Source organism: Candidatus Deferrimicrobiaceae bacterium, from assembly GCA_036504035.1.
GTDB lineage: Bacteria > Desulfobacterota > Deferrimicrobia > Deferrimicrobiales > Deferrimicrobiaceae > JANXPS01.
In genome coordinates this window covers 230,516-288,186 of the sequence record DASXVV010000009.1, presented here as the reverse complement: position 1 = coordinate 288,186, position 57,671 = coordinate 230,516, and the positions used below count along the sequence as shown (strand labels likewise).

The 57,671-nt window shown below is 59.2% G+C and carries 49 protein-coding genes (1 of these 49 cut by a window edge); 33 read left to right on the top strand and 16 right to left on the bottom strand.

From position 1 onward, the window contains the following. The 5 genes in view from VGK27_07050 to VGK27_07030 are tightly spaced (at most 49 nt apart) and all read left to right on the top strand, a layout consistent with a single transcriptional unit that may run on beyond the window. Positions 1-61: the 3' portion of an N-acetyltransferase gene (locus VGK27_07050; protein ID HEY3489862.1), read on the top strand. 407 nt of this gene lie to the left of the window's left edge; the window shows 61 of its 468 coding nt (coding positions 408-468); its start codon lies off the left edge, out of view; its stop codon occupies positions 59-61. Next, the gene (locus VGK27_07045) at positions 61-1,395 is read left to right on the top strand and encodes a TldD/PmbA family protein (GenBank protein HEY3489861.1); all 1,335 of its coding nucleotides are present in this window, start codon (positions 61-63) and stop codon (positions 1,393-1,395) included. Before VGK27_07050 ends, VGK27_07045 begins: the two co-directional genes overlap by 1 nt. 7 nt (positions 1,396-1,402) lie before the next feature. Continuing rightward, positions 1,403-2,062, top strand: coding sequence for a pyrimidine 5'-nucleotidase (locus tag VGK27_07040; protein HEY3489860.1), 660 nt, complete (start codon positions 1,403-1,405; stop codon positions 2,060-2,062). A 49-nt stretch (positions 2,063-2,111) separates the two neighbouring features. Further along, on the top strand, positions 2,112-4,706 hold the full coding sequence (locus VGK27_07035) for an Rne/Rng family ribonuclease (protein ID HEY3489859.1): 2,595 nt from the start codon (positions 2,112-2,114) through the stop codon (positions 4,704-4,706). A gap of 14 nt (positions 4,707-4,720) precedes the next feature. Continuing rightward, on the top strand, positions 4,721-5,149 hold the full coding sequence (locus tag VGK27_07030; protein ID HEY3489858.1) for a hypothetical protein: 429 nt from the start codon (positions 4,721-4,723) through the stop codon (positions 5,147-5,149). A gap of 16 nt (positions 5,150-5,165) precedes the next feature. On the opposite strand, the gene VGK27_07025 is transcribed toward VGK27_07030, so the two are convergent. Beyond that, positions 5,166-6,053, bottom strand: a complete 888-nt coding sequence (locus VGK27_07025) for a hypothetical protein (protein ID HEY3489857.1) — start codon at positions 6,051-6,053, stop codon at positions 5,166-5,168. A gap of 303 nt (positions 6,054-6,356) precedes the next feature. Then, positions 6,357-7,106 (bottom strand): UDP-2,3-diacylglucosamine diphosphatase, encoded by a 750-nt coding sequence (locus VGK27_07020; GenBank protein HEY3489856.1) that lies wholly within the window; start codon positions 7,104-7,106, stop codon positions 6,357-6,359. Between the two features lie 72 nt (positions 7,107-7,178). Here VGK27_07020 and VGK27_07015 point away from each other — a divergent pair, with 72 nt between their 5' ends. From VGK27_07015 to VGK27_06950, 14 genes are all read left to right on the top strand, one after another. Beyond that, entirely contained in the window at positions 7,179-8,615 is a 1,437-nt protein-coding gene (locus VGK27_07015; GenBank protein ID HEY3489855.1) for an aldehyde dehydrogenase family protein, read from the top strand. A 13-nt stretch (positions 8,616-8,628) separates the two neighbouring features. Continuing rightward, on the top strand, positions 8,629-10,002 hold the full coding sequence (gene lpdA / locus VGK27_07010; protein ID HEY3489854.1) for a dihydrolipoyl dehydrogenase: 1,374 nt from the start codon (positions 8,629-8,631) through the stop codon (positions 10,000-10,002). A 22-nt stretch (positions 10,003-10,024) separates the two neighbouring features. Next, positions 10,025-11,005, top strand: a complete 981-nt coding sequence (locus VGK27_07005) for a thiamine pyrophosphate-dependent dehydrogenase E1 component subunit alpha (protein HEY3489853.1) — start codon at positions 10,025-10,027, stop codon at positions 11,003-11,005. Further along, positions 11,002-11,976, top strand: a complete 975-nt coding sequence (locus tag VGK27_07000; GenBank protein ID HEY3489852.1) for an alpha-ketoacid dehydrogenase subunit beta — start codon at positions 11,002-11,004, stop codon at positions 11,974-11,976. Before VGK27_07005 ends, VGK27_07000 begins: the two co-directional genes overlap by 4 nt. 8 nt (positions 11,977-11,984) lie before the next feature. Further along, a complete protein-coding gene (locus VGK27_06995; GenBank protein HEY3489851.1) occupies positions 11,985-13,331 on the top strand; it encodes a dihydrolipoamide acetyltransferase family protein in 1,347 nt (448 codons plus the stop codon). 17 nt (positions 13,332-13,348) lie between these two features. Then, positions 13,349-13,975 carry a lipoyl(octanoyl) transferase LipB gene (lipB, locus tag VGK27_06990; GenBank protein HEY3489850.1) on the top strand — a complete coding sequence of 209 codons (627 nt, stop codon included), beginning with the start codon at positions 13,349-13,351 and terminating at the stop codon, positions 13,973-13,975. Next, complete coding sequence (gene dinB, locus VGK27_06985) at positions 13,972-15,318, top strand: DNA polymerase IV (GenBank protein HEY3489849.1); 1,347 nt, start codon at positions 13,972-13,974, stop codon at positions 15,316-15,318. The genes lipB and dinB overlap by 4 nt, the downstream gene beginning before the upstream one ends. A 63-nt stretch (positions 15,319-15,381) precedes the next feature. Next, complete coding sequence (locus tag VGK27_06980) at positions 15,382-17,754, top strand: U32 family peptidase (protein ID HEY3489848.1); 2,373 nt, start codon at positions 15,382-15,384, stop codon at positions 17,752-17,754. Then, positions 17,751-18,260 carry a DnaJ domain-containing protein gene (locus VGK27_06975; protein HEY3489847.1) on the top strand — a complete coding sequence of 170 codons (510 nt, stop codon included), beginning with the start codon at positions 17,751-17,753 and terminating at the stop codon, positions 18,258-18,260. The genes VGK27_06980 and VGK27_06975 overlap by 4 nt, the downstream gene beginning before the upstream one ends. Then, positions 18,250-18,651, top strand: a complete 402-nt coding sequence (locus tag VGK27_06970; protein HEY3489846.1) for a hypothetical protein — start codon at positions 18,250-18,252, stop codon at positions 18,649-18,651. The genes VGK27_06975 and VGK27_06970 overlap by 11 nt, the downstream gene beginning before the upstream one ends. Further along, on the top strand, positions 18,651-19,514 hold the full coding sequence (locus tag VGK27_06965; protein ID HEY3489845.1) for a hypothetical protein: 864 nt from the start codon (positions 18,651-18,653) through the stop codon (positions 19,512-19,514). Before VGK27_06970 ends, VGK27_06965 begins: the two co-directional genes overlap by 1 nt. After that, a complete protein-coding gene (locus tag VGK27_06960; GenBank protein HEY3489844.1) occupies positions 19,511-20,908 on the top strand; it encodes a hypothetical protein in 1,398 nt (465 codons plus the stop codon). The genes VGK27_06965 and VGK27_06960 overlap by 4 nt, the downstream gene beginning before the upstream one ends. Next, positions 20,905-22,347, top strand: coding sequence for a hypothetical protein (locus VGK27_06955; GenBank protein ID HEY3489843.1), 1,443 nt, complete (start codon positions 20,905-20,907; stop codon positions 22,345-22,347). The genes VGK27_06960 and VGK27_06955 overlap by 4 nt, the downstream gene beginning before the upstream one ends. 18 nt (positions 22,348-22,365) lie before the next feature. Beyond that, positions 22,366-23,319 carry a TlpA disulfide reductase family protein gene (locus VGK27_06950; GenBank protein ID HEY3489842.1) on the top strand — a complete coding sequence of 318 codons (954 nt, stop codon included), beginning with the start codon at positions 22,366-22,368 and terminating at the stop codon, positions 23,317-23,319. Here VGK27_06950 and VGK27_06945 read toward each other — a convergent pair. From VGK27_06945 to VGK27_06915, 7 genes are all read right to left on the bottom strand, one after another. Beyond that, positions 23,316-23,780: a nitrous oxide reductase accessory protein NosL gene (locus tag VGK27_06945; protein HEY3489841.1), complete on the bottom strand. Its 465-nt coding sequence runs from the start codon at positions 23,778-23,780 to the stop codon at positions 23,316-23,318. The two genes, VGK27_06950 and VGK27_06945, sit on opposite strands and share 4 nt — an antisense overlap. Before the next feature lie 35 nt (positions 23,781-23,815). After that, a complete protein-coding gene (locus tag VGK27_06940) occupies positions 23,816-24,517 on the bottom strand; it encodes an ABC transporter ATP-binding protein (protein ID HEY3489840.1) in 702 nt (233 codons plus the stop codon). Positions 24,518-24,522: 5 nt separating this feature from the next. Beyond that, the gene (locus VGK27_06935) at positions 24,523-25,707 is read right to left on the bottom strand and encodes an ABC transporter permease (GenBank protein HEY3489839.1); all 1,185 of its coding nucleotides are present in this window, start codon (positions 25,705-25,707) and stop codon (positions 24,523-24,525) included. Next, entirely contained in the window at positions 25,704-26,375 is a 672-nt protein-coding gene (locus tag VGK27_06930; protein ID HEY3489838.1) for a hypothetical protein, read from the bottom strand. The genes VGK27_06935 and VGK27_06930 overlap by 4 nt, the downstream gene beginning before the upstream one ends. A gap of 23 nt (positions 26,376-26,398) precedes the next feature. Further along, on the bottom strand, positions 26,399-27,418 hold the full coding sequence (locus tag VGK27_06925) for a hypothetical protein (GenBank protein HEY3489837.1): 1,020 nt from the start codon (positions 27,416-27,418) through the stop codon (positions 26,399-26,401). Further along, the gene (locus tag VGK27_06920) at positions 27,393-27,887 is read right to left on the bottom strand and encodes a hypothetical protein (GenBank protein HEY3489836.1); all 495 of its coding nucleotides are present in this window, start codon (positions 27,885-27,887) and stop codon (positions 27,393-27,395) included. Before VGK27_06920 ends, VGK27_06925 begins: the two co-directional genes overlap by 26 nt. Positions 27,888-28,070: 183 nt before the next feature. Beyond that, the gene (locus tag VGK27_06915; GenBank protein HEY3489835.1) at positions 28,071-30,296 is read right to left on the bottom strand and encodes an NADP-dependent isocitrate dehydrogenase; all 2,226 of its coding nucleotides are present in this window, start codon (positions 30,294-30,296) and stop codon (positions 28,071-28,073) included. A 433-nt stretch (positions 30,297-30,729) separates the two neighbouring features. On the opposite strand from VGK27_06915, the gene VGK27_06910 reads away from it, so the two are divergent. Next, complete coding sequence (locus tag VGK27_06910) at positions 30,730-31,521, top strand: hypothetical protein (GenBank protein HEY3489834.1); 792 nt, start codon at positions 30,730-30,732, stop codon at positions 31,519-31,521. Between the two features lie 250 nt (positions 31,522-31,771). On the opposite strand, the gene VGK27_06905 is transcribed toward VGK27_06910, so the two are convergent. Then, entirely contained in the window at positions 31,772-33,166 is a 1,395-nt protein-coding gene (locus VGK27_06905) for an ATP-binding protein (protein ID HEY3489833.1), read from the bottom strand. Positions 33,167-33,703: 537 nt separating this feature from the next. Between VGK27_06905 and VGK27_06900 the strand changes: the two genes are divergently transcribed. The 5 genes from VGK27_06900 to VGK27_06880 all read left to right on the top strand — a co-directional run bounded on the left by VGK27_06900 (position 33,704) and on the right by VGK27_06880 (position 39,745). After that, the gene (locus VGK27_06900; GenBank protein ID HEY3489832.1) at positions 33,704-34,234 is read left to right on the top strand and encodes a hypothetical protein; all 531 of its coding nucleotides are present in this window, start codon (positions 33,704-33,706) and stop codon (positions 34,232-34,234) included. 176 nt (positions 34,235-34,410) lie between these two features. Further along, positions 34,411-35,508: a hypothetical protein gene (locus tag VGK27_06895; GenBank protein ID HEY3489831.1), complete on the top strand. Its 1,098-nt coding sequence runs from the start codon at positions 34,411-34,413 to the stop codon at positions 35,506-35,508. Beyond that, positions 35,505-36,446 carry a hypothetical protein gene (locus VGK27_06890; GenBank protein ID HEY3489830.1) on the top strand — a complete coding sequence of 314 codons (942 nt, stop codon included), beginning with the start codon at positions 35,505-35,507 and terminating at the stop codon, positions 36,444-36,446. The genes VGK27_06895 and VGK27_06890 overlap by 4 nt, the downstream gene beginning before the upstream one ends. Before the next feature lie 11 nt (positions 36,447-36,457). Further along, on the top strand, positions 36,458-37,198 hold the full coding sequence (locus VGK27_06885; protein HEY3489829.1) for a nuclease-related domain-containing protein: 741 nt from the start codon (positions 36,458-36,460) through the stop codon (positions 37,196-37,198). A 264-nt stretch (positions 37,199-37,462) separates the two neighbouring features. Then, positions 37,463-39,745 carry a restriction endonuclease gene (locus VGK27_06880; protein ID HEY3489828.1) on the top strand — a complete coding sequence of 761 codons (2,283 nt, stop codon included), beginning with the start codon at positions 37,463-37,465 and terminating at the stop codon, positions 39,743-39,745. Between the two features lie 178 nt (positions 39,746-39,923). Here VGK27_06880 and VGK27_06875 read toward each other — a convergent pair whose 3' ends face one another. Together VGK27_06875 and VGK27_06870 are read right to left on the bottom strand one after the other, a co-directional pair. Next, positions 39,924-40,517 carry a hypothetical protein gene (locus VGK27_06875; GenBank protein ID HEY3489827.1) on the bottom strand — a complete coding sequence of 198 codons (594 nt, stop codon included), beginning with the start codon at positions 40,515-40,517 and terminating at the stop codon, positions 39,924-39,926. A 34-nt stretch (positions 40,518-40,551) separates the two neighbouring features. After that, positions 40,552-41,145 carry a hypothetical protein gene (locus VGK27_06870; GenBank protein HEY3489826.1) on the bottom strand — a complete coding sequence of 198 codons (594 nt, stop codon included), beginning with the start codon at positions 41,143-41,145 and terminating at the stop codon, positions 40,552-40,554. A gap of 1,279 nt (positions 41,146-42,424) precedes the next feature. Between VGK27_06870 and VGK27_06865 the strand changes: the two genes are divergently transcribed. From VGK27_06865 to VGK27_06835, 7 genes are all read left to right on the top strand, one after another. Continuing rightward, complete coding sequence (locus VGK27_06865; GenBank protein HEY3489825.1) at positions 42,425-43,591, top strand: ATP-binding protein; 1,167 nt, start codon at positions 42,425-42,427, stop codon at positions 43,589-43,591. Beyond that, positions 43,592-45,811, top strand: a complete 2,220-nt coding sequence (locus VGK27_06860; protein HEY3489824.1) for a S8 family peptidase — start codon at positions 43,592-43,594, stop codon at positions 45,809-45,811. 588 nt (positions 45,812-46,399) lie between these two features. Then, positions 46,400-46,756 (top strand): helix-turn-helix transcriptional regulator, encoded by a 357-nt coding sequence (locus VGK27_06855; protein HEY3489823.1) that lies wholly within the window; start codon positions 46,400-46,402, stop codon positions 46,754-46,756. A gap of 2 nt (positions 46,757-46,758) precedes the next feature. Next, positions 46,759-47,316, top strand: a complete 558-nt coding sequence (locus tag VGK27_06850; protein ID HEY3489822.1) for an ImmA/IrrE family metallo-endopeptidase — start codon at positions 46,759-46,761, stop codon at positions 47,314-47,316. 851 nt (positions 47,317-48,167) lie between these two features. Beyond that, a complete protein-coding gene (locus VGK27_06845) occupies positions 48,168-48,536 on the top strand; it encodes a hypothetical protein (GenBank protein HEY3489821.1) in 369 nt (122 codons plus the stop codon). Positions 48,537-48,767: 231 nt separating this feature from the next. Further along, positions 48,768-49,439 carry a hypothetical protein gene (locus VGK27_06840; protein ID HEY3489820.1) on the top strand — a complete coding sequence of 224 codons (672 nt, stop codon included), beginning with the start codon at positions 48,768-48,770 and terminating at the stop codon, positions 49,437-49,439. After that, positions 49,436-49,732 (top strand): hypothetical protein, encoded by a 297-nt coding sequence (locus VGK27_06835; GenBank protein HEY3489819.1) that lies wholly within the window; start codon positions 49,436-49,438, stop codon positions 49,730-49,732. The genes VGK27_06840 and VGK27_06835 overlap by 4 nt, the downstream gene beginning before the upstream one ends. Before the next feature lie 180 nt (positions 49,733-49,912). Here VGK27_06835 and VGK27_06830 read toward each other — a convergent pair whose 3' ends face one another. The 4 genes from VGK27_06830 to VGK27_06815 all read right to left on the bottom strand — a co-directional run bounded on the left by VGK27_06830 (position 49,913) and on the right by VGK27_06815 (position 55,095). Next, the gene (locus VGK27_06830; GenBank protein HEY3489818.1) at positions 49,913-50,674 is read right to left on the bottom strand and encodes a hypothetical protein; all 762 of its coding nucleotides are present in this window, start codon (positions 50,672-50,674) and stop codon (positions 49,913-49,915) included. Between the two features lie 139 nt (positions 50,675-50,813). Next, positions 50,814-51,893 (bottom strand): hypothetical protein, encoded by a 1,080-nt coding sequence (locus tag VGK27_06825; protein HEY3489817.1) that lies wholly within the window; start codon positions 51,891-51,893, stop codon positions 50,814-50,816. A 108-nt stretch (positions 51,894-52,001) separates the two neighbouring features. Beyond that, a complete protein-coding gene (locus VGK27_06820; GenBank protein ID HEY3489816.1) occupies positions 52,002-53,774 on the bottom strand; it encodes a hypothetical protein in 1,773 nt (590 codons plus the stop codon). Between the two features lie 346 nt (positions 53,775-54,120). Continuing rightward, complete coding sequence (locus tag VGK27_06815) at positions 54,121-55,095, bottom strand: hypothetical protein (GenBank protein ID HEY3489815.1); 975 nt, start codon at positions 55,093-55,095, stop codon at positions 54,121-54,123. Positions 55,096-55,922: 827 nt separating this feature from the next. Between VGK27_06815 and VGK27_06810 the strand changes: the two genes are divergently transcribed. Continuing rightward, the gene (locus VGK27_06810; protein ID HEY3489814.1) at positions 55,923-57,110 is read left to right on the top strand and encodes an IS481 family transposase; all 1,188 of its coding nucleotides are present in this window, start codon (positions 55,923-55,925) and stop codon (positions 57,108-57,110) included. Positions 57,111-57,671 lie beyond the last annotated feature (561 nt).

The following is a 57,671-nucleotide window of genomic DNA, read 5'->3' as shown; positions in this document are numbered from 1 at the left end:
CTCCAAGTTCCCGGATTGCGACGAGATCGCCCTGGTCGCAGACTTCTCGGGAAGGAAATAGTGGCAGACCGGCTTTTCGAGCGCGTCCTGCGCGAGATCGGGTCCCGGGGGGGCGGCGCGTCCGAGCTCTTCGTCCGGCGGTCCCGCGTCCGGCGCTATGACGCCCGCAACGGCCGGCTCGACGGCATCTCCCTTTCCGACACGATGTCGCTCGGTCTGCGCGTCTTCCGGAACGGCCGGATGGGCTTTTCCTACGGCTTCCGCGAAGACGACGCCGAGCTGCAGCGGATGGTCGAGGCGGCGCTGTTCTGCGCCGATTCCGTGGCGCCCGACCCGGCACACGCGCTTCCCGACGACGGAACGCCGCCGCCCGCGCTCGCCCTGTACGACGCCCGGGTCGAATCGACCGACGACGCCGCGCGCGCCGCTTTCGCCGCAGGGCTCGAGCAGGCCACGCTGTCTGCCGATCCCCGGATCGCCCGGGTGCGCACGGCCACACTCTCCGAGACCGTCGCCCAAACGTCTTTCCGCAACTCGGCCGGGGCGCGGGGGGACCAGCGCCTCTCTTTCTGCTCGGCCCACGTCGAGGCGGTCGCCGAATCGGGAGGAGAGGGGCAGGCCGGCTACGGTTTCGGCTTCGCCCGGTCGCTCGACGGCCTGTCGCTCGAGGCCGTCGCCTCCGAGGGGGCGCACCGCGCGGTCCGGATGCTCGGCGCCGAAAAGGTTTCCTCGGGCCGGACCCCGGCCGTCCTCGAAAACGGCGCGGTTGCGGAATTGCTCGAGGTACTGGTCCCGTCGTTCCTTGCCTCGCAGGTGGCCAAGGGGAAGTCGATGCTTGCGGGCAAGGTCGGACGCCCGGTCGCCGGGAGCGTGATCGACATTACTGACGACCCGCTCGATCCGGACGGCGCCTCGGCATGCGCATTCGACGACGAGGGGGTCGCTTCGCGCCGGGTTCCCCTGGTCGAGAAAGGGATCCTGCGTGGATTCCTTTCCGACAGCTTCTGGGCCCGGAAGACGGGCGCGGCCTCGACGGCTTCCTGCCGCCGGCCGGGCGACAAGACGCCGCCCGGGGTCGGCATCTCGAACCTGAGCATCGGGCCGGGAAAGGCCGACCTTGCCGCCTTGTGCCGCGAGACGGGAAACGGCATCCTCCTCACCGAATTCATGGGCATCCACACTGCCGATCCGGTTTCCGGCGACTTCTCGATCGGCGCCTCGGGATTCCGGATCACGGGGGGCGCGGTGGGAGCGCCGCTCCACGGGTTCGCGGTCTCCGGAAACATCCTCTCGCTGTTGTCCGGCGTGACGGCCGCGGGCTCCGATTTCCGCTGGTTCGGCAACGTCGGGGCGCCTTCGCTCTCGATCGCCGCGATCGACGTGGGCGGGGAATGAAACCGGCATGAATCCCCTGTTCATCTTCGATCTCGACAACACGCTCTATCCGCCCGCGGTGCCGGTATGGCGCGCGGTCGACGACCGGATCGAGCTTTACGTCCGGCAGAAACTGGGGGTCGACGCGCCCGAGGCGCGTGCGATCCGCAAGGGATATCTCGGCGAATTCGGCACGACGCTTCGGGGGCTGATGCATCACCACAACGTCCCCCCCGGCGAATATCTCGAGTTCGTCCACGATGTTCCCATCCCCGAACTGGTCCCCCGCCGGGAAGACCTCGGGGAAATGCTGGCCGCCTTGCCGGGGCGGACAGCGGTTTTCACGAACGGTTCCGAGTCCTATGCCCGCAGGGTGTTGTCTGCGTTGGGAGTCGAGGATGCGTTCGACGCGATCTACGGCATCGAGTTCATGGAATACATCGCCAAGCCGTTTCCGTTCGCCTACGCCAAGCTGTTGCGGGAAGCCGGAGCCACCGGGGCCGAATCGCTCTTTTGCGAGGACCGTCCCGAGAACCTGCTCCCCGCGCTCGACCTGGGCATGTTCACCGTCTGGGTCGGGGGACGCGCAGGCGAATCGTCGGCGCACGCGGTGGTCGAGGATGTCTGCGACCTGCCGAGCGTGCTGCCCGCGTTTCTAGGCAACGGACGGTTCCGGCTAGCGCGATGAGGACGGCCCCGCCATCGAGCGGCGCGCCGAACCATCAGGAGAAGAAGATATGACCGAAAGCAATCCCAAGGGCACGACCCGCCGGGCCCCCCGGCGCAAGAAGGAAGACACCGCGTCGGCGCAGCCCGATGCCGCGACGGCCAACCCGCCGGTCGCCGAATCCGTCGGGTCCGATCCGTCCGCTGCGGCCGAGGCTCCCAAGAAAAGGGCTCGACGCACCGTCAAGAAGACTCCGGTCGAGACGGCCGAAGCGACCGTTTCGGCGACTTCCGTGCCGGCGACCGCCCCCGCCGCCGATAGCGAAGCGGCGACCGCCCCGAAGGCGCGCAAGCCGCGCCGCACGACCAGGAAGGTCGCACCCAAAGAGGGCGCGGCCGAAGCTCCCTTCGCATCGGCACAGTCCGCGGCGGTCGAGATCGTCGTAACGTCTTCGCCCGCGGCGAAGCCGACGCCCGTCATGACGCCGCCGCCCTCCGAGCCGGCCGCGCCTGAAGTCGCCGAAGGTGGCGTGCCGTCTCCCGAGGATGGCTCGGTCGGCGGACGCCCCCGGCGCCGCCGCTCCCGCCGTGGCGGGAAGGGCCGCGGGACCGGCCAGCCGGGCCAAGTGGACGCGGGGGAGGCGGTGACCGCCGCTGCCGCGGAGGCCGCGTCGTTCGCCGAGGCGCCCCAAAATGCCGGCGAGCTTTCGACGGTCGAGGCGCAGCCCGGTGCGCCGCTCTCCGAATTGCCGGGCGAACCCGGCGTGCCGGTCGAGGGCGCAATCAAGCGCCGCCGGCGTCGGCGCCGCCGTCGGAATCGCCGGGGCAAGGGGCCGGACGGAATGCCGCTCGCACCGAGCGCCGCTCCGCACGAGGAAGACGAGGAAGAGGAACTCCACGGGGAAGAGGGGGGCCATCCCGAGGTCGTCGCTGCCACCGAGGCACCCGTCGTCGCGAAGGAACCCACCGCGGAGGAATCGCCGAGGGAAGGCGCGGGGCGGAAGCGTCGCGGCTCTCGCCGCCGCCGGGGCCGGGGTGGGGAAGGCGCAGCCGGGCCTGAACCCGAGGCGGCCGAAGAAGGGCTTTCCACGGTCGAGGCCGCGGAAGCCGCGTCGGTCGAAGGCGCCGAGACCGAGGACGACGACCTCGACGGCGACATCGAATACACCGACACGTCGGCAAGCAGCGATTCGCGCCGGGTCATGATGATCGACGGCACGCACCCCGAGGAGATCCGGGTGGCGATCGTCAACGACAACATCCTCGACTACTTCGAGTTCGAGAACCAGCGCCGCAAGCAGTTCAAGGGGAACATCTACAAGGGGAAGGTCATCAATATCGCCCCGGCGATCGAGGCCGCGTTCGTCGAGTTCGGCGGGGGGCGGCACGGCTTCCTGCCGCTTAACGAGTATTGCGGCGGGGCGCTTACCGAGAACCTGGACAACTGGGACGAGGACGAAAAGCGGCCGCCGCTTCGCTCCGGGATGGAGATCCTCGTACAGGTCACCAAGGAGGAGTCCTCCGTCAAGGGGGCGGCGCTCACCTCCTACATCAGCATCGCGGGCCGATACCTCGTCATGATGCTCGGCATGAAGCGGTTCGGCATCTCGAAGAAGATCACGGGCGAGAAGGAGCGCGAGCGGCTGCGCAAGCAGATGGAAAAGCTCGAGTACCCCGATCACCTGGGCTTCATCGTCCGCACCGAGGGAGAGGGGCGCAACCTCAAGGACCTCAAGGCCGATCTCGAAAACCTCATCCGGTTGTGGCACCGGGTGCTCGACGGCGGGAAGAGTCTCAAGGCGCCGGCGCTGCTCTACGAAGAGCAGGACATCGTTATCCGCACCCTGCGCGACAACTATTCGTCCGACTTCGCCGAAGTGATCATGAATTCCGAGGATTCGCACCGCAAGGCGGTCGAGTTCTTCGACATCTACTACCCGAAGCAGAAGAACAAGTTGAAACTCTACCGCCAGAAGCGGCCGCTCTTCAGCAAGTTCAACCTCGACGAGCAGCTCGACAAGGCCACCTCGCGCCGTGTCGGACTTCCTTCCGGCGGCCATATCGTGATCGACAAGACCGAGGCGCTCTGGAGCATCGACGTCAACTCGGGCCGCTCCAGCAAGGACCGGGATATCGAAGACACCGCTTTCCGCACCAACAAGGAAGCGGCGGAAGAGGTCACGCGGCAGCTCCGCATCCGGGACATGGGCGGCCTCATCGTCGTCGACTTCATCGACATGGAGAACAAGAACCACATCAAGGAAGTCGAACGCACCATCAAGGATGGCCTCCGGAAGGACAAGGCCAAGAACGACGTCTCCGCGATGGGGAAGTTCGGCCTGGTCGCGATCAGCCGCCAGCGGATGGGCATCTCCTTCTTCGACGTGATGCTCAAGGATTGCGACCTGTGCGCAGGCACCGGGTTCGTCCTGACTCCCGATGCGATGGCGGTTCGACTTCTTCGCAAGCTGCACGACGAGATGTCGCGCGAGGGCGTCAAAGAGGTGCTGGCGCGTCTCAATCCGGCGCTTCTCGAGACGCTGCTCAACCAGAAGCGGGACGAGATTACCCGCCTCGAACGGCTGTGCAACACGCGCGTCTCGTTCCTGGCCGATCCTTCGCTGCCTGTGGGCGGCTTCCATATCGGACCGGCGCCGGTGGCGTGAGCGAAGGCGGGGAATTGCCGAAAGGCGGTTTGGGCGGGGGGGCGGCGAGCGACCCGGTTTTGCGGGTTGCCCGCCGCTACCTCCGCGTCTCGCTGTTCTACCTGTCGCTGGGGTCCCTGCTCGGGCTGGGAATGCTGGCGTGGGGAAACGACAACTTCCAGTTCGTCCACACCCACATGCTGCTTGTCGGGGGGGCTCTATTCGCCTTCTACGCGTTCGGCCTGATGCTGATTCCCGGGCGATTCGGTCGCCCGGGGGCTATCCATGCGGGCTGGGCGCAGGGGCAGTTCGTGCTGGCCAATGTCGGGCTGGCGGGGATGCTCGCGGGGGCGTTGATGCCTGTCGGGTATGGCCTCGACCGAATCGCCGTCCTGTTCGGCGCGATCGAGGCGGTGTCGGTGGTGCTTTACGCCTGGGTGATCGGGTCGGCGTTCAGGGACTGAGCCAAGGGGAAAGCCCTCAGTAGCCGATTCCGAACCGAAGGCCGACGGTCTCTTCCTTCGACTCGGGCCGGAGAATTCCGGTGCCGCTGGTGGCTTCCTTGAACGCCATCTTCTCGTGGAAGAGGAAGATCCGGTACTGGGCATAGCGGAACCCGACCGTCTCGCTGTCCGATAACCCCATGCCCGGTTTGCAGGTGATGGTCGGTGCCAGGTTCTCCTTGATGCGGGTGAGCAGCGGGAGGCGCAGGCCGATCTCTCCGAACAGCGACATCTCACGGCCGAGATCGATCTCGCCGCGAACGCCCGCTTTCCCGTGAAGGATCTGCTCGTAGGTCGTATGCCCGATCAGCCCTTGGTAGCTGTCCAGGTCGCGCATCTCGTAGATGTACCCAAGCCCCAGGAAGGGCTCGACGCTGGTCGTCGGGTTGAGCTTGGCCCGGTAGCCGACGTCCCCCTCCCCGTGTGCGATCCGGTATTGTGTCTTGCCGATGGCGGATGCGGTCGTATTGTCTCCCCGGAGCGTGGTCGGGACCAGCGCTGCGGGGCTGTCGGCCGACGTCGTAAGGTTGGCCTTGATGTAGTGGAGTTCGATCTTGAAATTGGCGATGAAGCGACGATCGTTCTCGGTGGCCTCCTCGACGTTGGGGCTTGCTTCCATCCGGGTCCCCAGCGGTGTGCGGAAGAAGACCCCGATGCCGTAGTCCTCGCCTTTTTCCTTCGAGGAGAATCCCGGTCCCGAATCGTTGCGGGTGAACTTGCCGATCGTGGGATAGAAGTAGGAATCCTCGTCTCCGGAGAGATCCGCATGTGCGGCGGCCGGGAGCAATAGGGCGAGGAGGAGCAGGGTTCCCGCCATTCCGGCGATCTTCCCGAAGCGTGAACGTCTGTTCGAAGCGATGCCCATGGATATATCCACCTTCCCGGATCCCAATTAACGATCGATCCCGTATCTTAACGGTCTTTCGCGGGCCGGGTCAACGCGCCGTTGCGCGCGGAAACCCTTCGAAGCGGATGCCCCGCGAATCCTCGCTTCGCGGGTGGGGGCCGTTCACTCCGTAGGCAGCCGCAACGTTTCTATCCATCGGCACTGCGTTCAGACCCCCAACCCCCTTCGCTTACGGAAGCGATGGGCATCCGCATGAAAGGGTGGGGGCCTTGGGCGCGAACCGGCGTCAACTCCGTTGACGGTCGCGGTCGCTGGCGTGTGTCAGGGGAGGGTGCGGAAGGCGGCTTCGCCGTTTTCGTCGAGGACCAGGGCGCAGTGGGCTTCCTTCCAGCAGGGGAGGACGGCGAGCGTCCGGGTTCGGCCGCCGGATACGGTGCGGCGGAGGAACTCGGTGTGGAAGTGGCCGAGCAGCACGAAGTCGGCGCCGGCCTTGAACGTCCGGTCGGCGAAGGCGAGAATTTCGGCTTCCGGGAAGCGTCCCTTGAACCGGGGATTGGTGGGCTTGAGACGCTTTTCGATCCGGTCGGCCAGCGGGAGGACGATCGACGGGGGGAGCATCGTGGCGATCCCGAACGCCAGCCGGTTCTTCGAGATCGCCTTCCAGAAGCGGTAGGCGCGGTCGGCCCGGTTGACCGTGTCGCCATGGTCCAGGTACACCGTTTTTCCCCCGAGCCTGACCTGCATCGAATCCTCGGACACCGATTCGAACAGATCGCCTTCGTAGGGCCGCTTGATGAAGAAATCGCGGTTCCCTTCCACGTAGTAGCTTTTCAGACCTTCGTCCCGCAGCGCGCGCAACCGTTCCACGACAGGGCGTTGGAAGCGAAACGTAAGCGCGGCCGCCCCGAACCAGAGGTCGAAGATGTCGCCGAGCAGGAAAAGGGGGCGGTTTTCGGCCAGGGCGAACTCCGCGAGTCGAAGGAAATCGCGGGTGTGCCCGTCGTCGGCGTTGAGATGTGCGTCCGCGACGATGATCGCGCTTCGGCACGGGATGGGCAGGTCGATCCTCATCGGTTCAACACCTTAGCACAAGCCAGGGCCGCGGTGTAGAATGGGCAAAACCACTTCTTTCCGGGGGTCGGCATGAGCGGTCGCGAAGCAGCCGGATACAAGCTTTATATCGGCGGAAAATGGGAGGACGGCGCCCAGTCGATGCCGGTCGTCGACAAATATACCGGCGAGGTCATCGCCTCGGTGCCGCTGGCCGACGCCGACGCCGTCGATCGGGCGATCGCCGCGGCGAAAGAGGCCTTTCCCGCGTATTCCCGGCTCCCGGCCCACCGTCGATACGAGATCCTCCACCAGGCGACGGCGCTGTTCGATGCACGCAAGGACGAGCTGGCGGCGCTCATCGCGCAGGAGGCGGGCAAGCCCTGGAAATATGCGCTCGCCGAATTGACGCGCTCGATCGAGACGTTCCGCTTCGCGGCCGAGGAGGCCAAGCGCATCCACGGCGAGACGGTTCCGCTCGACGCCAGCGTGGCCGGCGAGCACCGGATCGGATTCTGGATGCGCGTCCCGGTGGGGGTCATCGCCGCCATCACGCCGTTCAACTTCCCCCTCAACCTCGTGGCGCACAAGATCGGCCCGGCGCTGGCCGCCGGCTGCACGGTCGTGCTCAAGCCCGCGTCGACGACGCCGTTGATCGCGCTGCGCATGGCAGGCATCTTCGAGGAGGCCGGCCTTCCGCCGGGCGTGCTCAACGTCGTCGTCGGGCCCGGAGGCGTCGTGGGCGACCGGATGGTCGCCGACCCGCGCATCTCGAAGGTGTCCTTCACCGGAAGCCCGCCGGTGGGCGAGGCGATCATCCGCAAGGCGGGGCTCAAGAAGGTGACGATGGAGCTCGGCAACAACTCGGGCACGATCATCGAGCCCGACGCCGACATCGACGCCGCCGTGCCGCGTTGCGTCGTGAGCGCCTTCGCCAACTCGGGGCAGGTGTGCATCTCGCTCCAGCGGCTTTACGTCCACAAGGATATCGCGGTCGAGTTCACCCGGCGCTTCGTCGAGCAGACTCGGGCGCTCAAGGTCGGCAATCCGCTCGAAAAGGATACCGACGTCGGCCCGATGATCGAGGAGCGCGAGGCGGTGCGGGCCGAGGAATGGATCAATGAGGCCGTCGCCCAGGGCGCCACGCTGCTGTGCGGCGGGAAACGGTTGGGACGGGTGCTGCAACCCACGGTCCTGTCGACCGTGCATTCCCGGATGAAGGTGATGTGCCAGGAGGCGTTCGCGCCGTTGGTGTCGATCGTGACCTACGATTCGTTCGAGGAAGCGGTGAAGATGGTCGATGACTCGCCGTTCGGCCTGCAGGCCGGCATCTACACCAACGACATCCGGAAGGCGTTCCACGCGATCGAGCATCTCGACGTGGGCGGTGTCATGGTCAACGACAGTTCCATTTTCCGCGTCGACCACATGCCTTACGGCGGCAACAAGATGAGCGGGCTCGGGCGCGAAGGGGTCCGTTTCGCGGTCGAGGAGATGACGAACATCAAGATGGTGATGATCAAACCGTAGGGCGGAGGAAGCGATGCGCGAATTCGATCTGCTGGTCATCGGGTCGGGCCCCGGGGGATACGTCGCCGCGATCCGGGCGGCGCAGCTCGGGCTTAAGACGGCGATCACCGAGAAGGCGGCGCTCGGGGGCACCTGCGTCAACTGGGGGTGCATCCCGACGAAGGCGATCCTGTCCAGCGCCGAAGGATACGCGACGATGAAAAGCGCCGAGAGCCTGGGGCTCCGGTGCGATGGCGCCGTCGTCGACATGCCTGCGGTGATCAAGCGCAGCCGAGACGTGGCGGCCAAGATGGGGCGCGGCGTGGCCTACCTGCTCAAGAAAAACAAGGTCGAGTTCGTCGCGGGGCGGGCCGTCGTGGCCTCCCCGCGCACGGTCCGGGTCGGCGACGAGGAGATCTTTGCCCGCGCCATCCTGGTCGCGGTCGGCACCTCCGTCAAGGGGATCCCCGGGTTCGTCCCCGACGGGAAATCGATCCTGACCAGCGACGACGCGCTCATGCTGTCCGAATGCCCGAAGTCGGTCGCCGTCCTGGGCGGCGGGGCGGTGGGCGTCGAGTTCGGCTATGCGTGGAGCACATTCGGCGCGCAGGTGACGATCGTCGAGATGATGGACCAGCTGCTTCCGCGTGTCGACACCGAGGTGGCGCGCGCCCTCGAGAAGTCGCTCTCGAAGCAGGGCATTCGCGTGATGACGGGCGCGACGGCGAAGGCCTACGACGCCGGTTCGGGGACGCTGACGGTCGGGATCGGCGATCGGGAAGAGGCGGTTGCGGCCGAAAAGGTGCTCGTTGCGGTGGGACGAAAGCCGATGACCGAGGGGATCGGCCTCGAAAGCGTCGGCGTTCGGCTCGAACGGGGGATCGTCATGGTCGACGCCGAGTACCGGACGGACTGCCCCTCGATCTTCGCGATCGGCGACGTGATCGGCGGGATGATGCTCGCGCACGAGGCGATGGCCGAGGGCATTGCGGCGGCCGAGATCATCGCGGGGCAGAAGCCGGGCGCGCCGGTCGATCGCGACCGGATCCCGTCGTGCGTCTACTGCGAACCCGAGGTCGCGACGGTGGGGCTATCCGAGGAGGAGGCGAAGCGTCGCGGAATCGCGGTCAAGACCTCGAAGGTGGCGTTCCTGGCGAACGGGCGGGCGACCGCGGCCGGGCACACCGAGGGGTTCGTCAAACTGGTGGCCGACGAGCGGTACGGGCAGCTGCTCGGCTGTCACATCATCGGCCACGGCGCCTCCGAGTCGATCGCCGAAGCGGCGCTGGGCATATCGCTCGAGACGACCGTCCGGGAGCTGGGTCGCACCGTCCATGCCCATCCGACGCTTTCCGAGGGATTGCGAGAGGCAGCGCGCATCCTGGCCGGCGAAGCGATCGACAGCTGAACCCCACGGAGAATCGAAGGCGATGAACGAACAGACGGAGCGCGATCTTTATTATCGGATGGTGCTGGTCCGCGAATTCGAAGGACGGGTCTCCGCGCTCGACAAGCAGGGCAAGCTGGCGGGCGGCGTCTATTCCGGTCGCGGACAGGAGGCGGCTTCGATCGGCGTCTGCCACGGATTGCGGGTCGACGACTGGATCTTCCCGCTGCACCGCGATATGGGGGCGGTCCTGGCGAAGGGGGCCGACCCGAACCGGCTGATGGCGCAGATCTTCGGGCGGCGCGACGGCTTCTCCAAGGGGAAGGATTCCTACCTGCACGGGGGCGACCTGCCGCACGGCATCTTCGGCGCGACGTCGATGCTCGGCTCGACGCTGCCGGTCGCCACGGGCATGGCCTACAAGTTCCGGATGAAGAACGAGGACCGGGTCGCGGTGGCCTTTTTCGGCGAGGGGGCCAGCAGCCGCGGAGACGTCCACGAGGCGATGAATTTCGCGGGGGTGCACAAGCTGCCCGTGATCTACGTCTGCGAGAACAACTTCTACGCCTACTCGACGCCCAACGAGCTTCAGTTCGCGGTCGAAAACGTGGCCGATCGCGCGGCGGGCTACGGGTTCAAGGGCGAGGTGGCGTCCGGCAACGACCTTCACGCGGTGCTGCAGGCGATGCAGAAGGCCACAGACCGGGCACGGCGGGGCGAAGGCCCTACGTTCATCGAGCTGAAGACCTATCGTTATCACGGTCACTCCGAGCACGATCGCGCGGCGTACCGCACCGATGAAGAGCTGGTGACCTGGGAGAGCCGCGACCCGATCGAGCTGTGGGAGCACTACCTCGACAAACGGAAGTACGACCTGCAGGCGATCAAGGCCGAGACGCTGGCCCGCGCGCAACAGGTCGTCGCGGATGCGGTGGCGTTCGCCGAGGCGAGCCCGGAGCCGGAAGGCCCCGAAGCGATGGACGATCTCTACGCGACGCCGATTCCGGGAGGTTCGCCGGCATGATGGTCACTTATCTCCAAGCGATCAACCAGGCCATGGCCGAAGAGATGGCGCGCGACGAAAACGTGATGCTCATGGGTGAGGACGTCGGCGTCATGGGCGGAGCGTTCAAGGTGTCCGAGGGGCTCCAGGATCGGTTCGGGAAGCTCCGGGTGGTCGACATGCCGATCGCCGAGTCGCTGATCATCGGGGCGGGCGTCGGCCTCGCCGTCCAGGGGATGCGCCCCATCCTCGAGATGCAGTTCATCGATTTCATCTCCTGCGGGTTCGACCAGATCGTCAACCAGGCCGCGACGCTCCGGTACCGGCACGGCGGGCAGACGAGTTGCCCGATCGTCATCCGGGGGCCGTCGGGGGCGGGCGTCCACGGGGGGCTCTACCATTCGCAGAATCCCGAAAGCTGGTTCTTCAGCGTCCCGGGGCTGAAGATCGTCGCCCCGGCGACCGCCTACGACGCGAAGGGGCTCCTGAAGAGCGCGGTGCGCGACGACGACCCCGTGCTTTACTTCGAGCACAAGTTCCTTTACAGGCGCATCAAGGAAGATATCCCCGACGAAGAGTATCTCGTTCCCCTCGGGCAGGCGGCGCTCCGGGCCGAAGGAACCGACCTGACCGTCATCACTTACGGTGCGACGGTCCACCCTGCGGTGCAGGCGGCGCGCGACCTGGCCGGCGAAATCTCCGTCGAGGTGATCGACCTGCGGTCGCTCGCCCCCCTCGACTGGAACGCGATCAGCGCGTCGGTGCGCAAGACGGGGAAGGCGCTGATCGTCCACGAGGCCCGGCTGACTGGCGGCATCGGCGCCGAGATCGCGGCGCGCATCGGCCAGGAGCTTTTCGAGGATCTCGACGGGCCGGTGATGCGCCTGGCATCGGCCGACACCCACAACGCGTTCGCCGCGCCGCTGGAAGCGTGGATACTTCCGGATCTGCACAAGATCACCGAGGCGATCCGGAAGCTGGCGCGTTACTAGGAGGATCCATGATCGTCGACGTCGTGATGCCGCAGCTCGGGGAAAGCGTGGTCGAGGGAACCGTCGTCAAGTGGCTGGTCAAGCCGGGCGACCGGGTCGCAAAAGACCAGGCGCTGCTCGAGATCTCGACCGACAAGGTCGATGCCGAGATCCCGTCGCCCGAAGCGGGCGTCGTGGCGGAACTGCTCGCGAAAACGGGCGAGGTCGTCCCGATCAAGGCTGTGATCGCCCGGATCGAGACCGAAGCCGCGACCGGCGCCTGGGATGAGGAGAAGGAGGGGATGCCCTCGTGGATCGCGCGGAAGGGCGAGGCGATGCCGCCGATTCCCGCTGCCCCCGCGGTGCCGACCCCCGCCACTCCGCCGCTTTCCCGTCCGCCAGCGTCGGGCGCGTCTACGTTGCGCATCACGCCGGTCGTCGCTCGAATGGCGGCAGAGCACGGGCTCGATCTGTCGAAGATTGCGGGATCCGGGATCGACGGGCGGGTCACCAAGCGGGACGTCGAGGCGTTTCTCGCCGGCGGAGGTGTTTCATCCGTTTCACTATCCGCCGCTTCGGCTGTCCCTGGCGCGGCCGTCCCTGGCGCGGCCGCGATGCGCGACGCGCAAGCGCCGCCGGCGGCCGCCTCTCACGCCACCCCGCCCGCCTCGGGCGCGGAGGGGATCGCGGAAGGCGATCAGGTCATCCCCTTTTCGCCGATCCGCAAGATGATCGCCGAGCGGATGGTCCGCAGCAAGCAGACCTCACCGCACGTCCACGCGGTCGCCGAGGTCGACATGCACCGGATCATGGCGCTACGGGCCGGGTTCAAGCAGCAGGGGAGGAGCGTGACGGTGCTGCCGTTTCTCCTCATCGCCGCCGTGCGGGCGCTTGCCGAGTTCCCGACGCTCAACGCCATCGTGTCGGGTGAGAGCCTGATCATCCGGAAGGCGGTCCACCTCGGGGTGGCGGTCGAGACCGAACGAGGGTTGATGGTCCCCGTGGTTCGCGACGCCGAAAAGCTTTCGCTGGGCGCGTTATCCGATGCCGTCGACGACCTGGCCGCCCGGGCGCGCAACCACCGGATTTTGCCCGACGAGCTGAACGGCGGCACCTTCAGCGTCAGCAATCCGGGGCCCAAGGGCAACCTGTTCGGCACGCCGATCATCAACCAGCCGCAGGTCGGCATCCTTCGGATGGGGCAGGTCGTCAAGCGTCCGGTCGTGTCCGAGGTCGACGGCGCCGATTCAATCGTCATCCGGCCGATGATGTACCTCGTCCTGGGCTACGACCACCGGGTCGTCGACGGGGTCGCCGGCAACGGCTTCCTGTTCCGCGTGCGCGAGATTCTCGAGGCGGGGGAATTCTCCCTCTGACCGACGGCCGCCCCCGAATGGAAAGCGTCTGGCTGGGAGAAGTCGCGTATCGTCCCGCGCTCGAGATGCAGCTCGAGATCCTCGGGCGGCGCGCCGACGACGCCGTCGGCGACACCCTCCTTCTGCTTACCCACCCGCACGTCTACACGCTCGGCTCCACCGGCGATTCGTCCAACCTGCTTGTCCCCGAGGAAACGCTTTCCCGCGAGGGCATCGCTCTCGAACGGATCTCCCGAGGCGGGGACATCACCTACCACGGTCCGGGGCAGCTCGTCGGCTACCCGATCGTCCGCCTTCAAAAGCCGGAGCTTCACCGGTACGTCCGATCGCTCGAATCCGCGCTGATCGAGGCGCTGTCCGGCTTCGGCATCCCGGCGGAGCGCGTGGACGGACTGACCGGAGTCTGGGTCGGCCCGAAGAAGATCGCCTCCATCGGCGTCGGCGTCCGCCGGTGGGTGACCTATCACGGCTTCGCGCTCAATGTGACGACCGACCTGGCTTATTTCCGGAAGATCAACCTTTGCGGGCTGCGGGGGCGCGAGGCGACTTCCATGGCCGAACTGCTCGGGAAGGCGCCGCCGATGGCGGAGGTCCGGGCCGCGGTCGCGGACGCGTGCTGCCGCACCCTGGGCTGGGTCGAATGATGAACGAATCCCGGACGGCCCGTCCGCGCGCGATCCTCCATCTCGACATGGACGCCTTCTATGCCTCGGTCGAGGTCCGGGACGACCCGACGCTCGCGGGGAAGCCGGTGATCGTCGGGGGAAGCGAACGGCGCGGGGTCGTGTGCGCCGCGTCCTACGAGGCGCGAAAGTTCGGCGTCCGGTCGGCGCAGCCGATGTCGGCCGCGCATCGCCTTTGCCCGAAGGGGATCTTTCTCCCGGTCCGCATGGCGCGTTATCGGGAGGTCTCCCGGCAGGTCTTCGCCATCTTCCACCGGTATACCCCGCTGGTCGAGCCGCTATCGGTCGACGAGGCCTTCCTCGACGTCACCGGCTGCGAACGGCTGTTCGGCACCCCCATCGAGATCGCGCGGGCGATCAAGGACGCGGTGCGCACCGAAACCGGCCTGACCGTGTCCGCGGGGGTTGCTTCCTCGAAGCACGTCGCGAAAATCGCCTCCGATCTCGAAAAGCCCGACGGCCTCGTGGTCGTCCCGCCCGGGGCCGAGGTGGCGTTCCTCGCGCCGTTGCCGGTGGGCCGGCTGTGGGGGGTGGGGAAGGTCACGGAAAGCCTCCTGCAGCGGATGGGCATCCGCACGATCGGAGATCTCGCGGCGATTCCGGTAGACACGCTGGTCGGGAAACTTGGGAGCCATGGGGCGCAGCTGCGCGCGCTCGCGAACGGAATCGACGAGCGGGAGGTCGAGACCGGGAACGAGGTGAAATCGATCGGGCACGAGGACACCTATGAGCAGGATATCCGCGGCCGCAAGACCATGGAGCGGCAACTGCTCGACCTCTCACACCGGGTCGCGTCGCGGATGCGTCGCCACGGATTCCGGGGCAGGACGGTCACCCTCAAGGTGAAATATGCCGACTTCGAGCAGGTGACCCGCGCCGAATCGCTCCAGCAGCCGACCGACGACGGCGGAACGATCTACCGCATCGCCCGTCGCCTGCTCGACAAGACCGAAGCCGGGAGCCGCCCGGTGCGCCTGCTGGGGATATCCCTGTCGAACATGTCGGGGGAGGAGGCGCTCGCGATGCCCGAAACGCCGGACGACGTCGTCGTCGAGAAAGCGGGAGAGCCCGATCGTGGCACAGCTCTGTTCGCGGAAGGAAACCTCCGGGGAAGGGCAGTCCAACTCTCGTTGTTCGCTCCCCCGGGCGGGAAGGCAGCCGTAACAGGGGAGACGACCGGCCGGGGCACAATTCCATCCTCGCCCGAACGGCGGGACGCGCTCAACCGGACCGTCGACAAGATTCAGGAGAAGTTCGGCCGGACGGGCATCCTGCCCGCGGGCATCCTCGAAAAGGACGAATAATGGGCGGAATCGCTTAGGTCGGCGAAGAGGCGCAAAATCCGGTATCCTGAAAAGATGACTTCATTGGTCCACCGAATCGGAATAAAACCGGAACTTCTCGCGCCGGCAGGGTCGGTCGAGGCCTTCTTTGCCGCGATCGAGAACGGCGCCGACGCCGTCTACGCCGGCCTGCACGATTTCTCAGCGCGTTCCCGCGCCCGGAATTTCACACCCGACGATCTCTCGCGGATGGCTTCCCTGTGCCGCAGGGAGGGACGCCGGCTGTACGTCACGCTCAACACGCTGCTCAAGGAGCATGAGCTTCCCAAGATCGTGGAAATCCTCTCGATGCTGGCCGACGCGGGCGTCGATGCGGTGATCGTCCAGGACCAGGGGCTGGCGCGGATCGCACGCGCGCATTTTCCGTCGCTCGCGCTTCATGCATCGACGCAGATGACCGTCCACACCCTGTCCGGCGTCCGGCAACTGGCTACGCTCGGGTTCCGACGCGTAGTTCTGGCGCGCGAGCTCACGCTTCCCGAGATCCGCGCCATCGCTGCAGAATCGCCAATCGAGATCGAGACGTTTGTCCATGGCGCCCTGTGCTTCTGCATCTCGGGCCAGTGTCTCTTTTCGTCGTTCCTCGGCGGACGCAGCGGCAATCGGGGCGATTGCGCCCAGCCGTGCCGACGCTCCTACAGGTTCGACGGGGCGGGGGAATATCCCTTTTCGACGCGCGACCTCTGGGGGATCGAGGCGGTCCGGTCGCTGGCCGACGCCGGGGTCGCCTCCATCAAGATCGAGGGGCGGATGAAGCCGGCCGGTTACGTCGCGGCCTCCGTGTCCGCTTACCGGCGGCTGATCGATGCGCCGTTCGACCGATACGATGCGGCGGTGTCGGATGCAAGATCGCTCCTGACGGGTGCGCGGGGGCGGACCGGCACGTCCGGCTTTCTGGTCGAAGGGAAGCCGGACGACCTGACCGACCCTGTGCGCGAAGGCGCGGTCGGGGAGGAGATCGGCCGTGTCGAGGCCGTCGGGCGGGAAGGCATTCGCTTCGTGACCACCCAGCGGCTCCATGCCGGCGACCGTTTGCGCGTCCAGCCCGCCACCGGACGCGAGGGGCGAACCTTCACCGTGCGGAGAATCGAGACCAAGGGCGGCGGGGGGACCGTAGCGCAGCCGGGCACTCAGGTGGCCATCTCGGCCCCGTTCCGATTCGCCATAGGCGACACCGTGTACAAGGTCGCAGACGGTGCATCCGGGATGGCAAGCGAGGCCGCCTGCCTTCGCAGGCTTGCCGCGGTCCCGTCGGATCGTATCTCGTGCAACCTGGCGTTGTCGCTGCAAGGAGAGACCCTTTCCATTCTGGGGACCACCGACGATTTCTCCTTCGGAAAGGAATTCGCGGTCGGGACGCTGGCGGCGGCGAGGGACGGAAATGGCTCCGAGGCGTTGCGTGCGCGTTTTGCGGAGACTGGCGGAACGCCGTTCGCGCTTTCGGGCTTCGAGGCGTCACAGCTGGGCGACCGCTTCATTCCTCCCTCGCGGATCAAGGAAATCCGTCGGTCCTTCTACGCCGCATTCGGAAGCGAGGCGACAGATCGCCATGCCCGGAACCGGAAGGAGGTCGACGAAGCCGCCCGGAACGCTTTTCGGACCACCCCGCGTGCGGCCACGGGAGCGCCTTCCGAACTATGGGTGGGCGTCGGGGCCATCGAAGACATCGCGTCACTCGACCCTTCCGGAGTTGCCGGCTTCCTGGTCCCGATCGGGCGAGGCGTCCTTCGGGAAGATCTCGACTCCGCGTCCGATCGCATCGACCCCGACCGCAACCGGATCGTCTGGCGGCTTCCTTTCTGGCTCGCGGGCGAGGACACCGCGGCGGTCGCGGAAATGATCGATCGACTTATTGGCCGGGGATTCCGCCATTTCGAAGCGAACAACCCCGCCCATTTTCCGCTGTTGCAAGGGCGCGATGTCCGCATCCTCGCCGGCTGGCGGCTGGGCGCGATGAACAGCGCCGCATTGCGCGCCCTACACGACCAGGGGGCCTCGGCCGCAGTCCTGTCGCCCGAGGACGACGGAGAGAATCTGGCCCTCCTTCTGGGCGCGGATCTTCCGATCGTGCCCTGGGTGACGCTGGCCGGCAGGCCCGCGCTGATGGTGTCCCGAATTCCGGTTTCCCGCAGCGCGGGGGACGACGGGGTATCGATCGAGCCGGGAGGAGGCGGTCGGCTATCGACCGAGGACGGGCTGACGGTGCTTCGTCCCGGTGTGCCGTTCTCGGTGACGGGGTATCGCGATCGGCTCCGGGCCGCCGGTTGCCGGGGATTCGTCGCCGAGCTGGCGGGGGTTCCGACCGGGGAGCGCGAGCCCATGCTGCGGGCCGCGCGGGAAGGGGAGCCGGTTCCCGGCGCCTCGTCGTTCAATTTCGAGCGGAAGGCGGGCGGATGAACCTGTATGCCTTGCTCGGCGTCGCGGAGGATGCGAGCGAACCGGAAATCCGGGCAGCCTATCGCAAGATTGCGCTCATGTGCCACCCCGACCGTAGCCAGGGGAACCCGGAGAGCGAGGCGCTTTTCCATGCGGCGACCGAGGCTTACCGGATCCTGACGCATCCCGAGCGTCGCAAGCGGTTCGAGCTCGAATTTGGGCATGTCGATTCGGTCGCCGAGCTGTTCGAACGGAAGCGGGTCGGCAAGCGCCTGTTGCGGTCCGTGCTCCCGACCGCCCGGAACGCACCGCGGGCAGGGAAGACGTGGGTGCAGGCCGCGAGCGCGCGCAAGCCGGTTCCGACGGGGGTTGGAAGGGTTTCGCCGGTGCGGGTCGGCATTCAACCCGAAGGGCAAAAGGTCGCCTGGTACGAGCTCGAGGGGCTGGGCGAGCCGGGGAAGAACGGCGGAGAGCCGGGGACGTTGTGGTTGATGATCATCGAGGGGGGAACGACGCATGGAGCATGAGTACGATGAATTTCTGGAGGCGGTCCGCGCCTATGTCCGTGAAGACGGGGAGATCGGCATCACGGTCGACTCCAGGAACGACACGGCGGCGCAAATGCTGGCATTGACGGGCGAGCAGATCGTCGATCTGATGGAGCCGTACGATTTCGCGGCGATCATCTCCGGATGCACCCGGGTCGGAACGGCGGCGGGCGCCGATCTCGTGCAACTGGGGGGCAAGCAGGTGCTCGCATGCCGGCACGGGTCGGGTATGGCTGAACTTCTCGAAAGGATCGCCGTGGTCCCAAGGGGCGCCGATTATCTCAAGAAGATCCACGGGTACCTGTCGTGGGCGACCAGCTCGCCCGACATCAGCGGGTACATGTACGGGACACGGGTCCGGGGTCACTGATGGACCAGGATTCCTTCAACAAGCTGGCGACGCGGTTCGCCGCTTCCTACGGGCAGGGCGACGTCAAGACGATCTACGACGACATCATCAGCAAGAAAGCGCTGGCCCCGGTCCACGACGATCCCTCGACCGCCATCGCGCTGCTCCAGAACTATGACCTGATCGGTCTCGAAACCGGCCGGGCGGCACAGGCGCTCGATATCATCCTCGGCGAGATTGCCGACAAGGAAAATCCCGGCGACGTGCTGGCCGACAACCTGACGCAACACCGGATCAACGAGCTTCTCGGCCATCTCGACGGTGGCTTTTCGATGGGCGCGTACGTGGCGAACGTCGAAAACGTCCTGGGGGCGATCCGGGCTGCCCTGGCGATGGATGCGCGCAAGCCCGACGACGACCGTCGCCCTTTTCATCCAATCATCCTGTCGTGGGCTTACCGTCTCAAGGAGCGCCCGGATTATTCCGAGATCCTCCAGGGCGCCATCAACCGCTTCACGTTCAAGGAATGGCTCCTCATCGCCATCTGGGCAGCCGAGAACCATCCCTTGATCGACATCGATCCCGAGGATGCCACCGAGCCGATCCCGGTCGCCCGGTTCGCGTATTTCGGCATCGACGAATCCGCCTTCGGCCCCGACCGGTCTTTCCCGCTGGACATGTTCTTCGAGCTTCAGGACCTGATCGAGGCGTATCGACAAGGGGAATTCGCGCTGGAGACCGTCGAGGATGCGATCCTCTACGATGGGGAACCGCCGGCGACCGCAGCCGAGGCGTTGTCGGGTGAAGAAGAACTCGGGCTCGACCTCGACGGTGAAGGCGAGGAGGATTTCGACATCGACGACGAGTCGGGGGATCTTTATTGATCCGGCGCCCGGCGAAAACGGCAGGACACCTTCCGGCGAAACGGCCTGCGACGCTGGCGTCCCACTCCCAGTTCGGCCAGCTCCTGGAGCTGCTGTCGCTCCACCTGGACCGGCCGAACGTTTCGCAGGGCGGGAGTCCTGTCGGTTTCTGGCACGAGTTTCCGGTCGAGGAGGCGGTCGCCAACGGGTTGTTGATCGTGATCCTCGACTTCGCCAGGAAAGAAGGGCGGACCGTCGAGACGTCCGATGAAGTGGTCGCCATCGCGAAAAGGGTCGATACGTTGATCAACGCCGGGCTTTCGGTCGGGTACATCGACGCACGCGCGGCTGCCGCGGCCTTCGTCAGGACGGTGGTCACGGCGGTCGAACGCGCCGTCCAGCTCGGTTTCCGTCCGGACGATCCCCCCTCCGTTCCTGTCTGGAAGGAGATTATGGCCGGAAAGGCGGTCGCGCCTCCCCCTCGTCGGGCTGCCGCTTCCCGGGGGACGGTAGACCACGCCGCCGTCGGCGAGATCGGCCCATTCCTCGGTCGTCCCGCCGCCCTTTTCTTCGTCCGTCTCATCAACGGGGCGACACGGCATCGGGCGCGGCTCGAAGGGCGGCTGGCCGCGCTCGAGCGCTACAACCTGCTCAAGCGGCCGGTCACGTGGATTCCCGATTCCGATTTCGAATTCGCCCGGCGCGCCATCCGCGCGCTTTCGATCCGTTCCGGGGGGAGCGTTCAAGGACTTCCCCGGCGCTGGAGCAACTGGCTCGATCTCGGCCCGGAGCTCGAGGCGTGCCGGGATCGGATCGCGACGCTTCGCCGCTGGCCGGTCCGTCACGACGCATTTCCCTCGGGCCTGGATCGCACCTCCGTCCAGGAAGGCTGGATGGAGACCGTCGTGCTGATGGCGCTCGGTCGCGTCCGGAAAGAATCCGACTTCCTGACGCCGCAGGCGTTCTGGAAGGCCATCAGTCTTTACGGCGAGATCTGCCGGGGGGAAAAAGGAACCGGCCCGCTCCGGGATCGGCTCATCAGGTCCCTTCGCAGTCGGAAGGGCGGCGGGGGTTCCTCCCCGCCCGAGGGGCTTGTCGCGGCGGTCGACGACGTGATCAGGAAGCTGGAAGGCGCCTTCGACGACTACGAGCGGATGATGGGCGAGCTTGCGCCGATCGACCGGGAGATGGCCTCGCTGCTGTCCGGAGTCCGGAAGATCGACCTGAGGATTGCGAAGGCGAAGTCCGGGCGGGAGTCGCTCCGGGAGTCGCGGGAGGAGGCGCTCGATCGGCTCGCACAGTTGCAGGCGCGGCACGACCGGGCGAAGACGGAATTCAGGGCCAACCATTTCCCCGCGATCTTCATGATTGAAGCGCTGCCCGAGGGGATGCATGCGGGAGGCGAAGCCCGGTGAAGAAGAAAGCACCCTCCCCCGATCTCGAGGCGACGATCGAAGCCGTAGTCGCCGATCACGCCCCTGGAAAGGCGGTGGGGACGCTGGCGATCCCGACGCATCCCGGAAAGCCCGGGCTGCCGGGACGGGTCGAAGGCCGGGGCGATCTCTTGACCGCGCTGAAGCAGGTCGCGGGAACGAAATCCGAAATCCCGGAAGAACCGTCGGCCGCCGAGTCCGATTCGGCGGAAGCCGCCTCATCCGCTCCCCACCGGCCAGGCCGCCAGGACAAGCAGGCCGCACGACTTCGCGCCGACATGGCCGTCATCGAGGAGGCGCTCGATCGCGCGCGGAAGGATCGCAAGGCACTGAAGTCCGATCTGCAGAAGGCGGTCCGCGGGCAGGAGGCGGCCGAGCGGGAGCTTGCCGGGGAGCGGGCGCGCAGCGAAGAAGTTGCGCGGGAGCTGTTCGAGCGCTGGCGCCGGGAGATTGGTCTCGACTTCGAGAGCCCCGAGGGGCGGGATGCCGTCGATAGGGCGCGGATCGACAACGCCGATGCGATCGCGCTGGCCACTCGGGCGCTCGACCGTCAGGCGGCCGTCAACGCCCGTTACGGAACGGTCCGCGCCCTTCGCGAGGAACACGACCGGATCGGAAGATTGCTGGGCGAGCTGCGGTTCGCCGGGCGCGATTCCCTGAAGGCGGTCCCCGAGCTGGCCGCCGCCATCCGTGCGCTGGAGACGCGCCGGGCCAGGATGCTTTCCGACCCCGCGTGCGCTGCGCTCCTGGCTCCGCCGGATCCCGAGGCCGTCCCCTTGCTTCTTCGCCCGATCGGGGAGTTGCCCGACGGCAAGGCGGCCCTGCCGCTGCTCGAACGGTTTACCGCCGTCGCGGCGACGCTGGCCGAAGCAGGCCTCGTCGACGCCGCCGGCCACGAGCGGCTCCGTCGCGCGATCGAGGGAAAGGTGCGGCGAGTGATCCGGTCGGAGACGATCCGGTCGACCGGTCGCGTGGGGCTGCGTGAGGAGACGTTCGAATCGCTGCTCCGGGAGGGCGGCGCATCGCGCTACACGCTGCTGGTCGACGGGAACAACCTGCTGATCACGAACGAGCCGACGATCGGCGACGGCGGGGTGATTCCCGATTTCGCCGGGAAACGGGTCCAGCTGAACTTTGCGCTCGAACGGATGGCGTCGTCTTTCGCACGGGTCTTTGCCGTCTACGACGGAGTGGAGGATCGCGAAGAGCCGGCAGCCTTCGGCCTGACTGTGGTGTTCACCCACAAAGGAAACGAACTGGCCGACGACTGGATCGCCGACCGGGTCGCCCGCGAGCGGAAGGGGAGCTGCATCCTGGCGACGGACGATGCGGGCCTGATCGACCGTTGCCCGGCAGTACACGCCGTGATCGGCTCCCGGCACCTGTATCATCTCCTGATGATTCGTCGCCCGGACCGCTGACCCGTGAAGGGAGGCAGGATGCGCCAGGGAAAATGGATCTTTTGGGCCATACTCGCAGCCTTCCTGATCGTATCGTCAATATTCAATACGGCGTTTGCATTACGGGGGACGGAGAATGGGGCACGCCTGACCGATATCGAACTCTCGGGCGTAACGGGCGCCGGGGGAAAGCTTTCCTCCTTTTCCGGAGAGAAGGGGCTCGTCGTCGTCTATTGGGCGACCTGGAGTGAGCGGTCGGCCGAATTGCTGGGGTTCATTGAAAAATCACGGGCGCGGTACGAGAAGTCGGGGCTCCGTTTCCTTGCGATCGATGCCGATCATGCGGAGATGTCCGCCGACGCCGTCGCCCTGGTCAAGTCGACCGCCGGGGCGGCCGGAGTCGCCTTCCCCGTCGTCATCGACCCGGGGCTCAAGGGTTACAACGAGATCGGCATCATCAGCGTGCCGACGATCCTGGTGGTGGACAACTCGCTTCGGATAGCCGCGTCGTACCCGGGATTCCCTTCGGTGGCCCGCGACGAGATTCCCGCGCTTCTCGACGCCTTCCTCGGGATTCCCCCGCCGAAGCGGCCGGAGGCGACCGAGTATCTTCTGGCGCACACGCCGAAGAACCATGCGCTCCAGTATTTCAACCTGGGCAAGCGGCTGTTCCTGCTGGCCCGCACGTCCCGGGGACTTCTGCCCGTGGTTCCCGAGAACGCGGTCGAGAAGCTGGACGAGGCACTCCGCCGGGATTCGGACTACCTGGATCCGCTGTTGCTCAAGGCGATTGTCCTGAACGAGGCGAAGGCGTTCGGAAGGCGTGACGAAATGCTGCGCGAACTCGCGAAGCGGGGGCTTCGGGATGAGCACGAGCGGAAGCTGGCCGGCTTCGATCCGTCTGCGCTCGTCGATGCATCCGGCGCGGTGAAGCCGGAGGCGGAAGGGGCGCTCAAGGAGGCGCTGACGCGGTTCCTGCCGAAAGGCGATTAACGGCCCCACTCGGCCACTTCGGCCTTCGACGCCGCAAACACCTTCTTGAAGGGCGTCACCTTGCCGCCGAAGGCCTTGACGAAGGTCAGCGCCTCTTTCCGGTCGGCGAACGCCCACTTGGGGACGCCGGTCATGACGCCCTTCGCCTTTCCCCCGACGACCCACGTGGCGATATTCGCGTCCAGGATCTCACGGGTGTTGTAATCGGCGACCCGTAGCGTCTTGACCGCCTTGCCCGCCCCCTTTGCCATGTCCGCAGCGGCGCAGTGGATGCTGCAGACGCCGGCTTTGCTGCCGTCGGCATACTCGACGATCATCCGGCTGTAGGCGAACCGTTCTCGGTCCATCCCGCACTGTTCGCACTTTTGCGGCGGTTCCACCGGGGAGGACGCCATTGCGGTTGCTGCGAGGACAAGACTCAGGAACGGGAAAAGGAACAGGGTGCGGATCGGTTTCGTCAAAGTAGATTCCTCCTGGAGCGGCATCGTGTAATTATTTAAATCTCGTGGGCGTGACCGTCGCGCATCTCGATCCGCCTTTTGCCGAGCATTCCGAGCTCGGCATTGTGCGTAACCATGATGATCGTCAGCCCCGTCCGTCCGTTCAGTTCCTGGAGCACTTCGCCGATCTCGCCGGACCGCTGGCTGTCGAGGTTGCCGGTCGGCTCGTCGGCCAACAGGATCTCGGGCCGGTTGACGAGCGCGCGCGCGATGGCGACCCGCTGCATCTCGCCCCCGGAGATCTGCCCCGGGAGGTGATTCATCCGGTGGCTCATCCCGAGCATTTCGAGCAGCCGTTCCATTTCCCCCTCGACTCCGGGCCTTCGGTAGAAGGCGAGCGGCAGCGACACGTTTTCGCGCACCGTCAGGGTGGGAATCAGGTAGAAATTCTGAAAGATGTAGCCGAACAGCTCCCGTCGGACTTTCGTCAGCTCCCGTTCGCCGAGCGGCTTGCCCGTTCCGAAGATCGGGCGCCCGGCGAGGGACAGCTCTCCCGACGTGGGATTGTCGAGACAGCCGAGCAGGTTGACGAGGGTGGTTTTCCCCGAGCCGGAGGGGCCCATGAACGAGACGAAATCGCCTCGCTCGATCTTGAGCGAAACGCCGTCGAGCGCCCGGATCTCCTCGCTGCCGCGCCGGTAGACGCGAGTCAGCTCCCGCGCTTCGAGCGACGAGTGATTGCTGGTTCGCTGTTCCATGCCGGTCACCCCTCTCCCCGGATCGATTCGAGTGGGCGGACGCGCCCGGCTTGCCATGCCGGGTACAGGCCGCTCAAAAGCCCCACGAGCAGGATGATGCCGAACGACAGGCACGCCAGCGCAGGATCGATCGACACCAGCCCGCCGCTCGGGGCATAAGGGAGGATCCGCCGCACGAGGAGGTCCGTCACGTGCGCGAAGGCGAAGGCCATCCCGATGCCGGCCAGCCCGCCTCCCGCGCACAGGATCAGCGTCTCGGTCCAGACCAGCCGGAACACGTCGGAAGGCATCGCCCCCATCGTCTTGAGGATGCCGATCTCCTGCTTTCGCTCCAGCACGGACATGAGGACCGTGTTGGCCACGCCGACCATGGCGATGAGAATGGCGACGACCGCGATCGAAAGGACCATGACCCGGGCCGTGGAGATGAGTTTCATGATGGTCTGCTTGACCTGGCTGAAGCTGACCACCTGGACGTCGGGCAGCTGGTAGAGCCGGTTCTCGAGCGCGGCCATGTCGGCGTTCTTTTTGATCTTGATGCCGATCGTGGTGATCTTGTCGGTCCCGGCGATCCGCTGCAGCGTCTTCAGCGGGACGAAGGTCGTGCCGTCGTCCTGGCTTCCCGTCCGTTCGAGGATCCCGACGATCTTGAGCTTGACGTTCTTCTCGGGGACGAGCGTCATGTCGCCCACCTCGCGCTGCTCAAGTTCGGCCGCCTCGAACCCCATGACCGCCTCGTCGGAGTTTCCGTCCTTGAACCAGCCACCCTGACGAAATCGGAAGAACGGCTTCATCCCCGGATAGGTGGCGGGGTCAACGCCGAAGTAGCCGGCGATCCCCCCGCTCTCGCCCTTGTTCGGGTCGAAGAACGCCTGCATCAGGATGGGCGTGACGCTTTCGACCTCGGGTTCCCGCGTGATGTTGTCGACCATGGTCTGGGGCATGTAGCGAAGCCCCTTCCCGCCCTGCAGCATCATCGTGGCCGCCTCGTAAGGGCACCCCTTGGCCATGACCATGAGCTGGTAGCCCATGTTCTCGATGTCGCGGTTGAGGGCGATCTCGTAGCCCCGGTTGAAGCCGAGAAGACTGACGAGCACCCAGGCGGAGAGCATGATCCCGACCATGGTAAGCAGCGTCCGGGATTTTTTCCGGAGCAGGTTCTTCGAGGCGATTCCGAATCGGGTGATCATTTCCGGCTCCGTTCCGCAGCGAGGACGAATTCGTCCATGAGGATGAGATTCTTCTTGAGGGCGCGCAGCGCGGCGCGGTAATCGGCTTCGGCCTCGGGCGCCGGATTCCTGACCCCGGCGATCTTCCCGTTCCCGTGGCCGGTAACCGGGTCGTACGCATCGAGGTCGGCGAGCGACATGCCGGTAAACTGCTTGCCGAATTTCGGATCGCGCAGCTTCTTCGCCCATTCGCTGGTCATCTTCTGGATGTAGAACGACTTGATCTTCCCGTCGAGGTCGAGCGCGACGAACACCTGGATGCCGCCGAACTGCCCCTTCTGGTTGACGCCGTGGATGTAACCGACCTTCTTCTTCCCGCTGTAGATGTCGTAGATCGTGTAGGGGACGTCGATCGTCTCGTAGATGCCGTGGAACCGGTCGCCCAGACGTTTCTCGATCCGGCGGAGCATCGGTTCGCCGCCCCGCTTGTCGATGGAGACGTAGGAGGTCCGGTACCCGCTCGAATCGGGGAATAGGCGGGCGACGTCGCGGTCCGGGTCGTTCAGGTCGCAGCCGACGGCGCCGAAGGACGCCGTGGCCGCCAGTGCAGCGATCAGTGCGACCAGGGAGGCGAGGAAATGCCGGATTGCCTTTCGGCGGCGGATCATCGGTTCGCGGGCAGTCTTCATGGATGCTCCGGGGGCGTGATGGCCTACATCGGCTTGTAGAGATAGATTTGCGTGACGATACGATGATCGCCGCGATCGCGATCGTATTCGTACATCGTGCGGGACGCCAGGTCGGAGGTGACGAGGCCGGTGAAGCAGGCGGACAGCAAAAGGTTCTCGCCGCCCTCGCCGTCGACGCGCCACCAGGTGGGCTGCGCCTCGAGCTTCATCCTCCCCTCGGCGTCGAGCAGGATACCCAGCCGGTACATCGCGGCGACGGTGTCGGCCCCAAGCCATTTGCCCGCGAGCAGGTCGAAGCGGTGCTCGAACCGGTTGCGGAGCAGGGCGAGATCGGCGCCGGCCAGCCGCATCATGGCAGGGTCGGCGTTTCGCACCTTGTATCCCATCGTGTCGAGCGTGCGGCCGAGGGCCAGGGAAAGGCCCGCGGAGAAATTATCCTCGGCCAGCACCCCGTAGGAAATCCGCCCGGCGAGCATGTAGTTGCCCTTGGCCTCGAGCGGCATGCCCGTCCCGGTCGTGGCGCTGAGCTGAAGGTTGCCCCGGGAGAAGTCGCGGTATGTGCCGACGCCCCAATCGCGGTCGTAGCCGAACCCCTGGATGGGCAGCGTGCGCAGGAGGAGGGGGTGACTGTCGAAGTAGGAGCCGAGCCCGAATGCCGGCCGGTTGTGGCCGATCCAGGCGTCGGTCCAGGGCGTCTTAAGCTTGAACCAGGCGTTGTAGAGCTGGGGTTCGACGCGGGGATCGTTCTCTCCCTCTGCGTTACGGTTGTAGGCGAGCCGGCCCTGGATGCCGAGGGATCCGAAATCGCCGCCTTCGCCGGAGAAGCGGTGAAGGTAATCGAATCCGACGCTGGAACGCTGCATTTCCGCGTCCGGGTTCATCGAGTTGAAGACCGGTTTGTCCTCGAGCGTCGAGTAGCCCGCGACCCCTTGCGCTTCGAAGTAGAGAAGGTGGCTGTCGGCGCGCGCCGTTGCCGACAACCCCAGGAACAGGGCAACGATGCCGAGATAGGCCTTTCTAAAGGTCGAAGAGATAGGCGCCACGCAGGACCGTCTTCCCGTCCTTCACGAATGTGAGGCGGACTTCCCAGTCGCCCGGCATGACCAGCGGGATCGGCAAAAGGTAGTCGCCCTTTTTGGACAGGGCGAAATCCTTGTCGCCCATGGTGTGGGCGCCTCGCATCGAGGGCATGTCCGCGTCGCCCTTGACGCCGAACGAGGTGTCGTGCTTCCCGTCGCGCGTGAAGATCTCGACCCTCATGATCGCCACGCCGATCTTGGCGGGCTTGGTGAAACCGTAGGTGAAGTAATGCCCGGCGTCGAGCGTGACGCGCGCGCCGGGTTTCGGCAAGGCCCGGTAGTCGGCGGGAGCCGGTTTCCCGGCCACAGACTTCGCGCCTGGAACGGCGGCGGATTGCGGCGCGGCGTGGGTGGAAGGCGTCGCTCCCAACGCCACGGCCAAAAAGGCGAACCCGGCCGTCGCGGCGCATCGGGCTCGGTCAGTCAAATTCATCCGGTTTCTCCCACGCAAGATTATTTATCTACATGATACCGGAGGCGAGAGCGTATCCGGCTAAGCTTTCTTGATCCCCGAAGGAGATTCGCTCGAACGGTCTTGCGGTTCAATAAAAAAGGCGCCCGGCATTTCTGCCGGGCGCCTTTTGCTGGGCGGATGGTGAAGTTCGAGTTGAAAGCGTTAGGCGATGCCGTCGATGATCGCGTTGAGCGTCGGGCTGGGGCGCATCGCCTTCTCGACCTTGGCCGTGTCGGCGTGATAGTAGCCGCCCATGTCGACCGGCTTGCCCTGGGCCGCGATCAGCTCGGCGTCGATCTTGGCCACGTTGTCGCCGAGATCCTTGGCGATCTTGGCGAACTTGGCCTGCAGCACGGCATCCGAGGTCTGCGCGGCCAACGCCTTGGCCCAGTAGAGCGCGAGGTAGAAGTGGCTGCCGCGGTTGTCGATCTGGCCGACCTTGCGGGCGGGCGACTTGTTGTTGTCGAGAAATTCGGCGACCGCCTGGTCGAGCGTCTCGGCCAGCACCTTGGCCTTCGCGTTGCCGAAGTTGGCGGCGATGTGGTCGAGCGACGCCCCGAGGGCGGTGAACTCGCCGAGGGAGTCCCAGCGCAGGTAGCCTTCCTTGACGAACTGCTGGACGTGCTTGGGGGCCGAGCCGCCTGCGCCCGTCTCGAAGAGGCCGCCGCCCGCGAGCAGCGGGACGATCGACAGCATCTTGGCGCTGGTGCCGATCTCGAGGATCGGGAAGAGGTCGGTCAGGTAGTCGCGCAGGGCATTACCGGTGACCGAGATGGTGTCTTTCCCTTCGCGGCACCGGTCGCACGAGAGGCGCATGGCGGCGACGGGCTCCAGGATGCGGATGTCGAGGCCGGTCGTGTCGTGGTCCTTGAGGTAGGTCTTGACCTTGGCGATCACCTTGGAATCATGCGCGCGATTTTCGTCGAGCCAGAAAACGGCGGGCGCCCCGGTGGCCTTCGCGCGGGTGACGGCCAGCTTGACCCAGTCGCGGACCGGGATGTCCTTCGCCTGGCACATGCGGAAGATGTCGCCCTCCTCGACTTTCTGCTCGAGAAGCGTGGCGCCCGAGGCGTCGACGACGCGCATCGTGCCGGGAGCGGCCGCGATGAAGGTCTTGTCATGGGAGCCGTATTCCTCGGCCTGCTGCGCCATGAGGCCGACGTTGGGGACGCTGCCCATGGTGGCGGGGTCGAAAGCGCCGTGCTGCTTGCAGTTCTCGATGACTTCCTTGTAGATCGTGGAGTAGCAGCGGTCGGGGATCACGCACTTGGTGTCCTGGAGCTGACCGGCGGGGTTCCACATCTTGCCGGACTCGCGGACGACGACCGGCATGGAGGCGTCGATGATGATGTCGTTCGGCGCGTGGAGGTTGGTGATGCCCTTGTCGGAATCGACCATGGCGAGCGCGGGGCGGACCTTGTAGGTAGCCTGGATGTCGGCCTCGATCTCGGCGCGCTTGGCTTCGGGCAGATTCTGGATCTTCTTGTAGAGGTCGCCGAGGCCGAGGTTCGGGTTGACGCCCGCTTCCTTGAGCGCCGCCGCGTGCTTCGTGAAGACGTCCTCGAAGAAGACGGTCACGAAGTGGCCGAACATGACGGGGTCGGAAACCTTCATCATGGTGGCCTTGAGGTGGACCGAGAACAGGACGTCATTCTTCTTGGCGTCTTCGATCTGCTCCTTGATGAACGTACGAAGCGCCTTGACGCTCATGTGCGTGGAGTCGATGATCTCGCCTTCGAGCAGGGGGGCGTTCTTCTTGAGGACGACCGCCTTGCCGTCGGCGCCGACGAACTCGATCCGGTACTCGGTGGCCTTCGGAATGACGGTTGAATTCTCGAATCCGTAGAAATCGTCGGCGGTCATGTGGGCCACGTGCGACTTGGAATCCTTGCTCCACGCGCCCAGCTTGTGCGGGTGCTTCTTGGAGAACTGCTTGACCGCCAGGGGCGACCGGCGATCGGAGTTCCCTTCGCGAAGCACCGGGTTCACGGCGCTTCCGAGACACTTGGCGTACCGGGCATGGAGCGCCTTTTCGGCATCGGTCTTGGGATCTTCGGGGTAGTCGGGAACCTTGAAGCCCTGGGACTGGAGCTCCTTGATGGCATCCTTGAGCTGGGGGATCGAGGCGCTGACGTTCGGAAGCTTGATGATGTTGGCTTCGGGCGTCTTCGCGAGGGCGCCGAGCTTTGCAAGATTGTCTTCGATCTTCTGCGCTTCGGTCAGGTTCTCGGGGAAATTCGCGAGAATCCGGCCCGCGAGGGAGATGTCGCTGGTCACGACATCGACGCCCGTCCCCCTGGTAAAGGCCTGCACGATCGGGAGTAGGGAGTAGGTCGCAAGGGCGGGTGCTTCGTCGATCTCGGTCCAGATGATCTTTGACGTTGCCATGTTCTCTCCTTGGGTTTTTGGATTTCCGGTTCGGGAACCTTAGCGTATCCGACTGTCTTGCATTTCAGGGTGATGCGGTTTGATGATTTGGGTGGATGTTGCCGGAGGAAACTCCGCCCGGGTACTGTATGAAAAAGCCGGGGGGGTGTCAAGGGGAAAACCGTTGCACGGAGGGGCGGGATCCGCGGGGCCTGGATCAGAATAATTCAGGAATAACGCCAGGTTGCGATGGCACGTAAGCCCTGCGGGGGAGGAAGGCAAGGCCGGTGGGCGACCCCTGCAGGGCACCCGTTTCGCCGGTGGGGTAAACTGGGCCTGAACGGCGGCGACTTCCGATGTCCTGGGAATGGCTGCCTTATCCGACGACAAGGTATACTGCCGCAGCAACCGATGGCCGAAACGGCCGCCGGCGACGGACGATCGGGAGGTAAAAGTGAAAATCTCTTTCGACTTCGGCGTTCGTGCCATCATCACTTTGGCGATGGTATCGCTTCTCACCGGATGTTCCCGCACGACTTATAGGCCCGGCACGCAGGGGGCGCCTGCCCTGATGGTCTCCGAAGCCCGGAGGAGCCTTGCGGAAACGCTCCGCACGGCGAAGATCCACGGGGGAAGGCCATACAGGGAAACACGTGTCCTTGACGACGCCTTTTCCCTGACTTGGCTGGCGAACGGGGAGGCCCGTACACGACAGTATCGGTTTCGGGAACTTAACGATCTTTCAGTGAAGGAATCGGGCAAGGAGTCCTTCGTCGAACTGGGGCCCGAAACCGCAGAGCAGGCTGCCTGGGATTCGCCGGGGGAGGCCCGCCGGTTCGTGGACGCCGTCCACGCGCTCGGGTATCTAACGTCGGCCCAGCCGCTGGCCGGCGACAACGCGGCCTTTGCCGAGTTCAGCGAAAAAGCGGCCGCATGGCGGGAGATGCGGCCGAGACCCGAGCTCCCCGAGGGGGCCCGCCGGTACAAGACGCTGGCGGAGGAAGCGTCGGCGAACAAGGATTTCGAAGGCGCCGCCTCATTCTACGAACAGGGGCTTGCCATCCATCCATTCTGGGCCGAGGGGCAGTACAACGCAGCCCTCCTATACGCAGAGACGGGAATGTACGCAAAGGCGATCGGGCACATGAAACGCTACCTCGAACTGGTCCCGAACGCGCCCGAAGCCCGCGCGGCCCGCGACAAGATGCAGGCGTGGGAAACGAAGATCGCTCCGGCCGCCCGATAAATACCTTCGTGCGCGGGGTGGATCGGCGCTCGTGAACTGGCTGCCCTGGCCCGTGTTGAAGATTCCCGTTGCTCCGGGCCGGGTCGATCGCTTGCCGCCCGCCCGGCTCACGCTCGGGGCATCCGGTCCCTCGCTCCGCCGGCGCCAGTGCACCGGGTGTGACCCGGTGGGTGGGGCGTCATAATGAACGGGAACATGCGATTGTGTGGAGGAGGCGACGGCTCTTCGGCAGACCGTCCGATGGCGTAAATTACCCGTGAATTCGCTCCTCTCCTTCGACCAGGATCACGTTCTCTCTCTTTGCGACTTCATGCATCGCGGGGGTAAATCCGCTTCGGCTGAACAGGATGAACCTCTCGGAACGCTTGCCGATGTTCCATTCGACCAAGCCTGCCTTCCGGACCAGATTTTCGTAGATATCCGTGCCGACCTTTTTCCTGCTCCATTTGCATTCGCCGAACCAGATGGATCGCTCCTCTTCGTCCAGGGCGACGAAATCGATTTCTTCGTTGCGGGACCACCATCGTCCAATTGCCGTGATGGGCCATTTCTCCTGCTTGGCGACGTCAAGGAACAGTTCCCTCGCGATAAACTCGTATGCGATCGAAACGTGCATATCCAATGTCTGCTCGACCTCGCGAAGAACATGGTCCGGATTGCCGATCTCAATCTTTCCGCGGTTCGGAAGGACATACTTGAACCAGAAACCGAAGAAACGATCATGGAGGCGATAGAGACCGATGCGGCTCTTTTCCGGCGTTCTTTCGGTGGAAGGCATTTCCTTTTCCACGAGGCCGATGCTGCGCAGGACGTCAAGATATCGAGAGGCGTGGGACTTCTCGAATCCGGTGTCGTTGATGATCTCGGAGAGTTTTCTTTTCCCCTGCGCGATGGCCCGAAGGATGACGTAGTAGTCTCGCGGTTCCCGGAGTTCCTCCCTCAGAAGGAACTCCACCTCGTTGTAGAGGAAGGAATGGCGGTCCAGGATTTGCTCTCCGATGTTGCGGATGATGCTCTCGTTCGGGCGGATCTTTTCCAGATAGGCAGGAAGTGTACCGAACGTTGCGTAGATCGCTGCACGCTTCCGGAAATCCATCCCCGGAAAGAAATCCTTCAGCGCAAGGAAAGGAAGTTCTCGAACTTCGAGAGAGCCGGTTCGACGACCATAGAGGGGCGCCTTGGCGAAGAGGACTTCGCGTTCCATCATGCCGATGCTCGATCCCAGGAGGATGAGAAATAGGCCTGTTTTCTTCAGGTACGTGTCGATTCCGTTCTGGAAGATCGAGGAGATCGCCTTGTTCGCGCTGACAAGGTAAGGGAACTCGTCGATGGCGAGCACAAGGCGCCGCTTGGCGCATTTATCACTGAGGTATTTGAAAAACTGCTGCCAGTCCCGAAATCCGTTTTCGACGAGCAGGGTGTCTTCGAAGTGCTCACCGACCGCGCGGCCGAGATTTTTCAGCTGTTCGGATTCCGAAACGGTGTCGGCCAGAAAGTAGATGGCCGGCCTGTCCTTCACGAACTCCCGGACCAGGGTGGTTTTACCCACGCGCCGCCGCCCGTAGATCGGAATGAACCGGAATTCCGTTCCCTCATGGTGTTTCCCCAGGAACCGGAGTTCCTCGGTTCTCCCGACAAATGGCATTGCGGTGCCCTCCATGAGTAGAAACGTAAGTAGACTACTCGTGAATATACTATGCCCGGGATGATGTCGCCATGCCTGTCTGCACGGAATGCTATATTATTCGGGCCGTACCCATCATTCGGGAAATGACCTTGGGATCAACTATTGCCCCGCAAACCTCATAAAACCCAAAAAACCGGAAAGCACCAACCGGACGCTATTCCAGGCCCGGCCCGTAAATTCGCCGAATTTCTTGAACGGATCATCATGCGGGCAACGCGCTCACTTCCGCATGATTGGGAAGATACGGGCGTCCCGTGTCGTCGACGCCCAGGTCGGCGCCCATGCCCCGGAACCATCTTCGTTCGGATCGGTCCCAGCAGGTCACTCGATGGCCAGCCCAATATCGAATGGAAGTGCCCGCAATGCGACGATGGAGGGAATATCTGCAACTGGCAAGGCTGCTGGGAGGATATGTCCACGGTCGCCCCCAGGCAGTTGCATTAGAGGGCCAATGTCAATTCGCTTCCGGCCCATATTCCTCCTTCTTGGAGCGATATGATGTTTACCCTCCGCTGCACGGTGAAAGCCCTGAAACGGCTCGGCGTCGAGCCGACCGATCCGGTTCCTCCGTCGACAACGGCGCTTGGCGATTGGTATGTAAACCCACTTATCACTCGAAACCAGCGGCTATGGCTCTGCGTGAGCGCGAGGTCGTTTCTCGGATTGCTGATCCCGATGCGTGAGGTTCACGGCGACTTGGGTGGAAAACTTCCCGGTGCGCTTGCGATCCATCTCGTGAAACTTGGCATCCCCTTCGATCTCGTGGAAGAGGAAATCGGACGGATGACAGAGGTGGCATTCGGCAAGACGGCGAGCCGTCAGATTCTCGGCGTCATGAACGAATACGCCTTCATGGCGAAGATCCATTTTCAACGGCTTGGGCAGAGCCCCGGGCATGTCTCCCTGCTATTGGCCGATACCCCGGTAAGTCCGTTGAAGGAACACTTCCCTGTCGACGCAACTCGGAATCTGCTCTTCGACACCCGCCGTCGGGAGACGATCTCTGTTGTTATTCCGGACCCGTAGTAGGCAGGGGCCAATCGATAATCGGGAGAAATGGATTTTCCCCGGTTCTGTAGCCTAGATATGCTCGATAACCATTTGGATCGGACAGTTCACGAACTTCCTGTGGGCAGGCACCTCCGCGGTCCCATCTGCGCCTAAAATGGTCCCCACTATCGTTGCTCGAGGAGGGGACTGCCATGGCGTGGGTCACAACTACGTACCAGCGGGAAAAGCTCTTCGAAGAAGTTTGGGCTGAACCGATGAGGACGCTGGCGAAGCGATACGGAATTTCCGATGTCGCTCTCAAGAAGATTTGCAAGAAGCTCTCTGTGCCTCTCCCGCCGCAGGGGTATTGGGCAAGGCGTCCAGCCAGCCGCAAAGGGCCGAGAAAGCCGTTACCGGCCTTCTCGGATCATCCGACGATTTTATCCAAACGGTACATTGTCGATGCCCCTGTCCTCGACGAGGCAGGGCTGATTCTTGCAAACGAATTAAACGTTGCCATCCCCGAGGATATTCCCGTTCCGGAAACGCTTCACAGCCCTCATAGGTTCGTCGACCAAGCGCGAAAGGCCTTCAAGGGAATGAAGCCAGGCGAATATGGAGTCATGTCGTGCGGTCGTGGGAATCTCGACCTCCGCGTAAGCCCTGCGAACCTCGGACGGGCTCTGCGGATCTATAGCGTCTTGATTAAATCGATGGAAGCCTTGGGTTGGCAGGTAAAAATCGGCGGGCGAGAAGACAACGAGACGCTTGTCGTGATCCTCGGGGAAAATATTCGGATTGGAATGGAGGAACGCGTCAAACGGTCTGACCACGTTCCCACGCCAGCGGAGATTCGCAAGAAAGCGCGAGGGGAATATGTTTGGTCCAGCCGGTGGGACTATCATCCGAACGGAGAGCTAATCCTAAAGATCGACAGTTGGGGCGGGTACGGGCTTCGGAAAACTTGCACGGACACGAAAAATATTCGTTTGGAGGAACGGCTCGGGGAGTTTCTTGAGATCATCCGTAAATTCGCAGCAAACGAAATATTGGAACATCGTCGACGTGAAAGGGAGGAAAGGGAAAGGGCGGCAGAAAGGGCCCGGCAAGCTGAACTTCAGGCGAAGCGAGAAGCCGAAATGCGGCGGATTCAGGAGCTAGAGAAGGAAATAGATGCATGGGAAAAATCCAAGCGCATACTGGCATTCGTTGAAGTCGCTCGACAGTCTGGCCAACGTGACGAGGAATGGGGCAAATGGGCGATGGCGTATGCCGAAAGGATAAATCCCTTTCGGGACGATCAGCGGTGAAGCAGGTTGCCCCTATAGCAGCGAAAGCATCGCAACCGACGTGCATGTCCGCATCAACCTCCTTCTTCCTTCCTGGGATCAAGGACTGCGACTGCGGGTATTTGAACATCCAGCGGTCGGAATTTCTTCGGCCAGTAAAAATCAACATCGAACGCCTTTGGGAAATTTATCAGCCTTACGCCGATCGACACTTCCGAGAGGACGCGTGTAAGCACTTCCTTCAGCGCTACTGGGAAATGTACTTGGCTGTCGCCCTCATAGACTCGGGGTTCACGCTCTTCAAGCCATCTGATGAAGGGCCGGAGTTCTTCATCGAAATTGACGGCAGGCGGGTGTGGGTCGAGGCCATCGCACCTGAGGGCGGGGAAGGACCAGACAGAGTTTCTGAGTTCCCTCCGGGGGCCGCATTCAACGTTCCCACCGAGAAAATCCTTCTCCGATATACGCACGCACTCGCAGAAAAGCACGCGAAGTACCAGCGCGATCTCGAAAAGGGGATCATCGGGATAGATGACGGGTATATTTTGGCGATTAATTGCCGCATGATCCCACATGCCTCGTTTGGAGGGGTGATTCCATATCCGATTCAGGCATACCTGCCTTTCGGACATCCAGCCGTATCTTTCGATGTTCGAACTGGGAAGATTGTCGACAGGTATTTCGAAAAGCGAGAAGCGATCAGCAAATTGGCAGGGGCGCAAATACCGACGACAGCATTTCTCAACCCAGCATATGCGGGCATAAGCGCGATCATCCATTCAGCGGTTGATGCGGCGAATTCCCCGGTTATTCATGGGGAAGATTTCGTTGTCCTTCATAATCCCTTGGCTGCACAACCAATTCGCGAGGGAGCCTTTTCGCGTTGGCGTCAATACAAGTATGAGGATGGCCGGCTTACTCTGAGCGAGGCAGTTCTTCCCGGTAATCATTCGACCTAAGAGGAGATTCCATGGCTTCGCCCGTTCGCAAAAACGTTAGAGGTAAAGCCGGGGAGAGCACCCGAAAGATGCAGGCAAGCCGGATGGCGGCGGCCTTGGGAATTCTGCTGCTGGTATGGCTGGCGATCTTCGTTTACAGCCGGAATGTGAAAACGGTCATGTCGTTGGGATTGACTGGCTCGCTGGTCGTCGGGGGGCTCTTTCTGGTTGGCATCAAGGTGCTCGAGAAAAAAGGGAACGCAACGATCAAGCGCGCCAAGCAAGCCGAACGAGGGGCTATTGCCGAGGAGAAAACTGGCGCGGTCATCGAGGGGCTTCCGGATGGGAACTTCATCATCAATGACTTTGATACCGGTCGCGGAAACATCGACCACATCCTGGTTGGCCCCAAAGGGGTTTTTACGCTGGAAGTGAAAAGCCATCGGGGAACCGTGACGTTCGATAACGGAATCCTGCTGCGTGATGGAAAGGTGTTCGAGAAAGATTTTCTGAAGCAGGCGTGGGCGGAATGTTTCGCCGTACGGGAAATGCTGGCCAAGTGGGAGATCAAGGAGTCGACCGCGGAACCCGTGATCATTTTCAGCAACGCGTTCGTGAAGGTCAGCGGCAAGGCAAAAGGCGCCGTCGTCATCAACCTCAAGTTCCTGCCGACATTTTTGGAACGACTTCCGGATCGGCTGAACACGGGGGAAGCGGGACGAATTTTTAACCGGCTTCGCAATCCGCATTCGGCCAGTACTAGGGGACTATGACGATCACGGCTATACTTATCCTTACCATCGTCCAGCTAAGACTCGCAAGGACTATGGACATCGCCGGAATGCTAGCGGTGTCCGCGGGTTTCGGTGTTCCCAATTCCTTGGGGACAAATATAATGGCTTCGCGAGCCGGTGGTGGATTTCCTACTCACTCCGCATCAAAGAAAAACGTAAATTTATGAACAATGCGACGGCCGGAACGGATCTTGTCCTCCTGGCGCGAGGAGCGAAAAAATCCCTTCATTCGGTTTATAGCTGATGGCTGAGTACGACTTCCGATCGTTGTCGCCGCATGACTTCGAATTACTTTGCCGCGACCTTCTGCAAAAGCCGCTTGGGGTCCGGCTCGAGAGCTTCACGGCGGGTCGCGACTCCGGGATTGATTTTCGCCACTGCACAAATGCCGACACGCTCATCCTCCAGGTCAAGCACTACGCGGATTCAGGCTATGACGCGCTCGTGCGCGCTCTGAAACAAAAGGAGCGGCCTAAGCTTGAGGCGCTCAAGCCCACGCGATATATCCTCGCGACCTCCGTCGGCCTGACGCCACAGCGAAAAGACGAACTGCTCGCGCTGCTGTCGCCTTGGTGTGTTGCCTGGTCGGACATCCTGGGCAAGGATGACATCAACAATCTGCTCACTCAGTACGAGGACATCGAGCGTCAGCACTTTAAGCTATGGCTGACGAGCGCGGGCGTCCTCGAACGTGTGCTCCACGCCGGCATCTTTGGCGACTCCGAGGCGCATCTCGATCGCATACGGCTGCGTCTATCCCGTTACGTACCAAACCCAAGCTTCGAACGATCGCAAAGGATTCTGGAGAAGACACATTTCTGCATCGTGGCGGGCATTCCGGGAATTGGTAAGACGACGTTAGCGGAAGTGCTGCTCGCAGATCTCGTCGATCGCCAGGGATTCACTGCGTTTCGTATAGCACATGATCTCTCCGAGCTGCGTCCCGTGAAGAACCAGAAGTCCAAGCAGGTTTTCTACTTTGATGATTTTTTGGGAAAGACCTCTCTAGAGATGCTGCAGAAGAACGAAGACCAGCAGATCATCGAGCTCATGGAGGGGGTGTCAGAGAATCCGAACTGGCGCTTCATTCTCACCACCCGCGAATACATCCTCAACATCGCTCGGAACCGCTACGAAGCCTTTGCGCATCCGTCGATTGATCTACCGTTGTGCGTCGTCAACCTCAACGACTATACGCGCCCGGTGAGGGCCAAAATCCTTTACAACCACATTTATTTCTCAGAGGTGCCGAAGGAATACAAACTGGCTCTGCTTGAGGGGCGCGGGTACGAAAAGATTCTCGAGCACCACAATTACAACCCGCGCGTCATCGAGTATATGACGCAGCCGTGCCATGCGACGACAGTGGCGCCAACCCTATACCTGCGCGAGTTCGTCGAAAGCCTCGACAACCCGTCGCGGCTGTGGGACCACGCGTTCCGGCACCAGATTTCGGAGGCGGCTCGGCACCTTTTGATCGTGCTGACGTCCCTACCGGACGAAACAAAACTGGAAAACCTCGAAAGAGCCTTCTGGACTTTCTACGCATTCCGCCAGAAGCGCTTTGGCTTTGCGACGGTACCCGGCGACTGGCTCGACGCGTTGAAGGAGTTGGACGGTAATTTCATCAAGAGCGGGGAATTCGGGCGCGACATTGCCATCTCATTTCACAATCCGTCAGTCAAAGATTTCATGGAACAGTTTTTGGCGAGATCTGACGTGGACATCGCCGACCTCTTTCACAGCGCGTACTTCTATGAGCAGTACAACAGGCTATGGAATGGCCGGCGAGGGCGGCGCTATCCCGGCATCGATGCCGCGAGCCGCGACTACGTCAAGAGGCTGGCTGCTAACCTGTGGAGTGAAAGCGCCACGACGATCCGACAGGTGGACCGGTATGGTCAAACGATCGGGTTGGTGCCGTACCCGCCATCGTACGAAAGCCGGATGGTTTTCTTCATCAGCGTCCTCGATGGCCTGAAAAGTCCACACACAGAGGATCTAGTCGCGTCGGTCATCGGGTCACTGGCCGAACGGTGGAAATCAGGCAACGCCGACCGTGAGGACCTGGTCAGGCTACTCGAGATGTTGAGCAAGCGTGGTCTCAAGCAGGGGGATGCGCCGTTCGTCGCCGCGCGACAATGCTTGTTGACGAATCTCGATACGGATGAAGAGTTTCGCGCTGTCGCGAATTTCTGCGAAAAATTTCCAGATGCTGTATCGGAGGTGGAGCAGGAGACGCTACGGCGGCAGTTTGTGGAGTTCGCATCCGATCATCCACTCGGGTGGGACGATGATCCCGACACGCTGCGCTCGGTAGCATCGGACATCGAATATGTGGGCGAGCGATTGGGCGTTGCCACAGACGAATTCACTCAGCGCCTGTACGGACGTGCCGATGAAGTCGAAAGCGAGCGCACCGACCCCGAGTCGCTGGATGACGGTCCAAGGCGATCGACCGATTCATACGTCGACGACGTGCGTGGGATGTTCGACGGGTTGCTGAGCGACCTGCGGGAGAAGTAGCGCCGTCCGCTGCCCCACTCGATGGCGGTAAACCACTTCCGGGATTTTCGATGAAGGTGCTGAACTTGCGCTATACGAAAGGCTCCATCGACGATTTCTCGCTCGACATAGAGAAGGCTTCTTTAAGATATGCAGATTAATCACACGAGAGTTTTCTCTTAAATCCGTCTCTTTGCTATCAGAAAAATCCCCCTCGCGGGTGGTACATCGAGTCGATCTCGTCAGCCAGCTTTACTGCTTCCACGTGGGCATGTGTCAAATTTTCGATCAGGCCGATCTCGCATGCTGGGATGCCTCCCGCCTTCCCGATCAAGAAGGAGACTACAGCGAGACAATCCTTGAACATTTGCGGAAGTCCGCTTGGATTGAGTGACCATGATTGGGCTGAAAAATGCACGAAACGATTTCGGAGATTGTTGACCTTAGTCACGCCATCGTCTACGGCGCTGGCAGGAGCGTAACTGAACTCTTTCTTCATCCGATCATATAGCTCAGGGAACCAGTCGATCTTCATCTCCGCCGGAAAATTATCTGTTCCGCTCTCATAGGCCTCCATCCACTTCCTTGCGATATCGGGGCGGAGAGCGCCCAATCCATCGGTACCGCTGATGGTGGTTACGATAAGGGCTTGGATCGCATTCTGCATAGCCAAAATGGCCCATTTCCATCGATATGGATCAATCCTTGCGGCTCGAAGAGAGTCCACGACCATCTCTAGAGCTTTCAGGGCTTCGGTGCGCTCGTCTGTGCGAATCCAAATGGAGTCTGTCATTCGGGCATCCAGTTAACGAAATATGGACACGAACCTACTCCGAAACCTTTGCAGGCTTCATGTAGCATCCCAACAGCGCCGAAAGGATGGATAGCATGGCCACGGCGTCCGTGCGGTCCCATTCGATTCCGGCGGCGTTCTCATCAGCATGGTGAGCGGGATGCGTGTATACCTCCAGCGCTTTCCGGATTATTTCAAGTCGCTCGTCTTTGCTCTTTTCCCGCAGATTGGCGAACCATGGATCTGTTGTGGGGTCCTTATATTTTCTCTCTCCTAAGGCTACTCGCAGGGACTCGAGTACATTGCGGCATGTTCCGACGGCGTCGCGCCAGTATCCTTGCATCATGAATCGATGCGCCTTCTCAAGGTGTTTTACCGCCTTGGAAAATTCGGGGTGGATGTTTGAGTTGGGCACAGGCACTTCGAGCAACAACAGCTCGGCGTAGCCCAGCTCTTTCAGGATTTTGACCCATACCCCCTGATTGATGAAGTGAGTCAGGGTATCGGTGGAAATTTCCATGTCATTGCGATATTTCACGTGTGCCCAAAGGGTGGCCGAAAAAGTAAGGTCGCCGCCTTGGCGGATATCTTCCAACGCTTCAATTCGTCGGTGGTCCAATTCGACCATCAGGGTCCTGTAGTCCTTCCGTGAATTTTCGAATAAGGCTTCAGTGATTCCTGGGCGATCACATGGGTGGAGCGCCCCCAAGGGGACGCTGATTGCTCCTCGGTTGACTGAAAGGTCGCCTCCGATCTCCATGAGGAAGGCGGTAGTGTTTTCCGGAAGTCGCGGAAGGTCGAGCTCCAAGTAAATAAGGAGGCGAGCATGACCAAGTCCTTTCCGGCCTCCGATGCTCGTGATCTTTACGTCGGCAATGGTGCGCGAATGCCTCTGAACAACAAAGCTCAGGGGCGTCTCCTGTCCATTTATGCCTGAATATATCCGGTATTCTGGTCCTGAGATTGGTAGAAGTCAAAACAGGGACTCGGTTGGAATCGTCGGTTTTTCAGCCAGCGAAATCAGGCCTCCAGGCCACGCGAGCCAGTTTTGAGCCAGTCGGGCCGATTCCATGAAAAAAGGGAACCTGGCGTAAAGCTGACTTCCCTTTGCTTATTGCGATGGTGCCGAAGGCGGGATTTCCCTCCGCGCTCGAACGTCCTGTCCTCGCGCTCCGGGCCGGGTCGATCGCCTGCCGCCCGCATCCATGCGGGCTGATCCTCGCTATCCGCTCGGCGGCGCTCTCCCTTCAAATCCCGCCTTCGGCTCGAGTTGAAACTGAAAAAGGCCCCCGGATGAGGAACCCGGGGGCCTTTCTGATTTCAACATGGTGCCGAAGGCGGGATTTCCCTCCGCGCTCGGACGTCCTGTCCTCTCGCTCCGGGCCGGGTCGCATGGCTTCCGTGGCCATCCCTGGCCGCTCATCCTCCCTATCGGTCGGCGCCATGCTCCCTTCAAATCCCGCCTTCGGCTCGAGTTGAAACTGAAAAAGGCCCCCGGATGAGGAACCCGGGGGCCTTTCTGATTTCAACATGGTGCCGAAGGCGGGATTTGAACCCGCACGGGTTTCCCCACCACCCCCTCAAGTGTCCGGCAATTCTATGAATCCGCACAAGTAGCTGATTATAGACTTCTTTTTATGAAGGGGGTTTTGCTGTCGTTGCAGTTTTCACCCGGTTTTCCCCCACAAAAATAAATATCGGTCCCAAATTTGTCCCAATCCCGTGGCATGATTCACCATTGAATCGCTTGCGAAAGTGAGGAGATCGGAAAAAACCAGGGGAGAGGCGAAATGTGATAAATACCTTGGGTCAAATCCACCAGGTCAAATTAATATTGACTAAATAATATTAATCGTCATAAAATTAGCCATTAATAAAATTATAGAATATGCAGGTAAAATAAGGCAATGACCAATGGAAATGATGATTTAAGCGATATAGAGGCCGATATCGCCAATTTGGCGAGGCTTGCTGCCTCCCAGTCTTATGATGATGTTCGCCTATTCCTTGCACGACTGGTGCGCAAGTATCGCCAGCGCCATCCCGCTCTGGCTGATCGCCTCGATGAGAGCTTAAAGACCACACAGACACGTTCTGCCGGAAGCGCGGTACTTCGTCGAGGCGCATTAGCTGGCAATGTTGCGAGTGACGCCGCGCCTGTGGATGGCGACTCTCAGCTAGCGTTGATAAGGGTATTCGATGACAGAGAGGGATTGGCACCTCCCTTGTTGCCGGTTGGGCTGCTTCGCCAAATACAGGCGATTATAAATGAGCGCCTGGAGCGTGACCGTCTAGTTGCTCGGAGCATCAGCCCTACTCGTTCAGCGGTGCTGGTCGGGCCGCCTGGTGTGGGCAAGACCCTCTCAGCGCGCTGGATCGCGAGGTCCCTTGGGAAACCGCTTTGGGTTCTGGACTTGACAGCGGTCATGAGTAGTTTCTTGGGTAAGACCGGTAGCAACATACGCGCAGCGTTGGATCATGCGAAAGCGCACGCGGCAGTGCTATTGCTGGACGAAATCGATGCGATTGCTAAACGCCGCAGCGACGAATCGGACATCGGAGAACTCAAGCGTCTTGTCACCGTGATATTGCAGGAGGTGGACCAGTGGCCAGACACCGGCCTGTTGTTGGCCGCCACCAATCATCCGGAATTGGTTGATACAGCTTTATGGCGGCGATTCGATGCCGTGCTCCAATTCGACTCGCCTGATGATTCCGCAATCGATGCTGCAGTGCCACGATTTCTGGGGGACGACGCGGCTGTATTTGAGCCTTGGGTCGACGTGATTGCAGCTGCGATGCGAGGCCGGTCGCTTTCGGACGTCGAGCGTGCGGTCAATTCACTGCGGCGTGGTAATGCTCTTCAAACGGCCCCGCTGGAGGAACTGGTCTGTAGTCTTGTGGGACAAGGGACAAGTACGCTTAGCAAGGCCGAGCATTTAAGCCTGGCCATTGAACTCGCCAAGGCTGGCAAGCACACCCACCAGCAAATTAGTCAGTTGACGGGTGTGTCGAGAGACACGATTCGTAAACACGCGGGGCCGTCACCGAGACGAGGAAGGGGGATGAAATAAATGCCGACTCGCTATCTGATCGGAAGGGGCGAACTGCTGACTTACCGGATCGATGCCCCGAAGAAGGGAATGGGCGAGAAGGCACGCCCGTATACGTTGGCAGAAGCCCAAGAGGCGATTCTGCCGCAAATAAGCGCAGCCAACGAAACGTTTGCGGCTTTGCCGTCCAAGGCGTGTCCGGGCGAGATCGTCGTAGCGAGGTTGACACTTCATCCGGCCTACATCGCCAAGTCGTACTTCCCTAAAGCTTTGCTCGATCAGACGGGGCTTGCGTCAGTTGGGTCCCGTACCCTGCGAATTCGGCCGAGACATGTGGTGAAATCCACGGCGCCGGTCGAAGTCGAAACAACCGAGTTATTCGTTGCAGGTCGGCGTTCGATGCTAAGGCAACTTACGGATTTCGCCCGCCACTTGACCGAGGAAATGCCGGGCGCCCAGCAGTTCACCGAGATTGAGGCCTTTGCCCCGATGGTCGCGGCTGACAGGATTAAGGGCAACAACAATTCCGAAGAGCATGTTTTTGAGGTTGGCCTCCATTTGCCGCCCGAAGGCGTCGACCTTGACATGCGCGCACTTTTTGCCGACTACGCAGCAACCTGCGGTTTCCGAGTGAACGATGAGTTCGCTTTTACGGCTGGCCGACTCATGTTCCTCGCTATTGAAGGGGATCCTGCCGGAATCGAGCGACTGGCTCAGTTTACGATGATGCGCGTTGTCCGCGGCATGCCCAAGCTCCGAGGCGTGCGACCAATGGTGCGCAGCACTCCGTTGTCGGTTAGTTTCAGATTACCGAGCGGAGGACCTTTGTCGAAAGAGCCTAGGGTCGGTGTGCTCGACGGAGGTCTCCCAGACGAGCATGTGCTAGGTGGCTACGTTCGTCGCTATTTTCTTTCTGATCCGGCCGCAAGTGATGTGCCGGAATACCTATCGCACGGGCTTGGCGTGACGTCGGCTCTGCTTTTCGGGCCGATCGAGCCTGATTCTGTTGCTTCTCGACCATACGCACCTGTTGACCATCACAGGGTGTTGGACGCGAAGAGCGATGCTGAAGATCAATATGAGCTCTACCGCACCTTGGCTCATGTTGAAACCGTGCTGCTCTCCCGTCAATACCAGTTCATCAACTTGAGCCTAGGTCCCAGTCTGGCGATCGAAGACCACGATGTCCACGCGTGGACGGCAGTGATCGACAGCATCCTCAGCGACGGGGAAACCGTAATGACCGTGGCGGTTGGCAATAACGGAGAGCGGGACGACCTTACGGGGCTCAGTCGAATTCAAGTCCCATCCGACAGCGTCAACGCTTTGTCAGTTGGAGCCGCAGATCATACCACCGCTGGTTGGCGTCGAGCGCCCTATAGCGCGAAAGGACCTGGTCGCAGCCCTGGTCGCAGAAAGCCGGATCTCCTCGCCTTCGGGGGATCTCCGCGGGAGTATTTTCATGTCGCTACCCCCGGTTCAACGACTGAATTGGCTGCCACACTCGGGACGAGTTTTGCGGCACCACTCGCGCTCCGTTCGGCTGTTGGGATTAGTGCCATCCTCGGCGATGAGGTGCACCCGCTCACGATAAAGGCATTACTGATCCACGGCTGCGAAGGTGGACAGGTTGGCGACCCGCTTGAGGTTGGTTGGGGGCGCGTTCCCGCCGACCTGAACCAGTTGATAACCTGTGACGACGGCGTCGCGAGAATTATTTACCAGGGCGAATTGCGACCCGGGAAATTTCTGCGTGCGCCGGTTCCCTTGCCAAAAGTCCAACTTCAAGGGAACGTATTGCTTCTGGCCACGTTCTGTTATGCCAGCCCTGTCGATCCGCAGGACGCTGCGGCTTACACGAAAGCTGGATTGAGTATAACTTTCCGCCCCCATCGAGATAAGCGGGACGATAGGGCAGCAAATGCGATTTCCAAGACTTTCTTCCCTGAAGCCGTGTACCGGCCTGAGGCCGAACTGCGATCAGACCTCGGGAAGTGGGAAACGGTTCTTCACGCTGGGAAAACGTTCCGGGGTTCCAGTCTGCTCGGTCCGGTTTTCGATGTGCACTACAACGCCCGGGAGGCGGGCGGCGCGGCCTCATCAGGGGCGCCACTTATACGTTATGCGTTGGTTGTGACTGTCGTTGCTCCGAGGCACCCCAAGCTTCATCAGGAAATTTTGGACGCGCACAACGTGCTTCAAGCGCTCGTTCCTCAGATCGCTGTGCCGATCAGGCTTTGATCGGGAGGCTGGCACAAATAACATGAAAGGTTATCGGGTGCCGGGGCTGATGCCTACTCGTTCAGCCTCGGAGGAGAAGGTCCTGCGCCCGTAAGTGGAGCGATTCAGAATACGACCTTACCGATCTATTTTACATGAGGTAAATTCGAACCAATATGATCACTAAGCTTTCTCACAGAAATGGGGCGGGGTACCATAATAATACTTCATAGAAACAGGGTGTTAATGGACGGAAAATGATGCCGTTCCACAGGAAATTCCACCACTCATTTTGCAGGAACGTCGTCTGGGTAAGTTTAAAAACCGCGGCGAAATCAATGGGTTATAAAAATCTGCATACGATAACGTCCTTTCCCTTGACAGCGCCTGACAGCCCCCATATCTTGTATGTCAGGCAGAAAATCACACTATATATGTAACTGTGTGGTTTCCTTACCGTGTTGTGCGATAAACCATGGGTCGTGAGGGGCTGAATAAAATCGGTTTGGGAAGGGCGAATGAGCACCGGCTTTCAGAATTGCTTGACAGTGTTCGTCATGTTCGCTAACGTTGGGGTATTAATCCCTAACGGGAGGGGAGGAACATATCATGGCAGGATCATTTGGCCCACTGTTGAGACAGCTACGGATGGCCAAAAAATTCTCCTTGCGAGCTTTTGCCGGGAAGCTCGAAATGGCCCCAGCGTACCTCTGCGACATTGAAATGTCTCGGCGGAATCCACCCGGGTCGACTAAGCTCGCCGCAATTTGCGAGTTGCTTGGTGCGAACCTTGACGAGATGTCGGAACTTGCTCGGCGGGATCGGAAAAAAATTGAACTCGACGTGGACACCAAGACGGAACCGATTCGGAATATGGCATTTGCCCTCGCTCGGACGTTCGAAGACATGGATGAGGACACGGCCGATAAAATCACTGAATTGCTTAACCGAGCGAAAGGACTCTGACCATGAAAGTGCCCGTCGTCGACCCGTTGTCCAGAAAGGCAATCTCGGAAAAGGGGCACCGGCTACTTTCTAAATATCAGCCCGAGTGCCTGACTGCGGCCACCCCCTTGGAAGTCGATTGGGTGTTCGAGAAAATCGTTCATGACCACGGGTTCATCTTCGACCTTCAACAGCTCCCTGCAGGGATGGAGGGGCTTACCCATCCGAAGGACAAGATGGTAATTATCCCACCTGACATCTACGACCAGATGTGCAACGGGGACGGCCGGGCGCGGTTCACGATGATGCATGAGGCCAGCCATGTAATTTTGCACGCGGCGAAAGTTCGAGAGGTCATGGTCAATCGCGGGATGGAGGGGTTGAAGCGAAGGGGTGAGTTTCCTGCGTACCTTGACCCTGAGTGGCAAGCAAACGAACTGGCGGCAACGCTGCTCATGCCGGAACACGCGGTTCGGGAAATCATGTCGAATAGATTCGGTTGCCCGAGCATGATCGCGGACAGGTTGAACGTTTCGTATCAAGCTGCTGATATTCGAGTCCGAAATCTTGGCATTGGTTAACGCGATGTCGTAGAAACAAAATTGGGGAGACGGATTGGCGTCCGTACTCCCCAACATAGCCCCATCAGCCCCGAAGGACGTGAGAGGCCGGCTGCCTCGATTCAGAAGTTCTAGTTTACTCCTCTGAATAAAATCACGTCAACAGGATGTTGGTGGGGCAGGAAGGAGGTGCCCCATGGGAAAGGTGTATCCGGAGCCGCCCGACGGGTTCACGTATGTCTTCGTTTCTTACGTGACTCGTAAAAACGGGACTCGGGTCTACGCTTCTGCGTACGGGTTGCGAGCGTTTCGCATTCTCGTGAAAGCGTAGACCAGGTGGGGGAGGGCAACCCTCCCCACTCCTGAATACCAGCCTTCGAGCCGAAAGAAATTTTGTTCTTCGGCCCGAGAAAAAGGTGAGCAAGGGGCTCACCTATAACCAGCGGGGACCAGAAACGTCAACAGCAACGGCGGGCCACCTCTGCCGGGAAGCATAGACGATGAAGGGCTCGCCAACATCATGGAGGAACGAAAAATGTCTAAAGACACGTTTAAGCCAGGCACTCCCGCCCCCAGGTCCGGACAGTACGGTATACAAGGCCCCAGGGGGGCAGATATCGGTACGGAGCGAACGATTACCAAAGGTGAACCTATGCCCCCAACTCCTAAATCCGGACAGGTATACGTCATGAACGATCCGACGAATAACAACTCCGGCCGCGGCAAGTGAAGTAAACACGGGGGGAGGGGTGGCCTCCCCCCGACAATCCACAGGAGATCGAAAAATGCCTAGCACAATAATTCACACCCCGGTCGCGGTTGTGACCGGGACCATAACTGGAATTTATCGCTCACGAGATCAACGACCGAGCATGCAACTCGCGGAGGCCTTCGGCGGCGGATTGGGCGGTTACGTGGGCGGGAAACTGCCTGACATTTTCGAACCGGCAACTTCATCCCGCCATCGAAGTGCTTTCCATAGCGTTGGAATGATCGGACTTCTTGGCAACTCCTTTCCTGTTATCGACTCATGGGAACAATGGTGCCGGGAGCACGCCGAGTATCACCGGGCCGCAAGAGAAAATCCTTCCTTGAATCCCATTGTGCAGTTTTTCCATTTTCTCGCCGAGGTGATCTTTCGAGTTTTGGCGGGAATTCCCGCTGGCATGGTCACGGCCTATATTTCCCATTTGGTTTTGGACGGGCTCATCGACAAGCGGAGTATTCCGCTGGTGGCCTAACGGTGAAGGGGTAGGATAGCCCCAAGAAGTGGAACGCCTGGCGCCGCCAAAATTCGCCGTAGCCACTTCCGGAAAAAAACACCTTTAGGGCGTTGGTTGGTGCTCACTGAAGGATGAATGTGCGGTTGAAATGGCGATCATTGCGGAAAAGAGTAATATGCGTTTATCTGCGTCCCAACATGACCCGTTCCCTAAACCCGAGGGGAAGAAATTCCAACGGAGATCTCGCTTATGAAAATCACAGTGAAGCAGTTGTCGATCCTTATGGTCTTTCTGTTCCCTCTCTCGATCGCGGGCTGTGCAACCGTCCCGAAAGAAGTCGTCCAGCTTTCCTACACGGTCGGCCAAGACATCGAAGCCGTACACGTCTCATACAAGGCACTGATCCGTGAGCATTTCGATAGCCTCAGAACACAGACGACGACCTACATCGACACTCGCTGGACCCCGGCCTACCTCGGCGACTTCATAAAGAGCGGGGATCTTGTGGCCATGGCCAAGGATCCCGATCCGCTGAAGGCGTTCGAGGGTGTAAGCACTTGGGCCGAGGTCGCAATAGAAGATATCGAAAAAAAGAAGAAGGAATTGCTGACGCCCATCGAGCAAGACGAGAGGGCGTTGCAGGCCAGTGTTGATGATGCCTTTGCCCGTCTGATCCGCGCCAATGCGACGATCACCGCTCACCTCAATAGCATCCGGAAGGTTCAGGAGGTGCAGGACGAAACGCTAAAATCCCTCAAGCTAGCGGATCTTAGAGACGAGGTAAACCAGAAGCTGATCGACGCATCAAGGAAAGCGGAAACGGCCCTTACCAAGCTGGAAGGGGTGAAGAGCAAGGTCAACGATTTGAGCAATAAGAAGAAAGAGTTGCTCGAAAAAACCAAGGGAGGAACCGGACAGTGAGCGGCAAGGACGATCTGAAGGCGAAGCTCAGGCAGAAATCGCAGGAATCCGCGCAGAGGACAGACGCCCTGCTCGCGGAGGAGTACGAGTCTCTCAATAAAGCGACAAAAACCGATCTCGAAGCGTTACGTCCGAAGATCACAGACCAAGCTTCGTATGACCAGTTCATTGCCGTGATCGAAGAGGCCAACGCTAAAAACATGGATCTTGCCAGTTTGCAAACGCGGCTAGAATCTTGTGGGGCAGGTGTTGCTCAAGTGGCGAAGGCAGCGGTAAAGTTCTTAAGCGTCTAGCGGGAAAGGCACTCGTTTAGTCACGGGCGGATGATAAAATGTAACTCGAACCATAGAATTAAACTCCACATTGAATTCGCTTAACGCCAGCGTTAAGCTGCAGGCCGAAGGCGCGCTTTTGTCAGCGAAAAAGCATAAAAGCGTGTCTGGAGAATCTGTCAGCTTAAACGATTTGTTAGGCTATTCTTCCGGAACACATAATATATAATCGTTTTTTATATTTACAATTTGGCTTGATGTATTTTTATGTCTATACGCCTGTTGATTTCTCCCTGCCCTATCAAATTCTTGCAAAGCCTGGGTAATGGCGTCTTTTTTATCGTTAGCTTTAATGTCATATAATTCGCAAAGAGACCTACTACCCCATCTCGCCAACCCGACTTGTTGCGCGATTGATTCGTCGTAATATGGAATTGCAACACGGAAATCAATTTTACTTCTATTCTCTTTGGGTTCAACAGTCTTGACTTTTATGAATAATGGAAGGAATACAAGAAATATTGTAAACAACAAAAAAGCCCCATTAAAAAAGTTTTCCTTTTTAATGCTTTTAGTGCTTTTATGTATAATTGGTTGCCCTATGTGTTCTTGATGTTCCAAATCATTTGGTGCATTTTTGTTGCTATGCCATTTGTGATTGACCAATATTAGCCCTATGATAACTGCAATGAAATTAATAAATAGCAGTACGATAACCCTTATAAAGCTTATAGAAAAATCTTTATTTAATTTTATTAGCCCTGTTTGCTGATATGATACGAGTGCCCATATAATAAAACTGAATAGACCCAATACGATATCATTGTGTATCTTTAAAACACTAGCAAAATTCTTCTCTATTCTCCCTGTCAATATGCCTGAAAGCACACTTAACACGGTTAAAAATATAGGAATAAACACCGGCAGATAGTACTCTATATTACTAAAAACGTATTCCAACATTTACTCCCCCTTTGGCATCCAAAGCTTTTATCTGTTTTACACAATCAACAAAACAAGCCTAACGCCGCTAATCAGCCGGCTGATTTTTGCGTCGGCTATATTATCCTTGTTATGTGATGACTTTATTTGAACAAAGAACTCATTTATCAATTGTTTTGTGTCCACTAAAAGAAATACCCAAAATATCGGTTGATAGTCTTTGATCACGAAATGCAAACATTTTTGTACGAATATCTGAAATGCAAGCACGTTGAAAAATCTGCATATTTAAAATGCAATTCTCATGGATGCGTTTAAGATCAAAATCATCAAATAATTCAACTAATAAAGTGAATTCCTTTTTTGTGTCTATATGTGCTGCGAAATTATTTCTTAAAATTTTCAGATTTTCTTCAAATGGTTTATCCCGATTTGAGCTGCCATCTTCAATAATTAACTTTCCTTTCCAATCAGGTGGACTTAAAGACAGCAAAGAAGATCCATAATCACTATCCTCATACATATTTTCAATTAAAGAATATGTGTCACAACATAACAGTAACCAGGCTGAGTCAAATAGGATCTTATTGTAATGAGTTGTATAGTTTTCCGTTTTCCTGGTTAATGAGCAATTGATAAAAATAAAATCGACGATTGAAAGAATAAGCATGCACTTTCTTTGAAATTCGTTGCCACTTATAATTCCAACAGTGTTTTTCTTTGAAATGGCCAATCTATCATGTGCCAAATAATAAACACCTTCATCCCTCTCCTTCAAACAGGTATCTGAAAAGTCTATTTCAAAATAATCAGTAGGCGTGAGAGTCAAAACATTAGCATGCTGTGTAATAATTGCTCTTATTTCATTCATTTCTTTATAAAAATATGTAATAGTTGAGTAATCTATTTCATTCCACCACTCAAGTAGAATTAAATCATCCACTTCTTGATGATGAGCTGAATACTTGTTCCTTATAATTTCGTAATTCTTATCCCATTCTTTTTTTATAGAAGCAATTTTATCTTCAATAGATTTCTTTATTGTTATGTTTATAGTCCTATATTTAAATAGGTTATTTTTTAAGTAACCTATCATTTCAAAATATGAATCAACTAAGATAAAAAATCTTCTTAATACACATCGTTTTGAATGATCATTGATGCCTGTGTTTGCTAAAAAGTAATAAATTCCGTCTATATTATGATAAATATACTGGATTTTTTCTTTTATATCCTTCATGTAATTATTCCTTTGTTGTTTAGTCTACATAACGACCAAGCTAACCGGCGGCAATGGAGCGAAGCTGAATTGCCGTCCGGTGCAGCGCCTTGTTATTCGGAATGTTGACTAGCTTCTTTGACTTTCCGGTTGCCCAAAAAGCAATTTGCCTATCCACCAAACTGATCGTCCGAAGTTGCAAATGAGTTGTTCACCCTGTCTCAAGAACGAGTTGCTCTCGTCAATTCCAGCAAGTTTTATGGCATCTCCAATTTTTGAACCGGTCGGATGTGCATCCCCTACTCGCATGTCATATGCGCCAGCGACCGCGCCAAGGATGTGGCGGGCTTTATCAGCCCCAACCTTCTGGGTCAATACATCCTGAAGAAGCTTGTTTGAACCAAGCTTTTCTTTCTCTGCATGGGTTGAAAGCTTGCGAAGCTCCCGAACATTCAGCCGATCCGAGAACACACGAACAAGCTCTTTCGCCAACATCAGTAATGAGGCTTGATCCTTGCTCGCGAAGCGGGACACCTGTTGAATAACTGCCGCATCATCTATGTCGTGAGTGAACAGAGAAATGCTGAGCTTTTGACGAAAACCAGCCTCTAGCATCCGCATACTTTTGAATAGTAAGTCTTCAACAGCATGTGTAGATGCTGGCTGAGTTCTTACCTGTGCTGCTAGCAACTCATTTGGCACTTTCCCATCTGGGACAACGTTATGAGCAGCCCAAATGTGCTGCTCCCACGCGGCAAGGCGGGCAACATCATAGGCGTATACCGTAATCAAATCCGAGGAGTTGATGCCAAAGTGCGTCACATACCCAGACGTGGAGCGAATACCCCCAGTTTCCGCCGTATACCACTCAAGAGAAAAACCACGATGACCGAGAAGATCGCTAACTACGCTAGACCGGAACCAAAGCCATCGACCAATGCCTTCATCGTCTAATTCGACAGATGCCATTCGCGTCCCGTCCGTCTCCCCGATGAATTGAGGTAGAGTTTGATCCGCATCTCCTCGAACACGCACGCTATGCCCTTGATGATCGATCCATTCGTCTCGCCAAAACTCACCCTCTACCCGCACACCTTGGTAACCACTGCGATGCCCTTTTGAGCTTTCAAATGCAGTGTTGTCATCACTTTCCGGCCCCATCACTGGGGCATCTTCATCCGCATCAACATCAGTTCTCCACACTCGGAATGAAGCCCAGCTTCCGCCATAAACATTCTTTAAACTGCGAATTAGGAGTTCAAATCGCCCACCGTCTCGTTGTTCTTGTCTATTCTCTAGACTTGCGTATTCGCTGCCTTCAAGCGCGGCAACATTTTCTACTCTTTGGCGGTAATATGAGAGGCGAAGTGAAAGGTTCCTTGCCGCCAAATAGTCGATGAGAAATTCTCGCTTGATCTCGATTAGGCGATTATTTCCTTTATCATCAAGAACATCACGAGCCACGACAACGAAATTATCTTCTGGCCTTACCCAGTTGTTTCCCTCTTTTATGAGATGTAGAGCGACAACCAGGTCAGGGTTCAATATCCACAGCATACCGCCGACTACCGGCTGATGGTGTTCGAAAACAAACTCAACGCCGATTGCTTCTTTGTCGTTGTATTGGTACTGATCAATAGATGAATAGTGACCATCTTTGTAAGCATATGGTTGCGCACTGTGGCCGATGCCAATATCACTCCAGCCTAGGCGCTCTGCGACTTCTCGTTGTTCTGGCGGGAATGCGACTGATCCGCAGCCAAAGAATTCGTTGACATAACCTATCTCAGTAACACCAACTTGACTTTGTTCGTCGTTAAAAGACGCTCGCAATGGAACCCATGTGGCATTGGCGAAGATTCGGCGAGTCTCTTTTCTTTGGAGAATCCAGTCTTGATTCATAGTTATTCACTCACCATCAGCATCTACTTTGGGCGTGTTGTGCATGGATGTAGTATCACCCTTATCAAAGCCGTCCGCATCTCAAAAAATGCACGTCTTCTTTTAAGCTTCTCTATCGGCGGCATGTGGTGATGCCCTCTCCGGGCCGCATAACGCTAGCTGCGGTCCGAAGGCGCGCTTTTGCCAAGAATAATAAAATCGTGACTGAAGGAACCGCCAGCTTCAATGCTTTGTTAGGCTTCAAACACATAGCCCCTCACATAGTTCTGCATATTGATATCTAAACATACATACGCATAACAGCAATAACATGGATCTAATAAATAATATTATTGTATTGTTATAATTAATATAGACTTAGAAGTGAATCCATAGACAGGCTATCCCCCATAGTTTCGCAAAACCCACAAACTTCTTTTATTTGATCTATATTTAGTATTGCTGTTGGCAAAACCATATATCTAAAAGATATTCCCAATTCGAGTTTATATATAAAATTATGATCCGTAATAATAAATGGCGACAATGACCCGTTGGTAACTCGTAGATCTATGTTGTTTTTAATTGATAATAGTAAAGGCAAAACGGTTTTTTTAACAAATTCAATTTCTTTGTATGTCTTAATGTCATTAATCGCATCTCTTGTTTGGGCGTGATTAAAAAATATCAATAACTGACCCAGCTTGCCTTCTTTAACTTTTTTTAATAAATTGTATTGTGCTATAAATAGTTTCTTGTCTCTTGGGTCATAATTCTTTGGGCCGAGAAATATGGTTGGAGTTTTTTGGGCAATTACGCATCTTTTCCTACACATGTCAAGAGACTCAATAATACTGTCATATACATCAATCCGGTTTGGGTATACACTGGCATTTAATTTAATTCTATTAATAATTTTATATTTTATTTGTTGCTCCAATATTTCTTTAAAATCATCTGGTTCACTAAAATATATCTTAGTGTTTTCGAAATTCCAATCTACATGGTCTAATAATTTTTTGACTGCATTTGATGGTTTAATCTTTTTCCCTGTGGAGGATGTCTGGATAAGGGGGATTACCGGTATGTCCCTTTCCAATGCTAGATGCATCTCCTTGGTCACAGCTTTACTTTGAGTGCTTCCTAATATTAGAATCAGAGCAAACGATTCACCTATATTCTTGTCAAATTGTTCTTGGGTTTTAACATCTTCAGGATTTCTAATTCCTATAAGAAATGGATGTTTATCTATAATATCCTTCGCCATTGATCTTAAATATTTGAAACTTTCTTCTTTGACATAAACCGAACTGATGCATACTGGAATTTTATCTATCATCATTGCACCTTTATGAGAGATATCATATAGCTTCCAATGCTTCCGCCTAACGGTACAACGTAATTGTCCTTTATATTTAAAGTCATGTACTCAATAAGCATACCAACAAATGAAGCGCCCAAGGCCAATAATATGCTATTTGTAAAGATGTAACAAAATATTGAAGATACAATGAAACCAGAAATGCTCCCCTGTAAACTTTTCCGTTGCCCAATCTTACCGAAAAGGGACGCAGCAGTATCTCCAAAACATAGGACGCAAACGCCATTAATAATATGTATTTGCGAAAATAGCATACTAGGTATAAGATATCCGATCAACCAGTTTGGGGTTTTAAAACCGGAAGTTAGAACATCATCTTTCTTTCGAGTCATGTGCTTTAGCAATATGTAAGTAGGTGCGTGTACTAATTTATAGTTTACCCTTAACCATTCCGACATGCACCAAACAATAATAAACCCAATTGTAATTTCGATATGCAACCGCGTAAAATTATCCGATTTTGCATAGAATAATGGGTATGAAGTAAGAAGTATGTGGAGGAATTTTCGCTTAATTTCCACTCTCATATTTAACTCCACTGATGGGAAATATATATATTATTATTAAATTATTTAATGTTATGTTTGCAAGCCTAACGCTAGCGTTAAGCTGCAGGCCGAAGGCGCGCTTTTGCCAGCGAAATACATAAAAGCGTGACTGAAGGATCTGTCAGCTTCAACGCTTTGTTAGAATGCGACCGGGTACGGTCTGGACACATGGGTTACAAAATAGTCCGGAGACATAGGTAACACTCCCGGCAATCTAAAGGGTGCCGCAGGAGGTGCCCTATGCCTTGGAGCGAGACCACACCCATGGACCAGAAAATGCTCTTCCTTGTCGACTGCATCAACGACTCCATTCCGATCTCCGAATCGTGCCGCCGGTACGGCATCAGCCGCAAGACCGGCTACAAGTGGATCAAGCGGTACGTCGAGCACGGCCCCGAGGGGATCGTCGACCGATCACGCCGCCCCCACCACGTCGTGCGCTCGACGCCGCCCGAAACCGTCGAGCGCATCCTGGACGCCCGCGGGCATCACCCGGACTGGGGAGCCAAGAAGATCCTGTGGCTCCTCGGGCGGAAGTTCCCCGAGATGGCGCTGCCGCCGCGCTCGACCATCTGCGACATCCTCAAACGGAGCGGCCTCGTCACCTCGCCCAGAAGGCGCCGCAAGCTGGGCCACCCGGGCCGACCTACAACGCCGATGACGGAACCCAACGACGTCTGGACCGCCGATTACAAGGGCCAGTTCAAGACCGGCGACGGGATCTACTGCTACCCGCTGACCATCGCGGACGGCTGCTCCCGATTCCTGTTCGACGTCCGCGGCTTCCTGTCGCCGTCCCACGAGAACACCCAGCCGGTCTTCGAGCGGCTGTTCCGCGAGTACGGCCTGCCCCGCTTCATCCGGACCGATAACGGAAACCCCTTCGCCACAACCGCCATCGGCCGCCTGTCGCAACTCTCGGTCTGGTGGGTCCGGCTCGGGATCTACCCGGAGCTGATCGAGCTCGGACGCCCGGACCAGAACGGTCAACACGAGCGGATGCACAGGACACTAAAAGCCGGGACCGCTCGGCCTGCCGCCGCGGACAACCAGGCACAGCAGATCCGGTTCGACGCGTTCCGGCAGGCATACAACCACGAACGGCCCCACGAGGCGCTAGGCCAGCAGTTGCCGGCTTCGCTCTACAAACCATCGGACCGGCCGTTCCCGAACCGTCTCCCCCAACTGGAATACCCGCCCCACTTCGAAGTGCGCTTAGTCAGCGAAAACGGCGGCATCCGCTGGCGCTCAAAGTGGGTCAACGTCAGCCATGTCCTGGGGGGAGAATACGTGGGACTCGAAGAGATCGACAACGGAATCTGGGAGGTCCACTTCGGCCCGGTACGTCTTGGACGCCTTGACGAACGAGACTCAAAGATCGAAGATGATCGAGGACGGAAATCACGGAGCGACCGGAGCAATGTGTAACCCATGTCTCCGGACTAAAGTGTTACCTATGTGTCCGATCGTTCACCGACTTTTAGCTTTAATTAGCACTATTTGATTTGACCTCTAAATACTTTATATCATTGGACCTCATTAGCTATCTATGCCTTGGATCTTATTAGCCTTCTATGCCCTAACTCTATTTAGCTTTCTATGCCCTAAATCTATTTATCTTTCTATGCCCTAAATATATTTAGCCTTATATGCCTTAAATCTATTTAGCCTTCTATGCCTTAAATCTATTTAGCCTTCTATGCCTCAAATCTCTTTAGCCTTCTATGCCCTGGATCTCATTAGCCTTCTATGCCTTACACATATTCGTCATAAATTGTGCGAGGTATTGCTAGTCTATTTCTTATTTGTTTTCCCTTCACTTGTTTTGATCTGGGAGTCATTCTAACAGTTGATTATGTCGTGGCGGTTTTTTGCATTTGGGGCTATGGCGGTCCTGAGTGTGGAAGACGGCCATTGTGATATCCAGTCGGTGCCGCGGCGTCAATATCCAGTCTGTGCCGCGACGGCATTTTTAATTCTGACCATTCT

What these genes read in the sequence shown, in the direction of transcription:
- VGK27_07040 (HEY3489860.1), top strand. Translation starts at nt 1,403, where the DNA reads ATGAATCCCCTGTTCATCTTCGATCTCGACAACACGCTCTATCCGCCC.
- VGK27_07035 (HEY3489859.1), top strand. Translation starts at nt 2,112, where the DNA reads ATGACCGAAAGCAATCCCAAGGGCACGACCCGCCGGGCCCCCCGGCGC.
- VGK27_07025 (HEY3489857.1), bottom strand. Translation starts at nt 6,053, where the DNA reads ATGGGCATCGCTTCGAACAGACGTTCACGCTTCGGGAAGATCGCCGGA.
- VGK27_07020 (HEY3489856.1), bottom strand. Translation starts at nt 7,106, where the DNA reads ATGAGGATCGACCTGCCCATCCCGTGCCGAAGCGCGATCATCGTCGCG.
- VGK27_07015 (HEY3489855.1), top strand. Translation starts at nt 7,179, where the DNA reads ATGAGCGGTCGCGAAGCAGCCGGATACAAGCTTTATATCGGCGGAAAA.
- lpdA (HEY3489854.1), top strand. Translation starts at nt 8,629, where the DNA reads ATGCGCGAATTCGATCTGCTGGTCATCGGGTCGGGCCCCGGGGGATAC.
- VGK27_07005 (HEY3489853.1), top strand. Translation starts at nt 10,025, where the DNA reads ATGAACGAACAGACGGAGCGCGATCTTTATTATCGGATGGTGCTGGTC.
- VGK27_07000 (HEY3489852.1), top strand. Translation starts at nt 11,002, where the DNA reads ATGATGGTCACTTATCTCCAAGCGATCAACCAGGCCATGGCCGAAGAG.
- VGK27_06995 (HEY3489851.1), top strand. Translation starts at nt 11,985, where the DNA reads ATGATCGTCGACGTCGTGATGCCGCAGCTCGGGGAAAGCGTGGTCGAG.
- lipB (HEY3489850.1), top strand. Translation starts at nt 13,349, where the DNA reads ATGGAAAGCGTCTGGCTGGGAGAAGTCGCGTATCGTCCCGCGCTCGAG.
- dinB (HEY3489849.1), top strand. Translation starts at nt 13,972, where the DNA reads ATGATGAACGAATCCCGGACGGCCCGTCCGCGCGCGATCCTCCATCTC.
- VGK27_06975 (HEY3489847.1), top strand. Translation starts at nt 17,751, where the DNA reads ATGAACCTGTATGCCTTGCTCGGCGTCGCGGAGGATGCGAGCGAACCG.
- VGK27_06970 (HEY3489846.1), top strand. Translation starts at nt 18,250, where the DNA reads ATGGAGCATGAGTACGATGAATTTCTGGAGGCGGTCCGCGCCTATGTC.
- VGK27_06965 (HEY3489845.1), top strand. Translation starts at nt 18,651, where the DNA reads ATGGACCAGGATTCCTTCAACAAGCTGGCGACGCGGTTCGCCGCTTCC.
- VGK27_06950 (HEY3489842.1), top strand. Translation starts at nt 22,366, where the DNA reads ATGCGCCAGGGAAAATGGATCTTTTGGGCCATACTCGCAGCCTTCCTG.
- VGK27_06940 (HEY3489840.1), bottom strand. Translation starts at nt 24,517, where the DNA reads ATGGAACAGCGAACCAGCAATCACTCGTCGCTCGAAGCGCGGGAGCTG.
- VGK27_06935 (HEY3489839.1), bottom strand. Translation starts at nt 25,707, where the DNA reads ATGATCACCCGATTCGGAATCGCCTCGAAGAACCTGCTCCGGAAAAAA.
- VGK27_06930 (HEY3489838.1), bottom strand. Translation starts at nt 26,375, where the DNA reads ATGAAGACTGCCCGCGAACCGATGATCCGCCGCCGAAAGGCAATCCGG.
- VGK27_06920 (HEY3489836.1), bottom strand. Translation starts at nt 27,887, where the DNA reads ATGAATTTGACTGACCGAGCCCGATGCGCCGCGACGGCCGGGTTCGCC.
- VGK27_06915 (HEY3489835.1), bottom strand. Translation starts at nt 30,296, where the DNA reads ATGGCAACGTCAAAGATCATCTGGACCGAGATCGACGAAGCACCCGCC.
- VGK27_06905 (HEY3489833.1), bottom strand. Translation starts at nt 33,166, where the DNA reads ATGCCATTTGTCGGGAGAACCGAGGAACTCCGGTTCCTGGGGAAACAC.
- VGK27_06900 (HEY3489832.1), top strand. Translation starts at nt 33,704, where the DNA reads ATGATGTTTACCCTCCGCTGCACGGTGAAAGCCCTGAAACGGCTCGGC.
- VGK27_06895 (HEY3489831.1), top strand. Translation starts at nt 34,411, where the DNA reads ATGGCGTGGGTCACAACTACGTACCAGCGGGAAAAGCTCTTCGAAGAA.
- VGK27_06885 (HEY3489829.1), top strand. Translation starts at nt 36,458, where the DNA reads ATGGCTTCGCCCGTTCGCAAAAACGTTAGAGGTAAAGCCGGGGAGAGC.
- VGK27_06880 (HEY3489828.1), top strand. Translation starts at nt 37,463, where the DNA reads ATGGCTGAGTACGACTTCCGATCGTTGTCGCCGCATGACTTCGAATTA.
- VGK27_06875 (HEY3489827.1), bottom strand. Translation starts at nt 40,517, where the DNA reads ATGACAGACTCCATTTGGATTCGCACAGACGAGCGCACCGAAGCCCTG.
- VGK27_06870 (HEY3489826.1), bottom strand. Translation starts at nt 41,145, where the DNA reads ATGGTCGAATTGGACCACCGACGAATTGAAGCGTTGGAAGATATCCGC.
- VGK27_06865 (HEY3489825.1), top strand. Translation starts at nt 42,425, where the DNA reads ATGACCAATGGAAATGATGATTTAAGCGATATAGAGGCCGATATCGCC.
- VGK27_06860 (HEY3489824.1), top strand. Translation starts at nt 43,592, where the DNA reads ATGCCGACTCGCTATCTGATCGGAAGGGGCGAACTGCTGACTTACCGG.
- VGK27_06855 (HEY3489823.1), top strand. Translation starts at nt 46,400, where the DNA reads ATGGCAGGATCATTTGGCCCACTGTTGAGACAGCTACGGATGGCCAAA.
- VGK27_06850 (HEY3489822.1), top strand. Translation starts at nt 46,759, where the DNA reads ATGAAAGTGCCCGTCGTCGACCCGTTGTCCAGAAAGGCAATCTCGGAA.
- VGK27_06845 (HEY3489821.1), top strand. Translation starts at nt 48,168, where the DNA reads ATGCAACTCGCGGAGGCCTTCGGCGGCGGATTGGGCGGTTACGTGGGC.
- VGK27_06840 (HEY3489820.1), top strand. Translation starts at nt 48,768, where the DNA reads ATGAAAATCACAGTGAAGCAGTTGTCGATCCTTATGGTCTTTCTGTTC.
- VGK27_06830 (HEY3489818.1), bottom strand. Translation starts at nt 50,674, where the DNA reads ATGTTGGAATACGTTTTTAGTAATATAGAGTACTATCTGCCGGTGTTT.
- VGK27_06825 (HEY3489817.1), bottom strand. Translation starts at nt 51,893, where the DNA reads ATGAAGGATATAAAAGAAAAAATCCAGTATATTTATCATAATATAGAC.
- VGK27_06820 (HEY3489816.1), bottom strand. Translation starts at nt 53,774, where the DNA reads ATGAATCAAGACTGGATTCTCCAAAGAAAAGAGACTCGCCGAATCTTC.
- VGK27_06815 (HEY3489815.1), bottom strand. Translation starts at nt 55,095, where the DNA reads ATGATGATAGATAAAATTCCAGTATGCATCAGTTCGGTTTATGTCAAA.
- VGK27_06810 (HEY3489814.1), top strand. Translation starts at nt 55,923, where the DNA reads ATGCCTTGGAGCGAGACCACACCCATGGACCAGAAAATGCTCTTCCTT.